At 73.1% G+C, this 56,912-nt stretch carries 50 protein-coding genes, 1 pseudogene and 1 riboswitch (1 of these 52 running past the window's edge); of the genes and pseudogenes, 25 read left to right on the top strand and 26 right to left on the bottom strand.

Annotation, left to right across the window (positions count from 1 at the left end):
* The first annotated feature begins 162 nt into the window (after positions 1-162).
* Positions 163-1,176, top strand: a complete 1,014-nt coding sequence (locus tag ASG49_RS19295) for a glycosyltransferase family 2 protein (protein ID WP_082533949.1) — start codon at positions 163-165, stop codon at positions 1,174-1,176.
* Between the two features lie 49 nt (positions 1,177-1,225).
* Here ASG49_RS19295 and ASG49_RS08140 read toward each other — a convergent pair.
* The 8 genes and pseudogenes from ASG49_RS08140 to ASG49_RS08175 form a co-directional block, all read right to left on the bottom strand.
* Positions 1,226-2,239: pseudogene (locus ASG49_RS08140) on the bottom strand (acyltransferase family protein); the annotation flags it as partial.
* Entirely contained in the window at positions 2,236-4,917 is a 2,682-nt protein-coding gene (locus ASG49_RS08145) for an oligosaccharide flippase family protein (RefSeq protein ID WP_056540062.1), read from the bottom strand. The gene ASG49_RS08145 and the pseudogene ASG49_RS08140, both read right to left, overlap by 4 nt.
* Positions 4,918-4,996: 79 nt before the next feature.
* Entirely contained in the window at positions 4,997-6,112 is a 1,116-nt protein-coding gene (locus tag ASG49_RS08150; protein WP_056540065.1) for a DegT/DnrJ/EryC1/StrS aminotransferase family protein, read from the bottom strand.
* Positions 6,109-6,774, bottom strand: a complete 666-nt coding sequence (locus ASG49_RS08155; RefSeq protein ID WP_056540069.1) for a hypothetical protein — start codon at positions 6,772-6,774, stop codon at positions 6,109-6,111. Before ASG49_RS08155 ends, ASG49_RS08150 begins: the two co-directional genes overlap by 4 nt.
* Positions 6,764-7,888, bottom strand: coding sequence for a DegT/DnrJ/EryC1/StrS aminotransferase family protein (locus ASG49_RS08160; protein ID WP_056540071.1), 1,125 nt, complete (start codon positions 7,886-7,888; stop codon positions 6,764-6,766). The genes ASG49_RS08155 and ASG49_RS08160 overlap by 11 nt, the downstream gene beginning before the upstream one ends.
* Positions 7,885-8,880 (bottom strand): NAD-dependent epimerase/dehydratase family protein, encoded by a 996-nt coding sequence (locus ASG49_RS08165; RefSeq protein WP_056540074.1) that lies wholly within the window; start codon positions 8,878-8,880, stop codon positions 7,885-7,887. The genes ASG49_RS08160 and ASG49_RS08165 overlap by 4 nt, the downstream gene beginning before the upstream one ends.
* Positions 8,877-9,941, bottom strand: a complete 1,065-nt coding sequence (locus ASG49_RS08170) for a Gfo/Idh/MocA family protein (RefSeq protein ID WP_056540077.1) — start codon at positions 9,939-9,941, stop codon at positions 8,877-8,879. The genes ASG49_RS08165 and ASG49_RS08170 overlap by 4 nt, the downstream gene beginning before the upstream one ends.
* Before the next feature lie 89 nt (positions 9,942-10,030).
* The gene (locus ASG49_RS08175) at positions 10,031-14,782 is read right to left on the bottom strand and encodes a DUF4082 domain-containing protein (protein ID WP_056540080.1); all 4,752 of its coding nucleotides are present in this window, start codon (positions 14,780-14,782) and stop codon (positions 10,031-10,033) included.
* Between the two features lie 159 nt (positions 14,783-14,941).
* Here ASG49_RS08175 and ASG49_RS08180 point away from each other — a divergent pair, with 159 nt between their 5' ends.
* The gene (locus ASG49_RS08180) at positions 14,942-15,547 is read left to right on the top strand and encodes an acyltransferase (RefSeq protein ID WP_235561980.1); all 606 of its coding nucleotides are present in this window, start codon (positions 14,942-14,944) and stop codon (positions 15,545-15,547) included.
* Here ASG49_RS08180 and ASG49_RS08185 read toward each other — a convergent pair.
* From ASG49_RS08185 to ASG49_RS08195, 3 genes are all read right to left on the bottom strand, one after another.
* The gene (locus ASG49_RS08185; RefSeq protein ID WP_082533951.1) at positions 15,544-16,425 is read right to left on the bottom strand and encodes a glycosyltransferase family 2 protein; all 882 of its coding nucleotides are present in this window, start codon (positions 16,423-16,425) and stop codon (positions 15,544-15,546) included. The two genes, ASG49_RS08180 and ASG49_RS08185, sit on opposite strands and share 4 nt — an antisense overlap.
* A gap of 70 nt (positions 16,426-16,495) precedes the next feature.
* Entirely contained in the window at positions 16,496-17,302 is an 807-nt protein-coding gene (locus tag ASG49_RS08190; protein ID WP_056540088.1) for a deoxyribonuclease IV, read from the bottom strand.
* A 33-nt stretch (positions 17,303-17,335) separates the two neighbouring features.
* A complete protein-coding gene (locus ASG49_RS08195; RefSeq protein WP_056540092.1) occupies positions 17,336-18,925 on the bottom strand; it encodes a hypothetical protein in 1,590 nt (529 codons plus the stop codon).
* Between the two features lie 244 nt (positions 18,926-19,169).
* On the opposite strand from ASG49_RS08195, the gene rpsF reads away from it, so the two are divergent.
* From rpsF to rplI, 4 genes are all read left to right on the top strand, one after another.
* Complete coding sequence (gene rpsF, locus ASG49_RS08200; protein WP_056540095.1) at positions 19,170-19,460, top strand: 30S ribosomal protein S6; 291 nt, start codon at positions 19,170-19,172, stop codon at positions 19,458-19,460.
* 50 nt (positions 19,461-19,510) lie between these two features.
* Complete coding sequence (locus ASG49_RS08205; protein ID WP_056540098.1) at positions 19,511-20,155, top strand: single-stranded DNA-binding protein; 645 nt, start codon at positions 19,511-19,513, stop codon at positions 20,153-20,155.
* Between the two features lie 101 nt (positions 20,156-20,256).
* Positions 20,257-20,493, top strand: coding sequence for a 30S ribosomal protein S18 (gene rpsR, locus ASG49_RS08210; RefSeq protein ID WP_056540105.1), 237 nt, complete (start codon positions 20,257-20,259; stop codon positions 20,491-20,493).
* A 16-nt stretch (positions 20,494-20,509) separates the two neighbouring features.
* Positions 20,510-20,953, top strand: coding sequence for a 50S ribosomal protein L9 (gene rplI / locus ASG49_RS08215; protein ID WP_056540108.1), 444 nt, complete (start codon positions 20,510-20,512; stop codon positions 20,951-20,953).
* Positions 20,954-20,982: 29 nt separating this feature from the next.
* On the opposite strand, the gene ASG49_RS08220 is transcribed toward rplI, so the two are convergent.
* Complete coding sequence (locus ASG49_RS08220; RefSeq protein WP_056540111.1) at positions 20,983-21,603, bottom strand: hypothetical protein; 621 nt, start codon at positions 21,601-21,603, stop codon at positions 20,983-20,985.
* 88 nt (positions 21,604-21,691) lie between these two features.
* On the opposite strand from ASG49_RS08220, the gene ASG49_RS08225 reads away from it, so the two are divergent.
* A complete protein-coding gene (locus tag ASG49_RS08225; RefSeq protein ID WP_056540114.1) occupies positions 21,692-22,381 on the top strand; it encodes an SDR family oxidoreductase in 690 nt (229 codons plus the stop codon).
* A 44-nt stretch (positions 22,382-22,425) separates the two neighbouring features.
* Here ASG49_RS08225 and ASG49_RS08230 read toward each other — a convergent pair whose 3' ends face one another.
* Complete coding sequence (locus tag ASG49_RS08230) at positions 22,426-23,745, bottom strand: MATE family efflux transporter (protein ID WP_056540116.1); 1,320 nt, start codon at positions 23,743-23,745, stop codon at positions 22,426-22,428.
* A gap of 733 nt (positions 23,746-24,478) precedes the next feature.
* On the opposite strand from ASG49_RS08230, the gene dnaB reads away from it, so the two are divergent.
* Together dnaB and ASG49_RS08240 are read left to right on the top strand one after the other, a co-directional pair.
* On the top strand, positions 24,479-25,783 hold the full coding sequence (dnaB, locus tag ASG49_RS08235) for a replicative DNA helicase (protein WP_235562019.1): 1,305 nt from the start codon (positions 24,479-24,481) through the stop codon (positions 25,781-25,783).
* 26 nt (positions 25,784-25,809) lie between these two features.
* Positions 25,810-26,691: an FkbM family methyltransferase gene (locus ASG49_RS08240; protein WP_056540119.1), complete on the top strand. Its 882-nt coding sequence runs from the start codon at positions 25,810-25,812 to the stop codon at positions 26,689-26,691.
* Positions 26,692-26,694: 3 nt separating this feature from the next.
* On the opposite strand, the gene ASG49_RS08245 is transcribed toward ASG49_RS08240, so the two are convergent.
* Positions 26,695-27,534 carry a hypothetical protein gene (locus ASG49_RS08245; protein ID WP_056540122.1) on the bottom strand — a complete coding sequence of 280 codons (840 nt, stop codon included), beginning with the start codon at positions 27,532-27,534 and terminating at the stop codon, positions 26,695-26,697.
* A 333-nt stretch (positions 27,535-27,867) separates the two neighbouring features.
* On the opposite strand from ASG49_RS08245, the gene ASG49_RS08250 reads away from it, so the two are divergent.
* From ASG49_RS08250 to ASG49_RS08270, 5 genes are read left to right on the top strand one after another with little or no spacing between them, the layout of a single operon-like run.
* Entirely contained in the window at positions 27,868-29,079 is a 1,212-nt protein-coding gene (locus ASG49_RS08250) for a TerC family protein (RefSeq protein WP_056540125.1), read from the top strand.
* A 44-nt stretch (positions 29,080-29,123) separates the two neighbouring features.
* Positions 29,124-29,555 (top strand): VOC family protein, encoded by a 432-nt coding sequence (locus ASG49_RS08255; RefSeq protein ID WP_056540127.1) that lies wholly within the window; start codon positions 29,124-29,126, stop codon positions 29,553-29,555.
* A 43-nt stretch (positions 29,556-29,598) separates the two neighbouring features.
* The gene (locus tag ASG49_RS08260) at positions 29,599-31,083 is read left to right on the top strand and encodes a fused MFS/spermidine synthase (RefSeq protein WP_056540130.1); all 1,485 of its coding nucleotides are present in this window, start codon (positions 29,599-29,601) and stop codon (positions 31,081-31,083) included.
* A gap of 19 nt (positions 31,084-31,102) precedes the next feature.
* Entirely contained in the window at positions 31,103-31,972 is an 870-nt protein-coding gene (locus tag ASG49_RS08265) for a patatin-like phospholipase family protein (RefSeq protein ID WP_056540133.1), read from the top strand.
* A gap of 4 nt (positions 31,973-31,976) precedes the next feature.
* Positions 31,977-32,387 carry a hypothetical protein gene (locus ASG49_RS08270; protein ID WP_056540135.1) on the top strand — a complete coding sequence of 137 codons (411 nt, stop codon included), beginning with the start codon at positions 31,977-31,979 and terminating at the stop codon, positions 32,385-32,387.
* 25 nt (positions 32,388-32,412) lie between these two features.
* Here the strand turns inward: ASG49_RS08270 and ASG49_RS08275 are convergent, their stop codons facing one another.
* Complete coding sequence (locus ASG49_RS08275) at positions 32,413-32,688, bottom strand: GlsB/YeaQ/YmgE family stress response membrane protein (protein WP_235561981.1); 276 nt, start codon at positions 32,686-32,688, stop codon at positions 32,413-32,415.
* Positions 32,689-32,803: 115 nt separating this feature from the next.
* On the opposite strand from ASG49_RS08275, the gene ASG49_RS08280 reads away from it, so the two are divergent.
* The gene (locus ASG49_RS08280) at positions 32,804-33,574 is read left to right on the top strand and encodes a hypothetical protein (protein ID WP_056540138.1); all 771 of its coding nucleotides are present in this window, start codon (positions 32,804-32,806) and stop codon (positions 33,572-33,574) included.
* A gap of 10 nt (positions 33,575-33,584) precedes the next feature.
* Here ASG49_RS08280 and ASG49_RS08285 read toward each other — a convergent pair whose 3' ends face one another.
* Complete coding sequence (locus tag ASG49_RS08285) at positions 33,585-35,414, bottom strand: DUF429 domain-containing protein (protein WP_056540140.1); 1,830 nt, start codon at positions 35,412-35,414, stop codon at positions 33,585-33,587.
* A gap of 32 nt (positions 35,415-35,446) precedes the next feature.
* Between ASG49_RS08285 and ASG49_RS08290 the strand changes: the two genes are divergently transcribed.
* Positions 35,447-35,857 carry a PPOX class F420-dependent oxidoreductase gene (locus ASG49_RS08290; RefSeq protein ID WP_156384243.1) on the top strand — a complete coding sequence of 137 codons (411 nt, stop codon included), beginning with the start codon at positions 35,447-35,449 and terminating at the stop codon, positions 35,855-35,857.
* A gap of 3 nt (positions 35,858-35,860) precedes the next feature.
* Here ASG49_RS08290 and ASG49_RS08295 read toward each other — a convergent pair whose 3' ends face one another.
* From ASG49_RS08295 to ASG49_RS08310, 4 genes are all read right to left on the bottom strand, one after another.
* The gene (locus ASG49_RS08295) at positions 35,861-37,408 is read right to left on the bottom strand and encodes an LLM class flavin-dependent oxidoreductase (protein ID WP_056540143.1); all 1,548 of its coding nucleotides are present in this window, start codon (positions 37,406-37,408) and stop codon (positions 35,861-35,863) included.
* 4 nt (positions 37,409-37,412) lie between these two features.
* Entirely contained in the window at positions 37,413-37,841 is a 429-nt protein-coding gene (locus tag ASG49_RS08300) for a hypothetical protein (RefSeq protein WP_056540147.1), read from the bottom strand.
* 21 nt (positions 37,842-37,862) lie between these two features.
* Entirely contained in the window at positions 37,863-38,354 is a 492-nt protein-coding gene (locus ASG49_RS08305) for a C40 family peptidase (RefSeq protein ID WP_056540150.1), read from the bottom strand.
* A gap of 1 nt (position 38,355) precedes the next feature.
* A riboswitch (cyclic di-AMP (ydaO/yuaA leader) is annotated at positions 38,356-38,548 on the bottom strand.
* 39 nt (positions 38,549-38,587) lie between these two features.
* Positions 38,588-39,091: a pyridoxamine 5'-phosphate oxidase family protein gene (locus ASG49_RS08310; protein WP_056540153.1), complete on the bottom strand. Its 504-nt coding sequence runs from the start codon at positions 39,089-39,091 to the stop codon at positions 38,588-38,590.
* A 267-nt stretch (positions 39,092-39,358) separates the two neighbouring features.
* Here ASG49_RS08310 and ASG49_RS08315 point away from each other — a divergent pair, with 267 nt between their 5' ends.
* The 4 genes from ASG49_RS08315 to larA are packed head-to-tail and all read left to right on the top strand — an operon-like array spanning position 39,359 to position 44,044.
* Positions 39,359-40,579, top strand: a complete 1,221-nt coding sequence (locus ASG49_RS08315; protein ID WP_156384245.1) for an iron-containing alcohol dehydrogenase — start codon at positions 39,359-39,361, stop codon at positions 40,577-40,579.
* A gap of 13 nt (positions 40,580-40,592) precedes the next feature.
* On the top strand, positions 40,593-42,023 hold the full coding sequence (locus ASG49_RS08320) for a sensor histidine kinase (protein WP_082533954.1): 1,431 nt from the start codon (positions 40,593-40,595) through the stop codon (positions 42,021-42,023).
* The gene (locus ASG49_RS08325) at positions 42,020-42,715 is read left to right on the top strand and encodes a response regulator transcription factor (RefSeq protein WP_056540156.1); all 696 of its coding nucleotides are present in this window, start codon (positions 42,020-42,022) and stop codon (positions 42,713-42,715) included. The genes ASG49_RS08320 and ASG49_RS08325 overlap by 4 nt, the downstream gene beginning before the upstream one ends.
* Before the next feature lie 33 nt (positions 42,716-42,748).
* Positions 42,749-44,044 (top strand): nickel-dependent lactate racemase, encoded by a 1,296-nt coding sequence (gene larA, locus ASG49_RS08330; RefSeq protein ID WP_056540159.1) that lies wholly within the window; start codon positions 42,749-42,751, stop codon positions 44,042-44,044.
* Positions 44,045-44,162: 118 nt separating this feature from the next.
* Here the strand turns inward: larA and mftM are convergent, their stop codons facing one another.
* The 4 genes from mftM to mdo form a co-directional block, all read right to left on the bottom strand.
* Entirely contained in the window at positions 44,163-45,110 is a 948-nt protein-coding gene (gene mftM / locus ASG49_RS08335; protein WP_056540161.1) for a mycofactocin oligosaccharide methyltransferase MftM, read from the bottom strand.
* Entirely contained in the window at positions 45,107-46,648 is a 1,542-nt protein-coding gene (locus ASG49_RS08340) for a VWA domain-containing protein (protein WP_056540163.1), read from the bottom strand. The genes mftM and ASG49_RS08340 overlap by 4 nt, the downstream gene beginning before the upstream one ends.
* Before the next feature lie 9 nt (positions 46,649-46,657).
* Complete coding sequence (locus ASG49_RS08345) at positions 46,658-47,905, bottom strand: MoxR family ATPase (protein WP_056540166.1); 1,248 nt, start codon at positions 47,903-47,905, stop codon at positions 46,658-46,660.
* Between the two features lie 89 nt (positions 47,906-47,994).
* On the bottom strand, positions 47,995-49,287 hold the full coding sequence (mdo, locus tag ASG49_RS08350) for an NDMA-dependent methanol dehydrogenase (RefSeq protein WP_056540168.1): 1,293 nt from the start codon (positions 49,285-49,287) through the stop codon (positions 47,995-47,997).
* A gap of 213 nt (positions 49,288-49,500) precedes the next feature.
* Between mdo and ASG49_RS08355 the strand changes: the two genes are divergently transcribed.
* Both ASG49_RS08355 and ASG49_RS08360 read left to right on the top strand, forming a co-directional pair.
* Complete coding sequence (locus tag ASG49_RS08355; RefSeq protein ID WP_162244510.1) at positions 49,501-50,742, top strand: aromatic acid exporter family protein; 1,242 nt, start codon at positions 49,501-49,503, stop codon at positions 50,740-50,742.
* Positions 50,743-50,756: 14 nt separating this feature from the next.
* Positions 50,757-52,271 (top strand): cryptochrome/photolyase family protein, encoded by a 1,515-nt coding sequence (locus ASG49_RS08360; RefSeq protein ID WP_056540174.1) that lies wholly within the window; start codon positions 50,757-50,759, stop codon positions 52,269-52,271.
* Between the two features lie 151 nt (positions 52,272-52,422).
* Here ASG49_RS08360 and ASG49_RS08365 read toward each other — a convergent pair whose 3' ends face one another.
* Positions 52,423-53,211 carry a hypothetical protein gene (locus ASG49_RS08365; RefSeq protein WP_056540177.1) on the bottom strand — a complete coding sequence of 263 codons (789 nt, stop codon included), beginning with the start codon at positions 53,209-53,211 and terminating at the stop codon, positions 52,423-52,425.
* Positions 53,212-53,263: 52 nt separating this feature from the next.
* On the opposite strand from ASG49_RS08365, the gene ASG49_RS08370 reads away from it, so the two are divergent.
* Positions 53,264-54,238, top strand: a complete 975-nt coding sequence (locus ASG49_RS08370; protein WP_156384247.1) for an SDR family NAD(P)-dependent oxidoreductase — start codon at positions 53,264-53,266, stop codon at positions 54,236-54,238.
* 9 nt (positions 54,239-54,247) lie between these two features.
* Positions 54,248-54,718 carry a DUF6328 family protein gene (locus ASG49_RS08375; RefSeq protein WP_056540181.1) on the top strand — a complete coding sequence of 157 codons (471 nt, stop codon included), beginning with the start codon at positions 54,248-54,250 and terminating at the stop codon, positions 54,716-54,718.
* On the opposite strand, the gene ASG49_RS08380 is transcribed toward ASG49_RS08375, so the two are convergent.
* Positions 54,715-55,695 (bottom strand): YihY/virulence factor BrkB family protein, encoded by a 981-nt coding sequence (locus tag ASG49_RS08380; RefSeq protein WP_056540184.1) that lies wholly within the window; start codon positions 55,693-55,695, stop codon positions 54,715-54,717. The genes ASG49_RS08375 and ASG49_RS08380 overlap by 4 nt on opposite strands.
* Positions 55,696-55,784: 89 nt before the next feature.
* On the opposite strand from ASG49_RS08380, the gene ASG49_RS19515 reads away from it, so the two are divergent.
* Positions 55,785-56,912, top strand: the 5' portion of a protein-coding gene (locus ASG49_RS19515; protein ID WP_056540187.1) for a phospholipase D-like domain-containing protein. 504 nt of this gene lie beyond the right edge of the window; 1,128 of the gene's 1,632 nt are visible here — the first part of the coding sequence; it begins with the start codon at positions 55,785-55,787; the stop codon falls past the right edge of the window.

Raw genomic sequence — 56,912 nt, forward strand, 5'->3', positions numbered from 1 at the left:
CATCACCGGCATCCGGTACACCAACAACCGGATCGCCAAGGGGTACTACGGCTACGGCCTGATTCGCAACGCCTCGGTCACGTGGACCGGCAACATCGACGACCGCACCGGAGCCTCGGTGACGCCCGGTTCCTGACGCCGCTGCTCCACTAGTCTCGGGCGATGCGTGACGACCTGGTCATCATCATCGTGACGTTCAACAGCGCTGCGGTGCTGGGGGACCTCCTCGACAGCCTCCCGGAGGCCTGCGAGGGGGTCCCCTTCCGCACGTACGTCGTCGACAACGACTCCCGTGACGGGACCGTCGAGCTGGCGCGGTCCCGCGGCGACTGCACGGTGGTGACCTCGCCCAACCACGGCTACGCCGCGGCGTACAACCTCGGCGTCGTCCGGAGCGGTGCCTCGGCCGAGGTGCTGCTGCTGAACCCCGACACCAGGCTCGAGCCTCGCTGCGTCGCGACCATGAGGGATCGGTTGCGACGCTCCGGTGCCGGGATCGTGGTGCCCACGCTGGAGGAGGCCGGTGGCTCGGTGGCCCGCTCCCTGCGCCGGCGGCCCACCCTGCTGAGGTCGATCGGGCTGGGTCGCTCCGGTGGTCCCCGCGTGAGCGAGATCGTCCACGAGGAGCGTGACTACACCCGCGCCCATCCTGTCGACTGGGCCACCGGGGCGGTGGTGCTCGTCAGCGCCGAGTGCCGGGCCCGGGTCGGACCCATGGACGAGGTCTTCTTCATGTACTCCGAGGAGACCGATTTCTGCCTGCGCGCTGGCGACGCCGGTCTCGAGACCTGGTTCGAGCCACGTGCCCGCGCACGGCACGAGGGTGCCGGGTCGGGCACGAGCCCGGAGCTCTACGCCATGCAGGCGCTGAACCGAGTGCGTCTCTACCGCAGGCGGCACCACCTCACTGCCAGTGCCGCCTACTACGGGCTCGTGCTCCTGCGCGAGCTCTGCTGGGCCCTGGCGGGCTCCCGCGACGCACGGTGCGCCGTGTGGGCCCTGCTCACCGTCAGCCGTCAGCCCGACCTGTTGCCGGTGCGGAGGCATCCGCTGGTGAGGCTGGACCCCTGGTGCCGGGAGCCGTCGGTCGACCCGAGCCCGCTGGACCCGCCGGCTGCTGCCCCACCCGCTGCCGGCGGAGGGCCCGGGCCCAGTCGTCCCAGGATCGGTGCGTGAGGAACGGGCGCTCGCACACGAGGAAGAACACCCACGACGACGCGATCACGACCGGCAGCGCGGTGGCGAGGTAGGCCAGCAGGAGGGCGGGACCCGACACGGACCAGGTCGACACCGCAAAGTGCCACAGCAGCCAGATCACGGGCGCGTGGACGAGGTAGATGCTGTAGCTGAACTGCCCCGTCCACAGCAGCAGGGGCACGGACAGCACACGCCGGGCGAGGGTGGCGCGGCCCGCGTGCATCGCGGCCAGCAGGCAGGCGGTGGCAAGGCCCACCAGCATGTCGACCCAGAAATAGGCCCCGGTGACCGGCACCGGACCCAGCGCCAGGCACAGACCGATGAACGCCGTGCCCAGGACGGCGGCCGCTGCGGCGGCCCACCGGGCTGCTGCGTGCGACAGGAGCTGGGCCGCGGCGGAGCCGAGCACGAACAGCACGATGTACTGGGGGGTGAGGTCGAGGAACTTGCGGCCCAGGGGGAGGAGGTCGGCGAAGTAGTAGCCCACGACCACCACCGCGAGCACGGTGAGCAGCTGCGGCACGACTCCGCAGCGCCGTCGAAGCAGCAGCAGGGCGGGGAACAGGAAGTAGATCTGCCACTCGACGGCGATCGACCAGAAGGCGCCGTTCGGCTTCGGGCTGTCGACGAGGTTCTGGAGCAGGAGCGCGTGGACCACGATCGCCTTGGGGCTCACCGCCGCCCCCGTGACCGACCGCGTCACCAGTCCGTAGACGACGCAGGACAGCGCGAGCGCTGCCCAGTAGGTCGGCAGGATGCGCCACGCGCGGCGTCGCAGGAACTCGGTCGCGCCTCCGGCCGAGAGCGACCAGCCGCGTCGCGCCGGGCCCAGCGACAGGGAGAAGCCCGAGACCACGATGAACACCGAGACGGCCACGTGGCCGTACAACATCCACCCGGACCACGCCGGGCCCGTGTTGGCGGGGTATCCCGGGTAGACCTGGAGCCAGCAGTGGTGCGCGACCACGAAGAGGGCCGCGACGGTACGCACGCCGTCGAGGAAGTCGATGCGCGGCGCGACGGCCGGGATCGTGGACCTCATCGCCGGCCCGCCCCGCGCACGGCACGGCGCGCGTCACGCAACCGCTCACGCCACCGGAGCTGCGAGGCATCGAGGGCGCGCACCGCCGGCGAGGGCCGCAGGGTCAGGCTCTCGCGGTAGCGGAGCACGAGCTGGTCGGTGCACGCGTCGAGCCCGTGGTGCGCGACGACCTGCTCCCGACCTCGCGGACCGAGGTCGTCGTGGCGGCGTGCCAGCTGCCGCTGGACCTGCTCGGCGAGGTGGTGCACCGGGTCCGCCGGCCCGTGCGTCCCGAAGAAGCCCTGGGCGTCGAAGTGAGCACGGCTTGTCTCGTCGTGGGCCAGCGAGAAGCCGCCCGTGCCGAGGACCACGAGAGGCTTGGCGTGGGCGAGACCGCGCAGCGCGGACCCGCCCATGCCGAGCACGACGTCGGCCGCCGCGTAGGCAGGCCGCGGGTCCACCAGTGACCCGGTCGTCACGACGGCCCGCCTCCCCAGCCGGCCGTTGGTGGCAGCGACCGACCGGGCCACCACCTCGGAGGCGTCGCCGTCGCCCACGACGACCAGGCGCAGCCGGGCGTCGTCGAGCAGCTCGACGGCCGCGATCGCGCAGAGGATGCCCTCGAGCTTCATCGACCGGTCGACACGCGAGACGATGCAGAGCACCACGTCGTCCGCCGTCAGTCCCCAGGCGTGGCGGAACCGGTCGCCCGCCTGGTCGTCGGGGCGGTCCAGGTCGGTGTCGACCGGCGGCGGCATGAACCAGACCGGGGCCCGATGACCGACCGCGGCCTCGCGCTGCATCTCCCTGGTCCCGACGAGCAGGGGTGTGCGTCGCGGCAGCCACGAGACGTTGTCCATCGTCCAGTTGGTGACCAGCGCACTGCACCGGCGACGGGACGCCGAGACCGCCAACGTCGCCACCGGCCCGAGCCAGGGTGCGAAGACGTGGACGACGTCGGCCTCGTGGCGGTCGGCGATCGCAGCCACACGCCTCGCCTGGGCCGCCCAGGAGGGGTCCGACGGCAGCAGCTCGAGCTCCACGCCGACCTGCTCGGCGTACGGGACGACCGAGACGGGGACCTCTTCGTCCACGGCGAACACGTGCACGCGGTGACCTCGTCGACGCAGGCGGACCGCAAGGTCGAGCGCATTGATGGGGCAGCCTCCCAGCGCGAGCCCCTCGAGACCGATCACGACGCTCATCGGTGACCCGTTCGGCTCCGGGGCCAGGACGGGGGAGGCGGGATCCACGCCGACCGGGCGCGTGGGCCGCGGAGCCGGCTCGTCCTGGTCGCCGACGGGTCGCAGCACCCCCAGGACCTCGCGCACGTCGCGCCGCAGGAGGGCTAGGTACAGCGCACCGGCGCCCGCGGCGGCCAGCCCGAGGGACCCCCACGGGGACTGGACCACGTGGTCCAGCGCCCAGGCGAGCCCGCCGGCCGCGGCGGAGGCGACCGCGGGCCGGAGCAGCGAGCGGGCCGCGGCGCTCACGTCGAACGCACAGGAGCGCCGCAGGGCCCCGAGGTAGAGGGGGGCGCCGACGGCCGTGATGGCGACCACGTGGGCCAGGGCGGCGCCGCGCAGGCCGTCGACCTGGATCCCGACCACGAGCAGCGGCACCAGGACGACGACCCAGGCCACCTGGACGAGCAGCAGCGAACGGGTCGCACCCAGGCTGACGAGGACGTTGACGGCGAGCAGCGAGAAGGCGAAGACCGCGCCGTAGACGGCCAGCACCTGCAGTACCGGCCCGGCAGCGGCCCACCGCTGCCCGAAGACGGCCACGACGAGAGTGTGCGAGACAGCGATCGACCCTGCGCACACCGGCAGCGCGACGATCGCGACGAGGCGGACCGATCTCACCAGGTACACGGGCAGCTGCACGGGGTCGTCCCGAACCCGGGACACCGCCGGGACCACCACGCTGTTCAGCATCGAGCCGAGGATCGCCGTGGTCCAGCTCGCCATCGAGAAGGCGATCATGTAGACGCCGACCTCGGCGGCGTCGAGGAGACGCCCGATGATGAGGTAGTCGGCGTTGAGCAGCGACCAGTTGACCAGGTTGGCCAGGGCGAGCGGGAGGCCGAAGGCCACGAGAGGTCGGACCAGGTGACGTTGCCAGCCCGGCCGGTAGCGACGCTGCAGCAGCGCGACCATCACGGCGCCGGTCACGACCTGACCCACCACGCGGGACCACGCGAAGGCCGTGGCGCCGCCGCCGGACTGCGCCAGGACCAGCAGCACGGCGTTGGCCGGCACGAAGCCGGCGACCGTGGCCAGGAACAGGCGGTCCTGCCCGAGGTCGCGGGCGAGCTGAGCGCCCGGGACCGCGAAGAACCCGGTCAGCACCAGGCTGATCGCGAGTACCCGCACCGCCCCCGCCGCCTCGGGGACACCGACGGCCGAGGCGATCCCCGGTGCCCCGATCGCCATCGCCACCGCCAGGACGACGCTGACGGCCCACGAGATGGTGGTGACCGTGGGTGCGATGTCATCGATGTCGAAGCGCGAGCGCGCCACGGCCGAGGCCATCCCGAGCTCGGCGAGGCTGGTCACGACCATGAAGACCGCCAGCGCGACGGCGAAGGCGCCGAACTCCTCGGGGGCCAGGAGGCGGGCGACCACGGCGGTGACCGCGATGTTGCCCAGACGGATCACGACGTTGCTGGCCGCGGCCCACAGGGCACCGTGGCCCACGCGACGAGCAAGCTCCGGTCCAGCCGTCTCGGCGTCCCTCTCGGCAGCCGTCTCGGCGGCGGGATCGCGCAGGGTCATGTCATCGGCGCGGCCGGCGTACGGCCGTGCTCAGGGCGTCGACGACCCGTTCCTGCTGCTCGGTGCTCAGGTGGGGGAACATCGGGAGCGAGAGGATCTCGCCGGCCGCCTTCTCGGTCACGGGGAACGTGCCCGCTCGTAGGCCGAGGTGGGCGTAGGCACCGGTGAGGTGCACGGGGGTGGGGTAGTGGATGCCCGCGCCGACGCCGGCGGCGATGAGCTCCTGCAGCACCCGGTCGCGCTCCTCCAGCCTGACCACGTAGAGGTGCCACACGTCGCGGTTCCCCAACATCGTGGTCGGGACTCGCACCCCGTCGACATCGGCGAGCATCGCGGTGTAGCGCTCGGCGGCGTCGCGTCGCAGCTGGTTCCACTTCTCCAGCCGGGCCAGCTTCGCGCGCAGCACGACCGCCTGGACGGTGTCGAGACGGGAGTTCATGCCGATGACGTCGTGGACGTACTTCGTCGGCGACCCGTGGGCGCCGAGGACACGCACCCGTTGCGCGAGGTCGGCGTCGTCGGTGGTGACGGCACCCGCGTCGCCGGCGGCACCGAGGTTCTTCCCGGGGTAGAAGCTGGTCCCGGCCGCGGCGCCCAGGGTGCCCGCGCCCCTCCCGTGACGGGTCGCACCCTGTGACTGGGCGGCGTCCTCGACCACGGGGACCCCTGCGGCTCCGGTCGCCGGGAGCAGCAGGTCGACCGGGGCGACCTGGCCGAAGAGGTGCACCGGGACCACCGCGCCCGTGCGCGGGCCCAGGGCGGCCGTGGCGGCCCCGGGGTCGATGAGGAGGTGCTCCTCGTCGACGTCGACGAGGACGGGCGTCGCCCCGGTGCGCGACACGGCCTCGGCCGTCGCGATGAAGGTGTTGGCCGGCAGGACCACCTCCTGCCCGGCCTCGACACCGCTCGCGCGCAGGGCCAGCTCGAGGGCGTCGGTGCCGTTGGCCACCCCCACGCAGTGCTGGGCGCCGCTGAACGCGGCGTACTCAGCCTCGAAGCGGGTGACGTCCTCGCCGCCGACGAAGGCAGTCCGTTCGAAGACGCGATCGAGGCCCTCGCGGACCTCGTCGGCGATCTCGGCCTGCTGCGATGCCAGGTCGACCAGGGGGATGCTCACGCGCTCGACTCCTCGTGGCTGGAGGGAAGGGGACGAGCCGGGTTCCCGGCCCAGGTCTGGTGGTCCGGGAGGTCGACGAGCAGGGTGGATCCCATGCCGAGCACGGAGTCCCTGCCGACCCGGGTCCGCTCGCGCACGCACGCGTTCATGCCCACGTAGCCGGCCTCCGCCACGTGCACCCCGCCGCCCAGGGAGACGCCCGCGCAGAGCGTGGCGAAGTCGTCGACGACGTCGTCGTGGGTCAGCGTGACGTGGGGCATCACCACGACGTGCTGCCCGAGCTCGACGTCGGTGGTGAGCACGGTCCCGGCGAGGACGATGCTCCCGGGCCCGACCAGACAGCCCGGCGGGACCTCGACCGAGGGGTGGACGACCGTGGCGAAGGCGTCCGGACGGACCCCGGACAGCAGCAGCCTGCGCACCAGGTCGCGCCGGGAGGACCCACGTCCGACACAGACCAGCCACCGCCCGCCGGGGTCGCGGAGCCCGTCGAGGCCGTGGGATCGCACCGGCACTCCCGCGACCGTGGTTCCCCACCGCGAGGGCGAGTCGTCGATGAGCGAGAGCCGCGGTGGCCGGGGCCCGGAGGTCAGCATCGCCACGACCTCGCGGGCGAGCCCGCTGGCCCCCACCAGGGTCAGCGGCGAGCCGTCATCGGTCATGGCGGAGCACCTCGAGGACGCGGGCCTGGTCGGACTCCGACATCTGGTGGAACAACGGCAGGATCAGGGTGCGGTCGGTCAGCAGGTCCGTGACCGGGAGGTGGGCACCGACGTGGGCGTGCGCCGGCTGCCGGTGGGCGGCCATGATGCCGCGCCGCGCCGAGATGTCGGCCTCGGCGAGCCGGGCCAGCAGCCCCTCGCGGTCGGTCGGGTAGTCGTCGCCCACCTCGACCCAGTAGGACTGGAAGTTGCTGGTGCCGTGCTCGGGGTCGGTGACCGGGCGCAGGCCCGAGATCTCGTGGATCGCCTTGGCGTACGACGCGGCGAGCTCGCGACGTCGTGCCACGACCTCGGGGAGCCGTCCGAGCTGGACGATCCCGACCGCTGCCTGCAGGTCCGTCATCCGGAAGTTGAAGCCGACCTCGGCGTACTCCTCGGGCGACGCGAGGACGGTGGCGTGGCGTGCCGCGGCCGAGACGCTCATCGCGTGCTCGCGCAGCCGCCGCGCCCGCTCGGCCCAGTCGGCCCGCGACGTGGTGATCATCCCGCCCTCCCCGGTGGTGAGGATCTTGCGGGGGTGGAAGGACCACGCGGCGATGTCGGCACCGGCCCCGACGGGGCGACCGCGGTACGTCGCCCCGGCGGCGCAGGCGGCGTCCTCCAGCACCACGACGCCCCGGGGGTCGCACACCGCGCGGACCGCGTCGAGGTCGGCCGGCACGCCGCCCTGGTCGACCAGCACGACCGCGCGCGTGCGGTCGGTCAGAGCGGTCGCGACGGTCTCGGCGGTGAGGTTGCCGGTCACGGGGTCGACGTCCGCGAAGACCGGACGGGCGCCGACGTAGGTGGCCGCGTTGGCGGTGGCGATGAAGGAGAACGAGGGGACGACGACGTCGTCGCCCTCGCCGACGCCCGCCACGAGCAGCCCCAGGTGCAGCGCCGCGGTGCAGCTCGACACGGCCACGGCGTGCTCGGCCTGCTGCTGCGCCGCGAAGAGGCGCTCGAACTCGGCCACGCGCGGCCCCTGTGCGACCCAGCCCGACTCGATCACGGCCGTCACGGCCTCGACTTCCGCCGACCCCAGCCAGGGCTGCATGACGTTGAGCCGGCTCATGGTGCGGTCACCTGACGGCCGGCCGCGATCTCCTCGCGCAGTGGGCGCCACCACGCCACGAGCTCGCGCAGTCCCTGCTCCAGCGGGACCTGCGCCTCGAACCCGAGGTCGCGACGGGCCGCCGAGACGTCGGCGAGGCGACGTACGACGCCGTTGACGGCGCGCTCGGGGCCGTGCTCGACGGACAGGTCGGAGCCCATGACGCGCAGCAGTGTCTGCGCGAGCTCCAGCAGGCTGGTCTCCACGCCGCAGGCCACGTTGTAGACGCCCTCGGTCACCCCGCTCGCCGCAGCCAGGACGTTCGCTCGGGCGATGTCGGTGGTGAAGGCGAAGTCCATGGTCTGCAGGCCGTCGCCGAAGATCAGCGGGGGGCGGCCGTCGGCGATGCGCTCCATCCAGCGCACGAGCACCTCGGTGTACAGCCCGTGGACGTCCATCCGGGGGCCGTAGACGTTGAAGTAGCGCAGCAGGACGTGGTCGAGACCGTGCATGGCCCGGAAGCTGCGCAGCATGCCCTCGTTGAACGACTTGGCCGCGCCGTAGAAGGTGTCGTTGTCGTGGTGGTGGTGCCGCTCGTCGGTGGGGAAGTGCTCGGCCATCCCGTAGACCGAGGCGGACGACGCCGAGACGACCTTCTCGACTCCCTGCGCCACCGCGGCCTCGTAGACGTTGAAGGTGCCGTCGACGAGCACCTCCAGTGCCAACCGGGGCTCTTCGGCGCACTGGGTGATGCGGATGGCGGCCTGGTGGAAGACCAGGGTCTTGCCACGCGTCACGTCGTGGACGAGGTCGCGGTCCCGGATGTCCCCGTCGACCAGGTCCACGCGGCCGGACGCGAGCGCGTCGTCGAGGTTCGCTCGGCGGCCACGGACCAGGTTGTCCAGCACGTCGACGTGGCCGACCCCCGCGTCGAGGAGCTGGTCGACGAGCGTCGAGCCGATGGTGCCGGCGCCCCCGGTGACGAGGACGGTGGCGCCGCGCAGGTCGGTCATCGGGGGTCTCCTGGGAGGTCGGAGCCGGCGTCGACGAGGGCGCCGTGCGAGGCGAGGCTGGTGGCGGCAGCCTCCAGCACGGACAGCACACGCAGCCCGGCCCGGCCGTCGGTGCGGGCGGCCCGCTTGTCGGTGATGGCGGCCGCGAGCTCGGTCACCATCTGGCCGAGCGCCTCGCGCTCGGGCAGAGCAGGTGCCCACGTGTCACCGAGGCGGTAGGAGATCGTGGCGTCGCGGCGGTCCTGCGGTGAGGTGGTGATCTCCGGCAGGTCGACCCCGCGGTCGTAGACGCTGACGCGCTGCTGGGGGTTGAGGTCGTCCCACACCAGCGTGCGGCGCGAGCCGGCCACGACCATCTGGCGGATCTTGGTGGGGCTGAGCCAGTTGACGTGCACGTGTGCCATGGCCCCGCCCGCCAGGGGGAGGGTGAGGTAGCCGACGCACGAGCGTCCCGCTCCGAGCGGGTCCGCACCCTGCGCGGCCACGCCCGTGGGGCGGAGGCCGCCGGGCAGGATGAAGTCGAGGATGGACAGGTCGTGCGGCGCCAGGTCCCAGAAGACGTCGACGTCGGGCTGGATCAGGCCCAGGTTGATGCGCACCGAGTCGACGAAGAGGATCTCGCCGAGCTCCCCGGACTCGACCAGCTCGCGGATCTTCAGCACGGCCGGCGTGTAGCAGTAGGTGTGGTCGGCCATCAGCACCAGGTTGGACCGCTCGGCGAGCTCGACCATCTCGCGACCGTGCTCGACGCTGTCGGCGAGAGGCTTCTCGACCAGGACGTGCTTCCCGGCGGCGAGCGCCTGCATCGCGATGTCGCGGTGGGTTCGTGCCGGGGTGGCGACGGCGACGGCGTCGACGTCGTCACGCTCCAACAGTTGCTCGAGGGAGTCGGTGACCTCCACGTCGGACCGGCCGCCGGCCACCCGGCGAGCCCGGTCGAGGTCGAGGTCGCAGACCGAGCGCACCTCCCAGGCCTCGCTGGCCGCGAAGTTGCGGACCAGGTTGGGGCCCCAGTAGCCGGCGCCGACGACGGCGACGCCGAGCGCGTCATGGGTGTTCATCGAGATCTCCCTAGGTGGGGTGCGCGCTCGCGATCCTCCGTCATGGACGCGCCGCGGTCGACCTGACGGGACGAACGTCCTGGAGCGGTCTAGTTGTCGGGACGGAAGACGATGTCGGCGAAGTAGTTGGTCGCGCGGTAGGACCCCGTGGGGAACCCGCCGCCGGCGCCGTAGCGGTAGCGACCGTTGGTCGTCGACGGTGCGGTCAGCGGGCCGGCTGTCCAGGGACCGGCGAAGAACTGCGGTGTGACGGAGTAGTTGCCCTGGGGGGCGTAGTAGCTCACGACGTAGGTCTGTCCTGCCGCGAGCTGCACGGCGCTGGGGAAGTTGACGCGCTGCCACCCCGAGGCGCTCTCGCCGACGTAGGTCGCGGTCGCGAGCCGGGTGCCGGAGGCGGTCCACAGCGACGCCGTGTGGGTGCCACCGTTGCCCGGGCCCTTGTAGAACCTCGCGCCCGTGGCGGCGCCGGACACCGAGGGGGTGAAGGCCGTGCCGATCTCGATGGCTGCGGTGTCGCCCGACGACGCCGTGGCCGGGAGCAGGTCACCGAAGAGCGTCGCCGTGGGTGCTGCGAGGGCCTCCGTGCTGAACGTCCACGTGACCGGGTCGAGACTCGCGCCCTCGCTCGAGACGAGCCCGCTTGCGGTGACGGAGAAGCCTGCGCCTGGCGCGAGCGCTGAGTCCGGCTTGAACGCCAGCGTCTTCTTGTCCTCCGAGAGCGCCGTGCTCCCGGCGACGGGGGTGGCGCCCTGCTTCAGGGTCATGGTGGCCCCGGTTGCGAGCGGCACGTTGAACGACAGCGAGGGATTGGTCGACAGGGGCACCGAGGTGGCACCGGCGAGCGGGGTCCGGGAGACGACCTCGAGCGGCGTACGGTCCGCGACGAACTGCACGTCGACGAAGTAGCTGCTCGCCTGGAACGACTGGGTCGGGAAGCTCGACGCGGTGCCGTAGGCGTAGCGGCCGTTGCCACCGGACGGGGCGGTCAGGTTGCCGTTGACCAGCGGGCTGTTGAAGAACTTCGGCGTCGAGGCGTAGTGGCCTTGCGGCGCGAAGTAGCTGACGACGTACGTCGTGCCGGCCTTCACGGCGACCGGCGTCCCGAGCCTCGCCGTCTGCCACCCGCTGGGGGTCTCGCTGGGGAACGACACCGAGGCCAGGCGCGTGCCGTCGGAGGACCACAGTGACCCCACGTGGGTGCCGCCGTTGCCGGAGCCCTTGTAGAAGCGGATCCCCGTCACCGTGCCGTTCTTGGCCGGCGTGAACGCCGTGCCGACCTGGATCGGCGAGGAGTCGTTGACGGCCTCGTTGGTCGGCACCTGGTTGCTGAAGAGCGTCTCGGCGACCGCCGGATCGTTGGTGCTCGTGGTGAAGGTCCAGGTCTGGTCTGCCAGTGACACGCCCTGAACCGAGGTGATGCCACTGACGGTCGCCCGCAGCGAGGTGCCGGCCGGCAGGGTGGCCGAGGGCCTGAAGACGAGCCCGGTGCCGTCGAGGTTGGGCTGCACCGACCCGTCGATCGGGGTGCTGCCCGCGGTCACGGACATGGACCACCCGGCGGCGAGGGCGTCGTTGAACCAGATACGCACCGAGGTGTCGCGGGGGACGTCGGCCGCACCGGGCGCGGGGTCCTGTCCGGTGACGCTCATCGAGGCCGGGAGGCGGTCGAAGACGGGGTCGACGAAGTAGTTCGTCGAGGTGGCCCTCGAGGGGAACGAGTTGGAGTAGTTGTAGACACCGGCCGACGGCCCGACGACCAGGGGGCCGCGCGAGAGGTCGCTGGTCGAGAAGCCGCTGGCGGTGACGGGGTAGGAACCCGAGGTCGAGCGGTACGACACGACGTAGTCGGTGTTCTTGTTGATCTGGACCGGATCTGCGAAGGACAGCCTCTGCCACCCGGCGGCCGACTCGCCGGTGAACGTGCCGGAGGCCAGGACCTGGCCGCTGGAGGACCACAGGGTGCCGACGTGGGTGCCGGTGTTGGCCGCCGCCTTGTAGAACTGCAGGCCCGTCACGAGCCCGTCACGCGTCGTGCTGAACCGGGTGCCGACGGTCACCGGCACGGTCTCACCGGTGTCGAGCACGGCGGGCTGGGTGGCGTCGTCGAACAACGTGCAGGGACACACCCCCGCAGCAGCGGCAGGCTTGGCGGTGGTGAACGTCCACGAACCACCGTCGGAGACGGAGTTGCCGTAGGTGTCGGTACCGGAGACCACGACGGAGTGACGCGCTCCTGGCGCCAGCGCCTGGGACGGCACGAAGGTGACGGTCCGCGACGCTTCGTCGTAGGTGGTGGAGCCCGGCACCGTGGTGCCGCCCGGGTCCTTGACGGCGACCGCCGCGGTGCCCGGGGCGAGCTGCTTGGTGAAGGTCGCGCTGACGCGGGAACCGGTCGGCACGCTGGTGGCTCCCGGGACCGGGGAGGCGCCGCTCACGACCAGGGGTGCCTGGGCCGCGGTCTTGAACAAGACGTCGACGGCGTAGGTGGTGCTCTGGAAGCTGCGGTTGGGGAACGTGCCCGCGGTGCCGTAGACCCCGCCGGGCGTCTTGCCGTAACCGCCCTCGACCCTCAGGGGAGTGGCGTCGATGCCGAACTCGGCCAGGGCGTAGGTGTCGGCGGAGTAGCCACCCTTGGGAGCGGTGTAGGAGACCACGTAGGTGGCTCCGGCGCTCACGGTGACCGGCGTGGAGAAGGTGGCCTGCTGCCAGCCGGTGGCGGACTCGGCGCCGAAGGTGACCGTGGCGAGGCGGGTGCCGCTCGCTGACCACAGGGAGCCGACGTGGGTGCCGGTGTTGGTGCTTGCCTTGTAGAAGCGGACGCCGGTGACGGCTCCGTCGGTGGTGGGTGAGAAGCGCAGTCCGAGCTCGACCGGGCTGGTGTCGCTGGCCGAGGGGTTGGTGGGGACGTCGCTGCCGTAGACGCTGCACGGGCACGAGACGTCGAAGGACCGCGTGGCGACCGCGCCGGTGTTCGCGCTGTCGTCGGTGGCGCGGACCCGCACCGGCGTGGGCCCGGTGCCGTGCTGGACGTAGCTGTAGGTCCACGCGGTCGTCCCGGTGGCCGGGTGCCAGGTCGCGCCGTCGTCGGTCGACACCTCGATGCCCGCCACCATGCCGGTCGCGTCGGTCGCCGTGCCGGTCAGTGTCACCTTCGTCCCGTTGCTCGTGCGGGTCCCGGCGTCGGGGGAGGTGATGCTGACGACGGGGCCGGTGGTGTCCGAGGAGGCCGTCGCCGGGACCAGGCCGGCCGCGAGGGTGGTCGGCTGTGCCGACATGTCGGCGAGGAGGTTGACCTGGGCCTGCTGCATCCGCTGGTCGGCGGGCTCCGGGGCGAACGGCGTGTCGTGGGTCGCGTCGAGGCCCCACGTCCACTGGACCGTGCCAGCACCGAACACGAGCGCCCCGGACGGGGCACGGTAGAGCGTCGTGGAGTGGGTGGTCGTCCCGGGCTTGGTGACCTTGCCGTAGTCGGTGAGCATCTCCGGCGCTGCGCCCGTCGTGCTGGAGAGCCGGATCAGTCCTGCGGGCCGGCGCCCGTTGTCGACGTCCTCGTCGGACTCGTAGCCGATGGTGTGGGGCGCGAGGGTCGCGGTGGCGCCTGGCGCGAGAGTGGCGACGCTGGTGTTGCGCCAGAGCCGGTTCTTGCCGAGGGCGGCCGGGACCTGCATCGCCAGGTCGGTGTAGTTGGAGCGGTACATCGTGCCGGTCAGGGCGTTCTCGGGAAGACCACCGCCCTGAGCGGTGGAGGCGAAGCGTGGGTCGCGCCAGGTGCCGGTCCACTCCGAGGAGGGGTCGATCTTGCTGTCCGACCACGTCTCCTTGTAGGAGACGAGGGTGCGGTAGGGAGTCTTGCCGGTGTCGATGGACGGCTCGTAGCGGGTGCGCCAGTAGACCTCGTTGCCGCTGAGGAACTGCAGGTTGACGCCGGCGTCGCGGGCGGCTTCGACGTTCTTGCGCTGGGTGCCGCTCCAGTACTCGTCGTGGCCGAGGGAGAGGAACACCTTGTGGTTCTTCAGCAGCGCCCCGGAACGGTCGGTGTCGACTCCGGCGATGTAGCTGGTGTCGTAGCCGTTCTTCTCCAGGAACCGCATCGCGGGGTACTCGTTGGCGAAGAAGAAGTCACGGCCCCCGATGCCGTCACGGGTCAGCACCGGCCGGTTGTAGCTGACCTTGAAGGCGCGGCCGTACTGGCTGCCCTGGTAGAAGTTGGAGCCGCCGTAGGTGTTGTACGCCTGCCAGGTCGGGTCGGAGGTCTGGAAGACCACGTCGGACCGACTGGTGTCGTCGCGAACGATGAAGGTGATGTGGCTCGATGCCCCGGTGTCGGTGCGCTCGAGCAGGGCGATGTAGACGCCCGAGACGGCCGTGGACGGCACGGACCAGGACGCGGAGACGCCCCAGTTCCCGCAGTCGTAGAGCAGGGTCGCCGTGTCGTTCACGCACTGGGGCTGGGACTGCGGGAGGGACGCCGAGGGCTTGACGTCGGCGATCTTGCGGGCGCCGAGGCCGCCGTAGTAGCCCAGTCGGTAGATCGCCACCGTGTAGGCCTTGGCGGAGGTGTCGATCTTGAAGTCGATCGTCCCGCCCACGTTGGTGCTGATGTCGGTCGAGAAGCCCTGGATGGTGTTGCTGCCGGAGCCGTCGACGTCCCACTCCGACGGAGGGCTGCCGGGCTTGCTGTTCTCGCAGGAGATGGCGTTGCCGCTCGGACCGCAGGGATCTCCGGCCGCCTCGGCAGGCATGGTCGACACCAGGGTGAGCAGGCCGAGCACCAGGGCCACGACGCAGGCGCGCGCGACGTGGTTCCTGGTAGGGGTGGGGCGGACGGGAAGCGCGACCATGGGTTCCTGCTCCTGCTCAAGGGCGGACGTTGCGGATCCGAGGTCCCGCTGTGCAGGATTGAACACGCGCCGACCTGCGTTCGTCGCGGCCCGTGACGCAGCGGTCTAGAACGATGCGAGCGCCCGTTCCGAGGGATGGACGCACAAGGGGGGACATTCGTGGACACACGCCTGCAAGTCGCCGCGACGGCCGATGTGGACGACCGTGCCGTGGTCGGGTCGGGCACGCGCGTGTGGCACCTCGCGCAGGTCCGGGAGCACGCGCGCATCGGCAGCGAGTGCATCATCGGCAGGGGTGCCTACATCGGGCCGGGCGTGGTGCTGGGCGATCGCGTGAAGGTCCAGAACCTCGCCCTCGTCTACGAGCCCGCGGTCGTCGAGGACGGTGCGTTCATCGGTCCTGCTGTGGTGTTCACGAACGACTACTTCCCGCGCGCGGTCACGCCGGGGGGCGAGCTGAAGACCGGTGACGACTGGGAGGCGGTCGGGGTCACCGTTCGTCACGGTGCCTCGATCGGAGCGCGTGCGGTGTGCGTCGCCCCGGTGACGGTGGGGCGGTGGGCGTTGGTCGCCGCCGGCGCGGTGGTCACCCAGGACGTGCCGGACCACGCGCTGGTCGCGGGTGTGCCCGCACGCCGTGTCGGGTGGGTCGGACGAGCAGGCGTGCCCCTCGAGGACCTCGGTGGGGGACGCCACAGGTGCCCCCGCACCGGTGAGGTCTACCGCACCGACGGCGAGGCCCTCGCTCCCGAGACGGTCGACTAGCCGACCCGGGAGCTGTCGTCGCGCTCCCAGGTGGCGAAGTCGCCGGCAACGATGGCCGCCCGCGCCCGCCTGCGGGCCACGAGGGTCACGCCGAGGAAGACCGCCAGGCGCGGGAGCAACAGGGGTTCCCCCCGGGCCAGGCGCACCAGGGTGGACAGGGAGGTGGCGGCACCGTGGCCGCGGACCCCGGCGTCGTCGGCCTGCCGGTTGCCGGTGACGACGCGGGCGCGTCGACGGAGCAGGTCCTCGGTGGTGCGCGGTGCGCGGACCAGGACCACGGCCTCCTCGACCACGGTGCGCTCGGACGGGGAGAAGGCCTCGGAGACCGCGAGGTCGTCGCTCATCACGCGGGGCAGGGCGTCGACGCGCTCCTGCCCGGACCGGGAGAGAGCGACGACGCCGCGACCGAAGAGGCCGTCGCGCACCTGCGGGAGGCGTTCCCAGACGTCGTAGTAGCAGCGCACGAGCAGGCTGCTCCGACTGCGTTCGACGACCCGACGGGGCCCGGCGGCGTGCACCCCGCCGCGGCTCACGGCGTGCACCAGGCGGACGACGCTCGGCCCGTCCACCTCGACGTCGGCGTCGAGGTGGAGGCGGGGGAAGACCGTGGCCACGGCGTTGCCGGCCGCCACCGCGGCGGACTTGGAGGCCTCGGCGACCTCGACGACCCGGACGTCGGGCCGTGCCGCGGCGAAGCGACGGGCGACCCCGGCAGTATCGTCCGTGCAGCCGTTGCAGACGACCACCACCTCGAGCCGCAGGTCGTCCGGGAGGTCGCGGTGCACCGCCGCAAGGGTCCGGCCGAGCACGGCCTCTTCGTCGTGAGCGGGGATGACGACGCTCGCAAGGGGCGTCGTCGGTGCCGGCGACTGCGACATGGGTCCTCCCGGGGGCCGGGGCCGATTCTGTGGGGTGCGGCACCCAGGGTCAACGTCGAGGACCCGGCTGCTACACCCCGTGCTCGCGCAGCCACGCGAAGTCGGCGCGGTGCTCGTCGGCGCCGCCGGGGGTCTCGCAGACGACCGGTGCCCCGGCGCGTCGTACGACGTCGGCGAACTCGTCGGGCGGCAGCTGGCCGGCCCCGAAGTTGGCGTGCCGGTCGGCACCGGAGTCGAAGGCGTCGCGGCTGTCGTTGGCGTGCACGAGGTCGAGCCGCCCGGTGATGGCGAGCACCTTCTCCACCGCCGTACCCAGCTCGATCCCGCCGGCCCAGGCGTGGCAGGTGTCGAGGCAGAAGCCGACCTGCTCGGCGCCCTCGGCCGCGCTCACCGCCTCCCACACGCCCGCGATGCGGTCGAGGTGGCGCGCCATGGCGTTGTCCCCGCCCGCGGTGTTCTCGATGAGCAGCGGGATCTCCAGGTCGGTGGCCTCGACGGCCTTGCGCCAGTTGTCGAAGCCCTTCTCGGGGTCGTCGGTCTTGCCGACGTGGCCCCCGTGCACGACCAGCCCCTTGGCCCCGATCTCCGCCGCGGCGCTGAGGTGCTGCTGGAGCAGCTTGCGGCTGGGGATGCGGATCCGGTTGTTGGTGGTGGCCACGTTGACGATGTAGGGCGCGTGGACGTAGAGGTCGACCCCCGCCGCCTCGGCCTCGGCGCGCAGCCCCGCGGCGCCGCCGGGGTGCCGGATCTCGGGCCCCTTGTAGCCCTGCGGGTCGCCGAGGAAGAACTGCACCAGCGTGGTCCCGCGGGCCTGCGCCTCCCCCACGGGATCGGTCTGGTCGACGTGGGCGCCGATGGCGATCTGGCTGGTGCTCATGCTCCGCAGCCTACGAGCGGGCCGCGGTGGGGCTCAGGGGCAGCCGCCCGCCAGCGTGCTCGCCCGCAGGGCGGCGCCGTTGGTGGTCTGGCGACCGGTCGTCGGGGCGTACGCGCGCTGCCAGTCCGACATGACCATGGTGTGGTTCATCTCCTGCGTGCCGTTGCCCACCATGCTCAGCCGCAGGGTGAGGGGCACGTCGCTGACCGCGTTGGCGTCGCGCACCGTCCCCACCGGCTTCCCGGCGAAGAACCAGGTGATGTGGTCGCGCTGCACCTCCACGGCCAGGGCGGGGGCGCCGTTGACGAGGCTGGGGACGGTGCGGGCGCCGGTCCACTGGCGGGTGCCGGCCTTGGCGCCGAACAGCAGCGTGCTCCCGTGGGCCCGGACCTCGCCGAGGGTGATGTTGCGGCGGCCGCAGGCGTAGTCGGCGGCGAGCGCGGGGACCAGCTCGAGGCGTACGGCGTAGTCGCGGGCCGACGTCTCGGGGCTCTTCATCCGCAGCCGCGCCTGCCAGCGGCCGTAGGGCCGGGCGTTGCCCACGGCCGTCGCGACCGTGGTGCCGAAGTCGCCGGCGCCGGCGCGGTAGGCCGCCTTGCTGTCCAGGGTGAGCTGGCCGTTGTGCTTGCTGGCGCGGCCGCTGCCCGTGGTCTGCTCGGTCCAGCCGCCGGAGGTGGCGTTGCGGGGAGCGTCCGACAGGCTCTCGCCGTTCTCCCAGGCGTAGTCGAACAGCATCGCTCCCCACCCGTTGGCGCCGTTGGCCGTCGCGGTGCCGCCGCTGGCCGAGCCCGAGGGCGAGGTCGCCGCGAGCGAGGGCTCGACGGTGAGGCCGGAGCCGCCCGCGGTGAGGTCGAGGGGTTCCAGGGCGCCACCGGCCGAGGCCACGCGCACGTACGTCGGGTGGCTGGCCGACCACCCCACCCGGTGGGCGCCCGAGGTGACGGCCTCCTGGCGCACCCGCAGCACGTGGGTGCCCGCGGGCAGGGTCACGCCCCCGACGGAGCCCTGGCCGCCCGGCTGGACGCTGGTCGTGCCGAGGTCCTCCCAGCGGCCGGCCGAGACACGGCGCTGCAGGGTGAGCGTCCGGCCGACGAACACGGGCGTCCCGCTGACGTAGGAGCGGCCCGGGATGTCGGGGCTGGTGTCGACGGAGACGGTGAAGGGGGCTCCCGCCCGCGGGGTCCCGGCGACCGACACGGTCGCGCCCTGGACCTTGGACTTCAGCAGGACCGACGGTGTGACGGCGCCCGCGGCGACCACGCGGTAGCGGATGTTCCACATGTCCGGCGCCGGCACCTGGAAGCGGAAGCTGCCGTCGGCGGCGGTGGCGCCGGAGAAGTTCTTGACCGCGAACCAGCTGTCGCCGGGCCGGCCCATGTGCTGCTGCAGCGAGATGGCACGGCGTCCGGTGGCCGGGAGCCGGCCGCTGAACGTCATCGCCTGTCCCCCCACGAACGTCTTCGGGGAGTAGTCGAGCGACGCCGTCTGGGCCGCCTGCACCACTGCCGCGGCGGGGACGGGGCTGGACGGGCGGGGCAGGGACACCGCGGTGGCGGCCGTCGGCGCGAGCGCCAGGGCGACGGCTCCGGCCAGCAGGCCGGTGGTCAGGGTGCGTCGGGACATCGGGGGCTCCGGAGGACGAGAGGGACTGCCGACAGCCACTATGACCCGGGATTGTCCGCTTCGGGGCTTTTCGGGGGGACAGCCCGCAGACCGGGCACTGCCTGTGGACGACGATTTCCGCCCGGGCGTGGACCCGCGTTAACCTTGCGCGTCGTCCTCCCCCGATGGGAGTGCCGACACCGCACAGCCCTCCTGTCACGGAAACGCCGTGGCCGCCCTTAGTCCGAAGGAGGTGGAGAACGCTATGCGTACCTACGAACTCATGGTCATCCTCGATCCCAACCTCGAGGAGCGCACCGTCGCCCCGTCGCTCGACACGTACCTCAACGTCGTCCGCAACGACGGTGGGTCCGTGGACAACGTCGACGTCTGGGGACGTCGTCGTCTCGCCTACGAGATCGACAAGAACGCCGAAGGCATCTACGCCGTGGTGTCGCTGCAGGCCGAGCCTGCGACCGTCAAGGAGCTCGACCGTCAGCTCACGCTGAACGAGTCGGTGCTGCGCACCAAGGTCCTGCGGCCCGACGCACGCTGACCCAGCACCACCCCGCTGCACCCCGCTGATCCGGAACCCAGGGAGACCACATGGCAGGCGAGACAGTCATCACCGTCGTCGGCAACCTCGTCGACGACCCCGAGCTGCGATTCACCCCCTCGGGTGCCGCGGTCGCCAACTTCCGGATCGCCTCGACGCCGCGCACCTTCGACCGGCAGACCAACGAGTGGAAGGACGGCGACGCGCTGTTCCTGTCCTGCTCGGTCTGGCGGCAGGCGGCGGAGAACGTCGCGGAGTCCCTCACCAAGGGGATGCGCGTCGTCATCCAGGGCCGGCTCAAGCAGCGGTCCTACGAGGACCGTGAGGGCCAGAAGCGCACGGTCGTCGAGCTCGAGGTCGAGGAGGTCGGCCCCAGCCTGAAGTACGCCACGGCCAAGATCGCGCGCGTCCAGCGCAGCGGTGGCGGCGGTGGCTACGGCGGGGGCGGCCAGGGCGGCCAGGGCGGCGACGACCCGTGGGCCTCCAACCCCGGCCAGGGCGGGCAGGCGGCTCCGGCCGGCGGCCAGTCCGGCCAGGGCGGCCAGGGCGGCTACGGCGGCGGTCAGCCGCGTGGCGGCTCCGGCGGCTCGGGCAACCAGGGCGGCGGCTCCTGGGGCGGTCAGCAGGGTGGCTCCGGTGGGGGTCAGCCGCAGAACGACCCCTGGGCCTCCTCCGGCGACGAGCCCCCCTTCTGATCCACACGCACCACCCGAACCACCGATCCGAACCCGTCCATCACCCCCATTCCGGTCACAGTCACCACGCTGGACCGGGCTCTTGAGAGGAGAGCTCCACAATGGCCAAGGCAGTGATGCGCAAGCCCAAGAAGAAGGTTTGCCAGTTCTGCAAGGAGAAGGTGTCCTACGTCGACTACAAGGACACCACCCTGCTTCGCAAGTTCATCTCCGACCGCGGCAAGATCCGCGCGCGTCGGGTCACCGGCAACTGCGTGCAGCACCAGCGCGACGTCGCCACGGCCGTCAAGAACGCCCGCGAGGTCGCTCTGCTGCCCTACACGTCCACCGCGCGCTGAGGAAGGAGACCCGGAGATGAAGCTCATCCTGACCCAGGAGGTCACCGGTCTCGGTGCTGCAGGCGACGTGGTCGAGGTCAAGGACGGCTACGGCCGCAACTACCTCATCCCCCGTGGCTTCGGCATCCGCTGGACCCGTGGCGGCGAGAAGACCATCGAGTCGATCAAGAAGGCGCGCGAGGCCCGCTCGGTCCGCGACGTCGACCACGCCAAGCAGGTCAAGGCCACGCTCGAGGGCTCGACCTACAACGTCGCCGTCCGTGCCGGCGACGGCGGCCGGCTCTTCGGTGCCGTCACCGCCGCCGACATCGCCTCGGCGATCACCCAGGCCGGCGGCGAGGTCGACAAGCGCACGATCGTGGTCACCAACCCGATCAAGTCGCTCGGCGCCCACACCGTCACGGTGAAGGTGCACGACGACGTCGAGGCGCAGGTCAACCTCAACGTGGTCCCCGCGTGACCCTGCCTGAGACCGCCTGACCCAGGCGCTCAGCCAGTCCGACGGCCGTCCCCCTCCTCGCGAGGGCGGGCGGCCGTCGTCGTGCGTCCGGACGCGCCCGCCTCGCCCTCCCCGCCGAGCCAGGGCCGGCGGTGCACCGCGAACAGCGACCACACCAGCGCCACGTCGACCAGCAGCACGAGCAGGGCCGTGACCGGCCCGAGACCCTCGACCCCGCCCCCGAGCACCACCACGGGCAGCAGCGCGAGCACGGTGAGCCCGGTGACCAGGAGCGCGAACCGCCGCGCCACCCGGCGCTCGTCGTGCTCCTGGGCCGCGCGGGCCACCTGCCGCGCCAGCAGCAGGCAGAAGGCCAGCTGCGGCAGCGAGGCCGCCCACTCGCCCGACGCGTCGAGCAGGTGCCGCAGCTGCGGCAGCCACAGCGGGACGCTCACCAGCCCGGCGACCACGGCGGCCGTGCGTGCCGCGGCGAAGCGCGGCTCGACCCGGGCCAGGGCGAGCACGCCCCAGAGCACCAGGGCCCAGCCCACGGGGTCGGCCAGCAGGTCGTAGCGCGCCCACGACGGCGAGGGGTCCGGCGGCCACGTGGCGCTCGCGAACACCACCAGCAGGCCCAGCGCGACCCGCTGCAGCGGCGACGGCGTCGTCATGGGCGCCAGGGTCTCACCCCGGTCTCACCGGTCGCCCGCCACCATGGGGACGGGCAGGCCGCCGGTGCCGGCCCGGGAGGTGGCTCTGGTGGACCTGCAGGACGCACGGGTGCTGGTGGCGGGCGCGTCGGGGGCGCTGGGGGGCCAGCTGGTCGACCTGCTGCACGAGCGCGGCGCGAGGGTGGTCGCGGCCGGCCGCGACGCCGACCGCACCGCGGCGGTGGCCGCGCGTGTCGGGACCGAGCCGCTGCTCTTCGACGCCGTCGACACCGACTCCTGCAGGGCCACCGTCACCGCGGCGGCCGATCAGCTCGGCGGCCTCGACGCGCTGGTGGTCTGCGTCGGGGTCGCGGGCTTCGGACCCGCGGTGGAGGCCGACGACGCGGTGGTCGAGGAGCTGTTCGCGGTCGACGTCCTCGGCCCGATGGCCCTGGTGCGGGCCGCCTCGGCGGCGATGGGCGACCGCGGGACGGTCGTGGTGCTCTCGGCGATCCTGGCCGACCTGCCGACGGCGCGGATGGCGGAGTACTCCGCGGCCAAGAGCGCGCTGGCGACCTGGCTGGAGGTGCTCCGGCGCGAGGAGCGCCGCCGGCTCACCGTCATCGACGTGCGCCCGCCGCACCTGGACACCGGCCTCGACGGCCGGGCGCTCGCCGGGGAGCCGCCGAGGCTGCCGGCGCCGTTCCCGTCGGCCGAGGTCGTGACCGCGGTCGTCGAGGCGATGGAGGCCGACAGGCGCGAGGTCGTCTTCGAGGACGGCGCGCTGGTGGTGCGCTGAGCGGCCCCGACCCCGACCCCGACTTCCATCCGAGGGAGGGCCGGTCAGGCGCCCAGGCGCAGCCATGCATCGCCGCGGGCACGCAGCAGCAGGGTGGCGGCCCGGCCGCCCATGAACAGCACCCCGAAGGCGACCCAGAGCCAGGTCAGCCCCCGGTCGCCGACCACGAGGGCGACCGGGGCGAAGAGCGCCAGGGTCACCAGCTGGGCCCAGGCGAGGTAGACCGCGTCGCCGGCGCCGATCAGCACGCCGTCGAGCACGAAGACGATCCCGGCGAGCGGCTGCGCGAGGGCGGCGACGAGCAGCACCGGCACGAGCAGCTCCAGCACGCCCGGGTCGCTGGTGAACAGCCCGCCCAGGAACGGCGACAGCCCGGCCAGCGCGACCCCGGTCACCACGCCGCTGGCCCAGCCCCAGCGCTCCATCCGGCGGGTGACGGCCCGGGCTCCGGCGGCGTCTCCGGCGCCCAGGTAGCGACCGGTGATGGCCTGGGCCGCGATCGCGACGGCGTCGAGGGTGAAGGCCAGGAAGGTCCAGATGGTGAGCGCGAGCTGCATGGTGGCGAGGTCGGCGTCGCCCCGGCGCGCGGCGGCGTACGTCATCACGAGCAGGGAGGCGCGCAGCATCAGGGTCCGCAGGACGAGCGGTACGCCGGCCCGGCCGGCCGCCCGGATGCCGGTGAGGTCGGGCCGCAGCGTGGCCCGCGTCCGCCGGGCGCCCCGCACCACGACCCAGACCAGGGCGGTCGCGGCGCCGAGCTGGGCGAGCAGCGTGCCCCAGGCCGACCCGGCCAGCCCGAGTCCCTCCCACGCCCCGACGCCGTAGACGAGCACCAGGTTGAGCACGACGTTGGCGCCGTTGGCGGCGACCGCCACCAGGAGCGGCGTACGGGTGTCCTGGAGGCCGCGCAGCACCCCGGTGGCGGCCAGCATCAGCAGCAGCGGCACGGCGCCCAGGAGCGCGATCCGGAGGTAGACCACGGCCTGGTCCTCCACCAGCGTGCCGGGGCCGAACAGGCGCACCAGCGGGCGGGTGAGCGGCACCGTGACGACGCTCGCGAGCAGCCCGAGCCCGGCGGCCAGCCACAGCCCGTCGACGCCCTGGGTGAGTGCCTCGCGGGTGCGGCCGGCGCCGACCTGGCGGGCGACCGAGGCGGTGGTGCCGTAGGCCAGGAAGATGCACAGGCTGACCAGCGTGCCCATCACGGCCGAGGCGATGCCGAGGGCGGCCAGCTCGGGGGTGCCGAGGTGGCCCACGATGGCGCTGTCGGCGAGCAGGAACGTCGGCTCCGCGACCAGGGCGAGGAACGCCGGGACGGCCAGCCGGAGGATCTCGCGATCGTGCTCCCTGCCCACCCGTGTCACCGGGGTGAGGCTACTAACACGCGCGAGGCGCGACACGCCACCCCCGACCGGGGTGGGCCTGTCCGTTTCAGCCGTTCTGCCTGTGCATAACTCACCCGTTCTGTGGGTTCAGCGCAGGTCAGGCCGGTGGTAGGGCCCGGCTCCACGCGTCGTCCAGATGACGTCCAGGTAAATGGACCACCGACGATCTTCTTCTGTCCACAGCCTGAGGATCTGCGAAAGCCCAGGTCACAGGCCATGTGACCGTTCAAAGTTTTTCGTCCTCCACAGGTGTCTCCCCAGGTCGTCCCCAGATCCGGCGGCGAGTTCCACACCATGCACAGGGTTGTCCACAGGTGCCTGTGGACAACGGGCTTGGTCACGGCTCCGGGAGCGTCGTACTGTCCACCACTCGGCGTCCCCCAGCACCTCCCGCCCCCGCCCGCAGCAGCACCGCGTGCGGCCCGTCGGAGAGCTGTCGGTGGGGCCGCCTAACGTCTCGCTCGGCGGTCCGGGTCCAGCAGGCGGCGACGCGGGCGACCCACCGGCACGGCACCGGCGAGGCGATCAGGAGGGAGCGCGGATGAGCACCACCGAGAGCGGCTTCGACGGGGGGCCCACGACGCTGGGCACCGCGATGGGTGGCTGGGGCTCCGACACCTTCGCGCCGTTCCCGACCGACTCCTTCGGTGGCGGCCACCCCGGCGGCCCCGACGGTGGCCAGGGCGGCAACCAGGAGCACTGGTCGGGCCGGATGCCCCCGCAGGACCTCCACGCCGAGCAGAGCGTGCTCGGCTCGATGCTGATGTCCAAGGACGCGATCGGCGACGTCAACGAGGAGATCGGCGGTGCCGACTTCTACAAGCCGGCCCACGAGATGATCTACGACGTCGTCGTCGACCTCTACGGCCGCGGCGAGCCGGCCGACCCGGTGACGGTCAAGGCCGAGCTGGAGCGGCGCGGCCAGCTCGAGCGGGTCGGCGGGGCGACCTACCTGTTCACCCTCGAGTCGAGCGTCCCGATCGCGGCCAACGCCGGCTACTACGCCTCGATCGTGCGCGAGAAGGCGATCCTGCGGAAGCTGGTCGACGCCGGCACCCGCATCGCCCAGATGGGCTACGCCGGCGAGGGCGAGATCGACTCGGTCGTCGACGTCGCCCAGCAGGAGATCTACGCGATCGGGGAGAAGCGGGCCCAGGAGGACTACGCCCCGCTCTCGGCGATCATGGAGGCCACCCTCGACGAGATCGAGGCGATCTCGGCCAACGACGGCACCACCAGCGGCGTCCCCACCGGCTTCGCCGACCTCGACGAGCTGTGCAACGGCTTCTCCGGCGGCCAGATGGTGATCGTCGCCGCGCGTCCCGCGATGGGCAAGTCGACGCTCGCCCTCGACTTCTGCCGCGCCGCGTCGATCCACAACAACCTGACCAGCTGCTTCTTCAGCCTCGAGATGTCCAAGAGCGAGATCACGATGCGGCTGCTCTCGGCCGAGGCCAAGATCCCGCTCAACCACATCCGCAAGGGTCCGATGAGCGAGGACGACTGGGCCAAGCTGGTCCCCAAGATGGGTCAGGTCTCCGGGGCGCCGATGTTCATCGACGACAGCCCCAACATGACGATGATGGAGATCCGGGCCAAGGCGCGGCGGCTCAAGCAGCGCCACGACCTCAAGCTCATCGTCATCGACTACCTCCAGCTGATGAGCTCGGGCAAGAAGGTCGAGTCCCGCCAGGTCGAGGTCTCGGAGTTCTCCCGGCAGATCAAGCTGCTGGCCAAGGAGCTCGACGTGCCCGTCATCGCGCTCTCGCAGCTCAACCGTGGTCCCGAGCAGCGCGCCGACAAGCGTCCGATGATGTCCGACCTGCGTGAGTCCGGATCGATCGAGCAGGACGCCGACATCGTGATGCTGCTCCACCGCGAGGACGCCTACGAGAAGGAGTCCACCCGCGCCGGCGAGGCCGACATCATCGTGGCCAAGCACCGCAACGGCCCCACCCGCGACGTGGTCGTGTCCTTCCAGGGCCACTACTCGCGGTTCGTCGACATGGCCCACTGACCCGGAGGGCTTTGTAGAGTCCGCGCATGACCGCCCCCTCCCGGATCCGCAACGTCGTGGAGAAGGTGTCGTGGGGTCTGCGAGCCACCGGCCCCCTGGCGGCAGTCCGAGGCGTGGGGAGGCTCGCGGTCCTGCGGGCCGTCCGACCCCGACGCGCCCTGGTCCACAGCCGCTCGGGGTTCGACCTGGAGTTCGGTGCCCGGCAGGTCCCGACGGCTCTGGTGGCCTTCGGCGACGTCATCGACCCCGAATACCCCTTCCTGCGCTCGGTCGTGCGGCCGGGAGCGGTCGTGGTCGACGTGGGAGCTGCCATCGGACAGTTCACGGTGTACGCCGGCCGCGTGCTCGGCGCCACCGTGCACGCCTTCGAGCCGGTGGAGGCCAACCTGGTCAGCCTGCGGGCCAACGTGCGACGCAACGGTCTGGCCGACCGCGTGCGCATCCACGAGCTCGCCTTGAGCGACCACGCGGGCGAGGCGGACTTCGACACCTCTGGCGACACCTTCAGGGCCGGCTTCGCGCGCGGGTCCACGCCGGGCCAGCCGGTGCGCGTCGCCCGGCTGGACGAGGCGCTCGAGCGTCTCGGGGTGGGACACGTCGACGTGCTCAAGATCAACGTCGCCGGGCACGAGCCAGGGGTGATCGACGGTGCCGAGGTGTTGCTCGAGCGTCGCGCGGCCGACGTCCTGGTGCTGCTCATCGGCACGGGTTCCTTCGACCGCTACCGCCGGATCTCGAGCCTGGGGTACGTCTTCTGCTTCTACGACCCCGCGACCGACACCGTGCACCGGATCCGTCACCTCGACGAGCGAATGCTGGCCGAGCGTCCTTTCCCGGCCCGGCACGTGCTGGCCCTGGCTCCCGCAGCGGTCGACCGCCTGCTCGGCGGCGGGCGGCGGGTGCGCTGAGGGTCAGGGCTCGGCCGGGCGTCCTGTCCTGAGGTCGGTGTTGTCGACCCAGGTCGGCCTGGCGCGGGTGATCGCGGCGTACCCGTAGGTGCCGCGCAGCAGCCTGTTGCCGGTGATCTCGACGTCCTCGATGGGGCTCGAGCTGAACTGACCGTCGGCGTAGACGGTGTAACCGCCGCCGAGCAGGACGTTGTCCCGGACCCGGACCCTCGATATCGGGCCCGACAGGTTGTTGATCATGACCGCCGCCGTCTGGCCCCGGTCGGAGAGGTCGATCGTCGATCGCTCGACGACGACGTCGGTCTGGCCGCCGTCCATCTGCACACCGTCGTAGTGGGGGTCCCCCGGCGCCACCAGGTCGTGCACCCACGACTGGCGGAGCACGGTCCCGCTGCCCGGTACGACGCCGTTCTCCACCCCGTGGATGTCGAGCCGCTCGAGCAGGGGTGACCCCCCGACGATGCCGGCGGACCCCGCAGACCCGCTGCGGCCGCGGCCGTCGATCTCGGAGTCCCGGATCACGACACCGTCGACGTCGTCGGCGACGGTGATGGCGAAGTAGCCGTCGGCGATCACGCGGGTGTCCTCGACGGTGACGTCGGAGGCCTCGATGGTGACCACACCCCGGACCTCGAGTCCTCGCACGACCTGTCCCGGGGTGTCGACCACGATGCTCCCCGACGGCTCGAGCGTGGTTCCGGCGGGCACCCCGGTCGTCGTCGGGCCCCCGAGGGCGGTGCTCGGACGATCGCGCGGCGCGTCGGCGCGGGAGCTTCCCGGCGTGCACCCGGAGACGGCGAGGACGAGGACCGTGACGGCCGCCGGGACGGCGGGACGGGGCATGGCGTCCGCCTCCCGACGTGGTCTCGCGCTCGTGTGTGCGCACGATATCCCGGAACGGTGCAGGGACCCGGCCTGGCGGAACAGCCGGTGTGGACGGAGTGCGGCCTCACGAGGCTCACTTCGCGATCCGGGGCAGGGTCGGCGCTCGACGTGGCCTACCAGGTTGCCCCTCGCAACCGATGCCGTTGACGGGGTCAACCAGGCGCCGGGCCGGGGCGGCTTACGGCGTACTCCGGTAGGGCGGGCCTGGCAGGATGGCGCCGCAGGACGGGCACTCGGCCGCGTCCGCACGAGGTGACCGGGTGCCGTCGGGGCGTCCGCGAGGAGGACCCCATGAGCGTGCCCACCTGGGTGTGGATCGCGACCGTCGTCGGCATCGTGGGGATGCTGCTCTTCGACTTCGTCTTCCACGTGCGCAAGGCCCACGTGCCGACCCTCAAGGAGGCGTCGGTCTGGTCGGCGCTCTACGTCGGCATCGCGATCGTCTTCGGCCTGGGCGTGCTGATCTTCGGCGGCGGCACCATGGGCGGGGAGTACTTCGCCGGCTACATCACCGAGAAGGCGCTCTCGGTCGACAACCTGTTCGTCTTCCTCATCATCATGGGCAGCTTCCGCGTGCCCCGCGAGGACCAGCAGAAGGTGCTGCTGTTCGGCATCGTGTTCGCGCTGATCGCGCGCACCGGCTTCATCTTCCTGGGCGCGACCCTGATCAACCAGTTCGCCTGGGTGTTCTACCTCTTCGGCCTGATCCTCATCATGACCGCCGGCAACATGCTCAAGGGCGAGGTCAGCGACGAGGAGAGCCACGAGGACCAGAACTTCGTCGTCAAGATCGCCAAGAAGTTCATCCGCACCTCCGACGAGTACGACGGCGACAAGCTCACCACCGTCGTGGACGGCAAGAAGATGCTGACCCCGATGGTGCTCGTCATGGTGGCCATCGGCGGCACCGACATCCTCTTCGCCCTCGACTCGATCCCGGCGATCTTCGGCCTGACCCAGAACACCTTCATCGTCTTCACCGCGACGGCGTTCTCGCTGCTCGGCCTGCGTCAGCTGTTCTTCCTCATCGAGGGCCTGCTGGAGCGCCTGATCTACCTCTCCTACGGCCTCGCCGCGATCCTGGCCTTCATCGGCGTGAAGCTGATCATCCACGCGCTGCACGAGAACAACGTGCCGTTCATCAACAACGGCGAGCACGTCGACGTGGTCGAGATCAGCACCGGCCTCTCGCTCGGCGTCATCATCGGCGTCCTGGTCATCACCGTCGTGGCCTCGCTGACCTCCAAGAAGGGCCGGGCCAAGACCGCGGTCGGCAACGCCAAGCGCCACGCCCGCGACTACATGGACCTCGGCTACACCCAGGACGAGGCCGAGCGCGAGCGGATCTACGGCCTGCTGGTCAAGGAGATCGAGCAGATCCGGGCCCAGGGCGAGAAGGGCAAGGCGCTGGCCCGCGACGACGACAACCTGATGGAGCTCTTCGAGGCCGCCAAGAAGCGGCACACCGAGACCGTCGGCGAGGAGTCGGCCTCCCGGTTGTAGGCCGGAGGTAGTTGAGCCCTGCACCGTCTGGGTACGACGTGGGCATGGCACTCATCTCCAGCAACGGCTATGCCCACGTCCGACTCACCGTCACCGACATCGAGCGGTCCAAGAAGTTCTACGACGAGCTCTTCGGCTGGCCCAAGGCGATCGACTCCTCCGCGTCGGTCGACGAGCCCGGCGTGACCGAGGACCCCGAGCAGTTCTACGGCGGCGTCGTCTACCAGACCCCGCAGGGCACGCTCTTCGGCCTGCGCCCGGTCGGCGGGCAGACCTTCGACTCCACCACGACCGGCCTCGACCACGTCAGCTTCACCGTCGGCTCCCGCGACGACCTCGTCGCCGCGGCGACGGCGTTCGACGAGGCCGGGATCGTCCACGGCGAGGTCATCGACCTCACCGACGCGGGCCTGGCGATCCTGTCCTTCCAGGACCCCGACGACATCAACATCGAGCTCACCGCGCCCCTGGCCTGAGCGGCCCGCGGGGTGCGTTGTGCGCCCCTGCGATGATCGCGGCGTGACCGACGAGACCACGCCCGGGCGCGCCCCGCTGGCCGGCTGGGCGGCGGGGTCGCTGGTCTTCGGGTCGTCCGCGGCGGTGCTCGTCGTCGAGCTGGTCGCGCTGCGGCTGCTGGCGCCCTACCTCGGGCTGACCCTGGAGACCAACACCCTGGTGATCGGGGTGGCACTGGCCGCCATCGCGCTGGGGTCCTGGCTCGGCGGCCGCTCCGCCGACGTGGTGCAGCCGCGTCGGACGCTCGCGCCGCTGCTCGCCGTGTCGGGGGCCGCCGTCGCGGTGACGCCGTTCGCGGTGCGCGCGGCGGGGTCGCTGGCCGACGGCGGCCTGCTGCTGCTGGTGGCCGGGCTGACGATCATCGTGCCCGGCGCGCTGCTCTCGGCCGTGACGCCGATGGTGACCAAGCTGGTGCTGACCTCGCTCGACGAGACCGGCAGCGTGGTCGGCCGGCTCTCGGGCATCGGCACGGCCGGCGCGATCTTCGGCACCGTCGTCACCGGGTTCGTGCTGATCTCGACGGTGCCCGTCACCTGGATCATGGTCGGCCTCGGCGCCGCGCTGGTCGTCACGGCGGCCGTCGTCGAGGTGGGCGTGCGCCGCCGCGTGCCGGTGGTGCCCGCGGTCGTGGTGCTGCTCGCCGGCGTGGTGGGCGTCCTTGTCCCCGGGGGCTGCGACGCCGAGACGACCTACCACTGCGCGCAGGTGAGCGCCGACCCCGACCGCGAGGGCGGCCGGCTGCTCGTGCTCGACGGGCTGCGGCACTCCTACGTCGACCTCGACGACCCCACGCACCTGGAGTTCAGCTACACCCAGGGCCTGGCCGGCGTCGTGGCCGGGTCCTACGACGCGGGCGAGCCGTTGGCGGCGTACCACCTCGGCGCGGGCGGCCTCACCTTCCCGCGCTACCTCGCCGCCACCCGCCCCGGCAGCCGCAGCGTGGTCTCCGAGATCGACCCGGGCGTGGTCCGGGTGGACACCGAGCGGCTCGGGGTGCGCACCGGGCCCGACCTCGAGGTGCGGGTCGAGGACGGCCGCCGCGGCATCACCCGCGTCGGCACCGACTCGCGCGACCTGGTCGTCGGCGACGCGTTCGGCGGCGTCAGCGTGCCGTGGCACCTGACCACGACCGAGGCCGTTGAGGAGGTGCGCCGCGTGCTCCGCCCGGACGGGGTGTACGTCGCCAACCTCATCGACTACGAGCCGCTGGCCTTCGCCCGGGCCGAGCTGCGGACGCTGCGGGGCGTCTTCGACCACGTCGCGCTGGCCGCCGACCCCTACACGCTCTCGGGCCGCGGCGGCGGCAACCTGCTGGCGATCGCCTCGGACGCGCCGCTCGACCTGCCGGCCGTCGAGGCCGGCTTCGAGGACCAGGACCTGCCCTGGGACGTCGTCGACGGCGACGCCCTGACCGCCTGGATCGGCGACGCCCGCGCGCTCACCGACGACGACGCCCCGGTCGACCAGCTGCTCACGCCGTACGCCTGAACCCACCCCAGGAGGACCCATGACCCGGACCGCGCTCGTGCTCGGCGGTGGCGGCGTCACCGGCATCGCCTGGGAGCTCGGCCTGCTGCACGGCCTGGCCGAGGCGGGCGTCGACCTCACCACCGCCGACCTCGTCGTGGGCACCAGCGCCGGCTCGGTCGTCGGCGCCCAGGTGACGACGCAGGCGACGAGCGGGCGCACCCTCGCCGACCTGTACGCCGGCCAGCTGCGGCCCGCCACCGGGGAGCTGGCCGCCGACCTGGGCCTCGGGACGCTGCTGCGGATGGCGCCGGCGATGCTGCTGCCCGGCAGCAGTCGCACCAAGCGGCGCCGGGTCGCCGTGATGGCGGTCCGGGCGCACCCGCCGGCGGGCCCCGGGGAGGCCGAGCCGCGCGTCGAGGTGATCCGGGGCCGGTTGCGCACCGCCGACGGCGACCTCGACTGGCCCGACCGCGACCTCGTGGTCACCGCCGTCGCCGCCGACACCGGCGAGCTGGTGCGCTTCACCCGCGGGTCCGGGGCCGACCTGACGCGCGCCGTCGCGGCGAGCTGCGCCGTGCCCCTGGTCTGGCCGCCGGTCGAGGTGCAGGGGCGCCTGCACGTCGACGGCGGGGTGCGCTCGACCGCCAACGCCGACCTCGCCGCGGGCGCGGACCGGGTGGTGGTGCTGGCCCCGATCCCGCGGGCGCTGAGCCGGGCCACGTCGGTCGCGGCGCAGCTGGAGCGCGTCGCGCCCGAGCGCAGCGTCGTGGTCAGCCCCGACGCGGCCGCGCGGGCCGACATCGGCCGCAACGTGCTCGACCCCGCCAAGCGCGCCGACGCCGCCCGCGCCGGGCTGCGCCAGGCCGCGGCCGAGGTGGCGCGGGTGGCCGAGGTCTGGGGCCGGTGAGCCGGTGAGCTGGGAGGCCGCCCTGCTGGCGGCGACCGGGGTGCACCTGGGGTTCCAGGTGACGGTCTCGACGCTGGCCTACCCCGCGCTCGCGGCGGTGCCGCGCGCCCGGTGGGCCCCGGCGCACGACGCCCACTCGCGGCGGATCGTGCCCCTGGTCGTCGGGGTGTACGCCGCGGTGCTGGTCACCTGCGTCGGCGTGCTGCTCGCCGACCGGTCGTGGGCCACCGGCCTGGCGGTGCTGGGCAACGCGGTCGCGCTCGGGCTGACGGCGGTGGCGGCGGCGCCGATCCACGGCCGGCTCGGCCGGGGCTGGGACGCGGCGCTGCTGCGACGGCTGCTGCTCGTCGACCGTGGACGCACCGCGGCCGCCGCGGTCGCCCTCGTCGGGGCGGTCGCGGCGGCCGGGTGGTGATGCTGGCGGTGCCGGTGCGCTGGGGTCAGCGGCGGACGGCGCCCTTGTTCTTGCCTACGGTGGCCTCGGCCACGCCGATCAGCAGGAAGGCGGCGATGACGGCGACGATGAACCCGATGATGTTGAGCTCGAAGATCTCGCCGGTGCCCAGGAAGCTGGCCACGAGGCCGCCGATGAGCGCGCCCGCGACGCCGAGCAGCAGGGTGCCGACGATGCCGAGCGCCTGGCGGCCGGGCTTGATGAGACGGGCGATGGCGCCGATGATCAGGCCGACGACGAGCAGGCCGATGATGTTGAACATGTGAAGTCCCTCCCTCGAGGTGCTGGAACGTCAACGTACCCACCCTGCGAGCCCTCGGACCGGCGCCGGGCGTGAGCCCGGTCTCCCGACTTGGCGCGGTCCGGACACTGGCGACATGGCACGGGTGCAGCAGCGCAGCCCGGTCCGACGGCTGCTGGTCGTCGCGACCGCGCTGCTGGTCGTCGCGGTGCTGGTCGTGACGCTGCTCGCGGCGCTCGGGCGCCCCTCGATGCTCCCGGGCCTCGCCGACTGCACCGCCACCGTGGGCGACGACGAGGTCGACCTCACCACCGCGCAGGCCCAGCGGGCCGCGACCGTGGCGGCGCGGGCGATGCGCCTCGACCTGCGGATGCGCACCACGGCGGAGGCGGTGGCCGGCGAGCTGGACCTCAGCGACGACGACGCGGTCGTGGTCGCCCAGGCCCTCAAGGGCCGCGCCTGGCACGCCCTGAGCTGCACCCACGGCGGCGGGGCCGCGGCCGAGCCCGACGAGCTCGACGGGCGGGGGCTGACGGGCCGCGCGGCCGCCGTCCGCGAGGACCTCGACGAGGCCTTCGGCGAGCAGCGCCTCGGTGGGTTCGCGCCCGGCGGGGTGAGCGACGGCCACATGCCGGGGTCGGCGCACTACGAGGGCCGAGCGGTCGACGTCTTCTTCCGCCCCGTGACCCGGGCCCAGAAGGTGCGCGGCTGGGCGGTCGCGCACTACCTCGTCGCCCACGCCGACCGGCTCGCGGTCGAGACCGTCATCTTCGACGGCCGCATCTGGACCGCGCGGCGGGCGCTCCAGGGATGGCGGGACTACAGCCCCGACACCTCCGGCCGGTCGGCCGAGGTCGCCGCCGTGCTCGAGCACCGCGACCACGTGCACGTCGACGTCGCCGACTGAGTCTCGGGCCCTACCCGGCCGGCGCGTGCAGCCGGGCCAGCCGGGCGCCGAGCAGGTCGCGGCGGTGGGCGTTGCCGTGCAGGGCGACGTAGGCGTCGCCGAAGGCGAGGAGCAGCGCGTCGTCGAGGCGGCGCACGGCGCCCGGGGGGTAGCGGTAGTCCATCCGGGCCGCGATCACGGTCTCGTCGACCTCGCGCAGCGTCTGGGCCAGGTCGGCGAGGGTCAGCAGGCCGAGCTCGTGGGTGAGGCCGGCGATCCAGGCGTAGTGGTCGGTGCGCGACCAGCCGGCCTCGGCGTACTGCCCGGCCAGGAACGCCGCCAGCTCGCGCGGCTCGATGCCGGCGCGTGGGTCGGTGGCGGCCTCCTCGACCTGCGGGTCCGAGGGGCCCGTACGCCGCGCCGGCGCGCGCAGCGTGTCGCGGATGGTGGAGAACTCCCGGTCGGCGAGCTCGAGCAGGCCGGCGGCGAGGGTGAACCGGCGGTCGAAGTCGTGGGCGTGCTCCTCGGGGATCGAGCCCTTGTAGCGGATGTCGTGCTCGAACTCCGCCCACGCGTGCTGCAGCACGGTGCGGATCTGCACCTGCGCCGTCAGCCCGACCAGGGGTTCCAGGCCGGCGGGCACCGGGCGGTCGGGGTCGAGCGCGACCTGGAGGTGACGGCTGGCGTAGCCGAAGCGGCCCTCCTGCGCGGTCTCCTGGCCCATGTCGCGGTCGTCGCGCACCAGCAGCTGCTCGCGGAGCAGGTCGGCCACGGTGTCGACGTCGCCGTGGACGTAGGTGATGACGCGCAGCCCGATCGTGTCCGCGATCTGGCGCGCCGCGTCGGGGTAGAGCGGCTCGCCGTCGACGCCGAGCCGGCGCGCCTTCTCCGCGAACGACGCCACCGTCTTGGTGCGTCCGGTGACGGTCAGGTAGTTGATGCCGGCGTCGTCGAGGATGCCGGTCACCAGCGCCAGGAACTCCTCGCCGGCACGCACCAGGCCGGGGTGGCGCAGGGCGTACTCCCGGACCGCACCCACCGGGTCGGGCGGGGGCGGGGAGGCGTCCCGGGGGCCGCGGCGCGGTCGCGGCGTCGGCTGGTGGTCCTCGGGCAGCCGGGGGGTGACGATCATCCCGGTCGCGGCGTCGCCGTAGGAGGTGATCTCGTCGGGCCGGCGGGCGGCGAAGAGCGCGACGTAGGCGCACACCACGGCGTCGACCTGGTCCTCCACGACGCGCAGCTCGCTCTTGCGGGCGGCGTGCTGCACCTGGCGGCGCAGCGCCGTCCAGCCGGCACCGTCCTCGCCGGCGGCCCAGGTGCCGGGGCCGGTGAGCAGCAGCGCCGGGTCCGCGCCGCCGAGTCCCTCCAGCAGCCCCATCAGCACGAGGAGCTCGCCGCGCAGCTGCTCGAGGTCGCGGCCCTGCTTGTTCTTGTACTTCAGCGTCCGGCCCAGCCGGAACAGCGAGATGGTCGCGGCGTGCGGGTAGACCTCGATCGCCGCGCGCGGGGAGTGGGCGTGCGGGTCGAGGTCGAGCCCGAGCTGCCCGGCCAGGGCGCCGCCACGGGTGCCGTCGGCGAACTCGCGCTTGCCGGTGTTGCTGGGGTGGGCGCCCGCGTCGAACCGGGCGAAGTCGGCGTTCAGCGCGCGCTCGGCGGGCCGGTTGCCGGTCGGGTTGGTGACCACGAGCGGGGCGTCGAACGCGACGGTGCACGGCCCGTCGGCGTACGGCGCGAGCAGCGCGAGGATCTCCTCGTCGGTGCGCACCGCCGCCAGCTGCACCAGCCGACCCTCGTTGTCGAGGACGGCGACACCGGTGGGCTGCCGACGTCCCCAGGCCAGGTCGACACCGATGTGGAACATGGCCCCAGCCTCGCACCTGTCACGCTGGGCCGGTGACCACCCCGAGCACCACCCTGCGCGAGCTCGCCGACGAGCGCTTCGTCTCGCTGACCACCTTCCGCCGCACCGGGGAGGGCGTGGCCACCCCGGTCTGGCTGGTGCCCGACGGCGCCGAGGGCCTGGCGGTGTGGACGCCGGCCGGCAGCGGCAAGGTCAAGCGGCTGCGCCGCGACGGCCGGGTGACGCTGCGTCCCTGCGACCGGCGCGGGCGCGTGGCCGAGGGCGCGCCCACCGTCGAGGCGCGCGCGAGCGTCAGCGACGACCCGACGCGGGTGGCGGACGTGGAGCGCCGGCTGCGCGAGCGCTACCGCTGGGAGTTCCGGGTCTTCGGCCTCGTGGAGCGGATTGCGCGCAGGGGCCGCGAGCCCGAGCGGGTCGCGCTGGCGATCGTCCCCGCCGCCTGAGGCTCAGGTCATGCCGTGCTGCGCCAGCGGGTGCAGCAGCTCCCGCTCCTCGTAGGAGAGGTGGGAGAGCAGCACGTCGGTGAGCAGGTCGACGGTGCCGGAGAGCGTCTCCAGGGCGGGGCTCGTGCCCGACCCCGCGGCCGAGACCAGGCCGACCAGCGCGCGGTCGACGTCCTCGAGCACCCCGGCGATCACCTCGTGCTCCTCGTGGAGCCGGTCGAGCACCGGCCCGACCGCGGCGTCGCTCCGCCGCAGGTGGGTGAAGACGCTGCGGTCCTCCAGGGTGTGGTGGCCGGTCACGATCCGGCAGTAGGACTCGCAGTAGGCGCCCAGCGTCCAGTTGTTCTGCCGCATCGTCATCGTGTTGACCACCGACCGCGCCTGCCCGACCTGCAGCAGCCCGCGCCGCACCTGGTCGACGACGTCGCGCAGCTGGCCCAGCTCGGCCCGCAGCGCGTCGTGCACGTCGACGAGGTGCTGCGGGTGGGCCTGCTGCGCCGAGGAGTACGCCGCTCCCGCCGGCACCGGGTAGGTCGGCCGGGTGCCCTCGTCCCAGGGCAGCCGACCGGCGTGCCGCGTCGTCGGCGGCGGGGTGGGCACGACCTGGACGGTCTCGCCGGTCGAGCTGCCCCGCTCGTCGACCGACGGGGCCGAGGCGGTCCCGCCCGCCCGGAGCGCCCGCTCCTCGGTCACCAGCGCGCGCACGGCCGGCGCCACCTCGAGAGCGAAGCGGCGGACGTCGTCGGCGTCGTCGGTGCCGAGCACGAACCCGCTGATCCCCTCGTCGAGCGCCAGCCCGGCGAGCTGCTCGACCCAGTCGCGGACGCCGCCGTCGAGGAAGCCGGTGCCGGTGCCGAAGCGGCCGGAGAGGTTGTACATCCGCACGATCGCCTCGGGACCGCGGCCGTTGGCGGTGGCCTGCTCATCGATGCGGGCGTTCATGGCCGCCAGCGCGGGTGGGTCGGCGTACCCCATCGAGGGGATCCAGGCGTCCGCGACGTCGGCGGTGACCCGCAGCATCCGGGGGCCGTAGGCGCCGAGCCAGATCGGCACGTCGTGCGCGGGGCGCGGGCCGCCGTGCAGGCCGCGGACGCGGTAGTGCTCGCCCTCCTCCCGCACGGTGCCCCCGGCCCACACCGTCCGGACGATGCGGACGGCCTCGAGGAGCGCGTCCACCGCCTCGCCCGGCGTACGCCGCGGTCCGCCGGCCGCCACCACTGCGTCCCAGAACGCACCGGTGCCCAGGCCCAGCTCGACCCGGCCGCCGCTGAGCAGGTCGAGGCTGGCCACCGAGCGGGCCAGCACCACGGGCGGGCGCAGCGGCAGGTTGGCGACGTTCGGCGCGACGGTGATGCTGCGCGTCCGCGCCGCGACCACCGACAGCAGCGTCCAGGCGTCGAGGTGGCGGGCTTGGTAGGGGTGGTCCTGCACCGAGACCAGGTCGAGCCCGCTGACGTCGGCGAGCAGCGCGAGCTTCAGGGTCTGCTCGCGGCGGGCGGCGTCGGGGCTGGGGAAGATCCCGAAGCGGAGCTCGTGGCCGAGGTCGGGCACGGGGTCAGGGCTGCGGGAACAGCGCGGTCAGCGCAGCGGAGGCGTCGCGCAGCGCCGGGCCGAGCCCGTCCGCGACGGCGGTGTCGACCCCGGCGTACCGCAGCCCGACGACGGCCGCGGTGGCCAGCGCCACCACCATGCCGAGGGAGGCGAGCACGGTGCCGGCGGTGCCGGGACGGCTGGCCCGGGCCAGCCCGACCACGGAGGCGACCAGCGCCACCGCGGCGAGCACGACGGCGAGGCCCAGGTGCAGCGAGAAGGGGGAGAGCAGCGCTGCGGCGGTCCCCGCGACGAACGCGAGGACCGCCGCGGCGGAGGTGCGTGAGGTGGTGGCCGGTGAGGCCTCGAAGAGGCCGTCGAGCCGCGTGCGCGCGCCCGGCTCCTCGTCGGCGACGTCGAGGTCGAGCGGCCGGCCGAGGTGCTGGGTGGTCATGCGCCCGAGCGTAGGCGCAGCTCAGCCCCGGAGCGTGCCTCCGAACCACTGTGTCGTCCACGCGGTGGTGACGTGGACGCGGCTGCCGCTGCGGGGGGAGTGCAGCAGCTGCGCGCGGCCGTCCTTCCAGCCCAGGAAGATCGCGGCGTGGTAGACCCGGCCGCCGTTGTGGAAGAACATCAGGTCGCCGCGGCGCATGTTGCTCTTGGCGATGCGACGGGTGTGGGCGGCCTGCTGGCCCGACGTGCGCGGCACCGAGATGCCGGCCTTGCGGTAGCTGTAGTAGATGAGGCCGGAGCAGTCGAAGGCGCTGGGGCCGGTGGCGCCGTAGCGGTAGGGGTCACCCTTCTGGTTCAGGGCGACGTTGGTGGCGTTGCGGACCTTGGTGGTCGTGGCGGCGGAGGCGTCCCCCGCCGGGCCGGCCAGCACGAGGCCGGCGGCGAGCACCATCATCAGGAGCAGGTGGGCGAGGGCGCGGGGGTGGTGCAGGCGCGGCAGGGCGTGCGAGGACATGAGGACCTTTCCCACGCCTGTGAGGTGAGCTGTCGGGTTGGAGCTGGAAAGTGCTCCGCCGCCTCACGGCGACTTCACCCCGAGCACCCGACGCCTGGTTGGCGACGGCTGCGTGGAACGTGTGGTTCCCCCACTCCTGCCCATGACTGACGGAGGGTCTCCCCCGGACGGGCAGGACTCGGCGAATCCCGGGGGAGAGGTGCGATGGCCAGACGAGAGTAGTGCCCTTTGGTTTAAAGGTCCACGGTTTCCGACGTGCCGGCCGGACGACCTCCGGTGATGCGGGTCTTGACGAAGGACAGGGCGCTGGCGACGCGGCCGCCGCCGGGGCTGTCCCAGTACTGCGCGGAGTCGGTCTCGACGTGCAGCAGCCCGACCTCCGGGGAGTCCTTGCCGTCGGGGAACCACGCCGCGACCATCGGGTTCCACAGCTCCTCGACCTTGGCGCGGTCCGAGCGCACGTCGCCGTGCCCGGCCACCGAGAGCCAGGTCGAGCCGTCGGCGAAGGCGAGGTTGACCCGCTTCTCGGCCCGGATGTTGTCGGCGTGGTGGCTGGTGGTGTCGATGAAGAACCACACGTCGCCCTCGTCGGTGACCTCCTGCGGGGTCATCGGGTGCGACTGCAGCCGCCCCTCGTCGCCGACCGAGGTCAGCATGCAGAACCGGTCGCCGCGCATCATCTCCACGACCTTCTCCTGCTGCAGTGCCTGCTCGTCGTGCTCGGTCCGGTCGCTCATGGGGGTCCCTCCCGGGGTCGGTGACCGACGGGGTCGGTCGGCTGCGGTACGGCGTACCCGGTCCACGCTAGCCAGCGCGACCACGCCCGGGCGGCCCGTCCGATCGGAGGGGGACTCGTGACGGGGGTCACGCCTAGCCTGTGGGCGGGCCCGGCCCGGGACGGACCCGACCGGCCGGGCGAGCCCACCGACCGGACGCTGACCGAGCACTCCCGCCGGCGCCGGGTGCGGGGGTAGCCTCGGCGCCACCTCAGATTGGACGCAGTCGTGAGCCTCCTCGCCAGCACCGCCGACCTCGGTCCCGGGGTGCCGCGCGACCCCGACGGCGACGCCGCGCTCGGTGCGGTGGTGAAGTTCCACGCCCCCGAGGTCGTCTTCGGCGTGGGTGCGCTGGCCGAGGCCGGCTTCGCGGCCGCCCGACTGGGTGCCCGGCGCCCGCTGGTCGTCACCGACCCGGGCGTGATCGAGGCCGGGTGGGTCGACCTGCTGCTCGGCCACCTCCGGGACGCGCGCCTGGACCCCCAGGTCTGGCACGACCTCACCCCCAACCCCAAGGACCACGAGGTCCGGGCCGCCCACGCGTGGTACGTCGACCGCGGCTGCGACGTCATCATCGCGATCGGCGGCGGCTCGGCCATCGACGCGGCCAAGGGCGTCGCGATCCTGTCCAGCAACGACGGCGACATCCTGGACTACGCCGGCGTCGACCAGGTGACGCGGCCGATCCCGCCGATGCTGATGATCCCGAGCACCTCGGGCACCGGCGCCGACGTCTCGCAGTTCTGCATCGTCACCGACACCGAGCGCTCGGTGAAGATCACCGTGATGGGCCGGGCGCTGGTGCCCGACATCTCGCTGACCGACCCGCGGCTGCTGACCACGATGCCCGAGGCGCTCAACGCCGCGACCGGCCTCGACGCGCTCACCCACGGCATCGAGTCCTACGTCTCGCTGGCCCACAACCCGCTGGCCGACATCCACGCGCTGTCCTCGGTGCGGCTGGTGTGCGGCCACCTGCGCACCACCATCACCAGCCCCGGCGAGGAGCGCGCCCGCGCCAAGATGGCGCAGGCCAGCCTGCAGGCAGGGCTGGCCTTCACCAACGCGATCCTCGGCGCGACCCACGCGATGAGCCACCAGGTCGGGGGCCTGCTCGACGCCCCGCACGGGGTGGTCAACGGGGTGCTGCTGCCCCACGTGATCCGCTACAACGCCCGGGCCACGCCCGACCGGTTCGTCGCGCTCGCCCAGGCGGCCGGCCTCGAGGTCGGCTCGGCCCCCGGCGAGGAGGCCGCCGAGATGCTGGCCGCCCACGTGCGCCGGCTGGCCGACGACGTGGGGGTGCCGCGCGGGCTCGCCGACCTCGGCGTCACCGCGGCCGACGTGCGCCAGATGGCGCACACCGCCCTCGACGACGCCTGCCTGACCACCAACCCCCGCGAGGCCGACGAGGCCGACGTCCACCGGTTGTTCATGGACGCCCTGTGAGCGGGGTCGGGCCGTGACCCCCGCCCGCCCGAGGCGGTCCCGACCCGACCTGGCGCGGCTGACCGGGGTCCGGTCGGGCAAGGGGTCCTACTACCGCGCCTACGTCGCCTCCGACGAGCGGGTGCAGCGGGCGGTCGTGGCGATGGACTCGATCTCGCGGGCGCTGGTCCGCACCGTCGAGGGGCCGCGCGGCCTGCTCGAGGAGGTGCTGCGCGCCGCCGCGGCCCACCTCGACGCGCACTGGACGCTGCTGGCCCTGGCCGACGACAGCCTCACCGGGGCCCGGCCGCGGTTCCTGGCCTGTGGCACCGACGGGGTCGTGGTCGACGACGCACGGTCGCTGCCGGCCGACCTGCGCGAGGTGCTGGCGGCGCTGCGGACGGGTCGGCACCCCGAGGCCCGCGACGACGACGCCTGGGTCTGGGTGCCGATGACCCTCGACGGCCGGCGCATCGGCAGCCTGGTGGCCCGCCACGGCCTGGAGGCGCCGCCGGAGGCCGGCGACCTGTCGGTGCTGCGCATCCTGGCCAACCAGGCGGCGGTGTCGCTGCACACCTCCGAGCAGTACCAGGCCGGGCTGACCCTGCACCGGCGCGCCCAGCAGCTCTACGACGAGGCCACGGCGCAGAGCCGCGACCTCGCGGTGCGCACCGAGGAGCTCCGGGCCACCCAGGAGCGGCTGCAGGTCGCCCGGCAGCGCGAGCTGCTCGACACCGAGCGGCACCGGATCGCGCGCGAGCTGCACGACAGCGTGGCGCAGTACGTCCTCTCCGCCGGCATGTCGGTCGAGATCGCGCGCGGCGACGCCGAGGCGCTGGGGGATCCGGCCGCCTCCGTGGTGGCGGCGCTGGCCACGGCCAAGACCCTGTCGGGCGAGGCGGTCGAGCAGCTGCGGCGGGCGATCTTCGCCCTCCACCAGCCCCACGGCGAGGAGGTGGCGACCCTGCCCGAGCTCGCCCGCGAGGTCGCGGCCCACCACCGCGGCCGGCTCGAGGTCAGCGTCCGCACCCACGGCCGGGTGCGGCCGCTGCAGGCCCACGCCGACCACGAGCTGGCCCGGGCCATCGGGGAGGCGCTGTTCAACGTGGTCAGCCACGCCGGCGCGCGCCGCGCCGCGGTGCTGCTGCGCTACCGCGACGACGAGCTGCTGGTCTCGGTCTCCGACGACGGGTCCGGCGACCCGTCGGCGCTGCGGCGGCTGCTCGAGCTGGAGCGGTGCGGCACCGCCGACGGGCGCCACCGCGGGCTGGCCAACATCGAGTCGCGCATCGTGGACCTGGGCGGCGGCCTGGCCTTTCGCCGTGCCCGCATCGGCGGCATCCGCGTCGAGCTGCGGCTGCCGCTGGACCCCGACGAGACCGACGCGGTGGTGCCCGCCGGTGCCACGGTCACCGAGCTGGGCCGCACCCCGCGGCCGTCCCCGCCCCACGAGGAGGTCTCATGATCGGCACCCCGGTCCGCCCCGACCACGACGAGCCCGGCACCGCGACGGCCGGCCAGGTCGCGATCCTGCTCGTGGACGACCACGCGATCGTGCGCCAGGGGCTCACGACCATCCTGCAGCGCGAGCCCGACCTCGTCGTGGTGGCCGAGGCGTCGTCGTCGGCCGAGGCCAAGACCGCCGTGGAGCGCACCCGGCCCGACATCGTGCTGATGGACCTCAAGCTCTCCTCGTCCTCCGACAGCGAGGGCATCGAGCTGTGCGGCGACCTCACCCGGGCCCACCCGGACCTGGGCGTGCTGGTGCTGACGACCTTCCTCGACGACCAGCTGGTGCTGCGCGCCATCCGTGCCGGGGCCAAGGGCTACGTCGTCAAGGACGTCGACACCTCGGCGCTGATCCAGGCCATCCGCGACGTCTCCCGCGGCGGGAGCGCCTTCGACGCCCGCTCGGCCGCGGCCATGGTGCGCGGGCTGAACGCCCCGCCCGTCGACGACTCGGCGCGGCTGACCCAGCGCGAGGAGGAGGTGCTCGTGCTGCTCGCCCACGGCATGTCCAACCGGGACATCGGGCGCGAGCTGTTCATCTCCGAGACCACCGCGAAGTTCCACGTCGGCAACATCCTGCGCAAGCTCGGGGTCTCCAGCCGGGCCGAGGCGGTCTACGAGGGCGGCAAGCTCGGCCTGCTGGGCTGAGGGGTCCGGGACGGTGCGTGGCAGGGTGACGGCATGACTCCAGCTCCTGGGCAGACGCTCACGGTCCACCTGGCCTACGGCGAGTCCGGCCTCGACGTCGAGCTGCCGGCCGACCGCACCACCGTGGTCGAGCCGACCTACGTCGAGGCGGCCGACGACCAGCGCGGCCTGCTGCGTCGCGCCCTGCGCGAGCCCGTGGCCGGCACGCCACTGCGCGAGCTGGTGAGCAAGGGTCAGACGGTGGCGATCTCGATGTGCGACGGCACCCGCCCGCAGCCCCGCCACCTGATGATCCCCGCCGTGCTCGACGAGCTCGAGGGCGTCGTCGACCTCGACGACGTGGTCGTGCTGGTCGCGACCGGCACCCACCGTGGGAACACCGACGAGGAGATCAGGGCCATGCTCGGCGACGTCGCCGACCAGGTGCGCGTGGTCAACCACGACGCCCGCGACGACGCCTCGCTGGTGTGGCTCGGCCGGCACGGACGCGGCGTACCGGTGTTCCTGAACCGCGAGTGGGTGGAGGCCGACGTCCGCATCACCACCGGCTTCGTCGAGCCGCACTTCTTCGCCGGCTTCAGCGGTGGGCCCAAGCTGGTCGCCCCCGGTCTGGCGGGGCTCGAGACGGTCCTGACGCTGCACGACGCCGCCCGCATCGGCGACCCGCGCGCCACTTGGGCGGTGATCGAGGGCAACCCGGTCCACGACGACATCCGCGCGGTCGTCGCGGCCGTCGGTGGTGTCGACTTCGGGCTCGACGTGGTGCTCAACCGCGAGCAGCGGATCGTGCAGGCCTTCGGTGGCTCGCTCCCGGAGATGCACGCCGCGGCGCGCGAGGCCTCGCAGCGCCTGGCGATGCAGCCGGTGCCGTCGCTGTTCGACGTCGTGGTGACGACCAACGCGGGCTACCCGCTCGACCAGAACCTCTACCAGGCGGTGAAGGGGATGTCGGCCGGCATGACCGTCGTGCGCCCCGGCGGGACCATCGTGTGCGCCGCCGAGTGCCGCGACGGCTTCCCCGACCACGGCTCCTACCGCGAGGTGCTCGCCTCGGAGTCCTCCCCGGAGGCGCTGCTGGCCACCATCGCCGCGCGCGAGCGCACCGTCCCCGACCAGTGGCAGGTGCAGGTGCAGGCCAAGGTGCAGGCCCACGCCGACGTGGTCGTGCACTCGGCGTACCTCTCCGCGCCCGACCTCGCCACCGCCCACCTCGGCCACACCGACGACGTCGCCGAGACCGTGCTGCGCGCCCTCCACGACGCCGGCCCCGACTCGCGCGTCTGCGTTCTGCCCGAGGGTCCCCAGACGATCCCGTACGTCGCGGGGTAGCGCTTCTGGTTCCCCGGACGTCCGGGGAATCTGGTGCTGGGCGGGTGTTGCGACGCCTGCCAAGGTGAGGGAAAGGCTGCCGAGTCGCCGCCGGAGGTGAGCCTCGCGGGGTCGTCGCTCACCCGGTCTCGACGACGAGCCAGCCGCCGTGGTGCTCGTGGACCTCGTACGGCAGGCCGGTCGACTGGCCCCAGGCGCGGAGGTGGTCGAGGGTGACGGTGCGGACGTGGCCCCAGGTCTCGTCGGCGACGTCCTCCAGGGGCACGGCGACCACGACCCGGCGCCGGGCCAGCCGGACCGCCTCGGCCACCACCCGGTCGCCGTGCGCGGGGTCGAGGTGCTCGAGCAGGTGCAGCGCCAGCACGGTGTCGGCGCTGCGGTCGGGGGCGGGTAAGCGGGCCGCGTCGGCCACCCGCGTCTCCAGCCGTACGCCGAGCAGGGGCGCCGTCGTGGCCAGCAGCCGCATCGTCCCGGCCGACACGTCCGAGGCCGTCACCCGGCGCCCCCCGCCGGCCAGGCGCAGCGACAGGAAGCCGAAGCAGGACCCCAGCTCCAGCACCGACCCGTCGGCCAGCAGCCGCTCGGCGTGGTCGTAGACCGGCGCGTAGCCCGCGATCGTGCCGTGACCCGACGCGGTGACCGCGGTCGACGCCGACCCGTCGCCGGCGACCTCGCGCGCGATCGCCACCAGGCTGTTGCGGTAGAACAGCAGCCAGCTCTCCAGCGGGTCGCTCGTGGCGCTGCGGACCACGCCGGTGAAGACGCGTTCGAACAGCTCGGTGCCGCGCAGCCAGCCGGGGGTGAACAGCTCGTCGGCGAGCAGCCCGGCGAGGTCGTCGTCGATCCTCGACGCCGGCACCCAGTGGTCGACGTGCACCCGCATCCCGACGTGCCTGACGTCGAAGTGCTCGGTGCGCACGCTGTCGCGGCTCCACTGCCGCAGCGCCCCGACGGCGCGGACACGCACCAGGTCGTCGACGTACCAGCCGCCGGGTCCCGCCGGCCCGAGCGGGTCGATCGGCGGCAGCGTCGCCCCGCCGGGCTCGCCGACGTGGGCCGCGCTCATCGCGACCCGGGCGTGGCCGCGATGGTGGCCCGGTCGAGGCCGCTGAGGTTGCGGACGACCTGGACGCGGCTGCAGTACTCCTCGTACGCCGGCAGGTCGCACCGCCCCAGCCCCCAGGAGTAGCGCGGCTCGGGCGTCAGCCACACCGTCTCCCGCGCCCGCCGGCTCAGCTCGGCGAAGGCGGGCAGGCCGGGGTCGCGCCCGTTGCTGCGCCCGTCGCCGAGCACCACCAGCGTCGTACGCCGGTTGACCGCGGACCCGAAGCGCTCCAGGAACTCGCCGAACGCGTGGCCGTAGTCGGAGTCGGCGTCGACGTCGAGCACCCCGTTGGCCGGCAGCCCGGCCAGCACCAGCGAGAGCGCCTCCTCGGTGCGGTGCTCGGCGAAGAGGTCGGTGATCTCGACGAGGTCGGAGACGAAGGCGAAGGTGCGCACCGAGGAGGTGATCGACTGCAGCGAGTGCACGAGGTGGAGCGTGAAGCGGGCCGCCGAGCGCACCGACAGCGAGACGTCGCACAGCACCAGCAGCCGCGGCCGGTCCTCGACCTTGCTGACGGTGACGGGGCGGAAGGGCACCCCGTCGTACTTCATGTTGGCCCGCATCGTCCGGGCGCCGTCGACGGTGCCCCGGGCGGCGGCCTTGCGGCGGGGGCGGGGGGCGCCGTGCAGGCTCTTGACCAGACGCCGGATCGCCTCCTCCAGCTGCGCGCGCTCGGTCTCGTCGATGGTCTCGGCCTGGGCCTGCTCGAACTCGCGCTCCTCCAGCTCGCGCTCCATCGACATCAGCTGCTCGAGGTGCTGCTTGAGCTTCTCGGGCAGCTGCTCCAGGAACGGCGCGAGCGCCTGGCGCAGCGCCTCGAGCGTCTCGGCCTCGCGCACCTCGTCGACCAGCGAGTCGTCGGGCGCGGTCTCGTCGAGCCACGCGAGCAGCGCCATCTCCTGCGCCACCGAGAGCTCGGTCTCCAGCTGCATGCCGGGCTTGCTCACCAGGTCGCCCGGGTTGCCGGGGTTGTGCATCCGACTGGTGCTGATCTGCACGCGCGCGGCCTCGCCGGCACTGCCCTCGGTGTCGTTGGAGAGCACGATCTCGTCGGTCAGCGCCGCGATGTCGATCTTGTTGGCCTCCTGGTGCAGGTTGTACTGCTGGGCCATGTCCTCGGGGCGGAAGAACTCCTTGATGTCGTCGGGCTTGCCGTGCGAGTGGCCGTCCTCCGGCACGTCGCCCGGCTCCTCGGAGAGCGTGAACTGCTCCAGCTCGCCCTCGTCGGAGAGGTCGTCGTGGGAGTGGCCGTGGGCGCTGTCGTCCTCGGGCGGCACCACCGCCTGCAGCCCGAAGAACCGGTCGAAGACGGTCTCGAAGGTGGCCAGGTCGCGCCGGTCCTTGACCAGGCTGACCGCGAGCGCCGACCTCAGCACGGTGCGGTCCTCGAGGACGCTCGGCTGCGCGACGGCGTGCATCGCGTCGACCGCCTCGGCGGTGCTGACCCGCAGCCCGTGCAGCCGCAGCAGCCGGATGAAGCGGTGGACCGCGCCCTCCACGCCGTCCTCCTAGACCGGGCGCTTGCGCGCCGACCGGGCGGCGAAGGAGCGCTGGCCCTGGGCGGCGCTGACCCGCTTGCCCTCGCCGGCGCGGCCGTCGTCGGAGCTGCCGCCGACCCCGCCGTAGGCGCCGTCGTGGCGCCCGGGCCGGTCCTTGGCGGCCCGCTTGGCCCGGCCGTCGACGTCGCCGTCGTCGAGCGGGGCGGCGGGGGCCCGCGGCGGCGCCTCGGGCTCGTCGTGGTCGTGGTCCCCGTCGTGCCCGTGGCCGTGCCCGTGCCCGTGACCGTGGCCGTGCCCACCGAGGCTGTCGGGGACGGTGCGGTTGGGGTCGACCAGGTGGGGGATGGCCCGGCGCGCCTTGTCGAGGTCGCGCTCGTACTTCACGACGACGTTGAGCGTGGAGGTCAGCACGTCGGCGGTGAGCTCCTCGACGCCGAGCACGGCCAGGGTGCGGGCCCAGTCGACGGTCTCGGAGATGCTCGGCGCCTTGCGCAGCTCCAGCTCGCGCAGGCCGCGCACGATGTCGACCAGCCGGACGGCGAGGCTCTCCGCGAGCCCGGTGTCCTTGGAGCGGATGATCGCCAGCTCGCGCTCGGCGGCGGGGTAGTCGAGGAACAGGTGCAGGCAGCGGCGCTTCAGCGCCGCGGACAGGTCGCGGGTGTTGTTGGAGGTCAGGACGACGTACGGCAGGTGCTTGGCGCGGACGGTGCCGATCTCGGGGATGGAGATCTGGTACTCCGAGAGCAGCTCGAGCAGCACCGCCTCGAGCGCCTCGTCGGCGCGGTCGACCTCGTCGATGAGCAGCACCACGGGGTCCTCGGAGGAGATCGCCTCCAGCAGCGGGCGGGGGGCGAGGAAGCGCTCGGAGAAGAAGACGCTGTCCTGGCGGCTGATCCGGTCCACGGCCTCGGTGAGGTCGGCGGCGTCCTCGACGACCTGGCCGATCTTCTCGCGCAGGATCTGGGTGTACAGCATCTGCTTGCCGTAGTCCCACTCGTAGAGCGCCTTGGTCTCGTCCTGGCCCTCGTAGCACTGCAGCCGCAGCAGCCGGCGGCCGGTGACCGCGGCCAGGCTGGCCGCGAGCTGGGTCTTGCCGACGCCGGCGGGGCCCTCGAGCAGCACCGGCTTGTCGAGCCGGGTCTGCAGGAAGACCGTGGTGGCGAGGCGCTCGTCGGCGAAGTAGCCCGCGTCGGCGAAGCGCTCGAGAGTGTCGGTGACGCTCGCGAAGTCGGCGGCGGGGGCGGCGGTGTCGGCCACGGGGGTCCTTTGCGCGTACGTCGGGGTGGGGGTGCTGGTGGTCGGTCGGGCCCACCCGGCGGGTGGGTGGACCCGACCGACGAGGGGGGTCAGGCGAGCAGGTCGTCCAGGTCGCCGTTCATGCAGTGGTCCACCACGGGGCGGACCGTCTCGAAGGTGCACTCCTTGGCGTTGCCCGGCGTGCAGGCGTCGCCCAGGACGTGGTTGGTGATGCGGTCCACGTCGGCGTCGTCGCCGGTGATCACCTTGGAGTCCTCGTAGAACTTGGTCGGGCCGGTGCCCAGGCGGTTCTTGGAGTAGGTGTCGCTGGTGATCTCGGTGAAGCGCTCGGTGATCCCGACGTCGCGCAGCAGCCTGATCGAGGCGGCCAGCGCGGCCTCGGCGGCCTGCACGTCGGTCATGCCGTGGGTGTCGATGTCCATCGCCCGGGCGATGTCGGCGAAGCGCTTGTACTGCGCCGGCATGTTGAAGGCCCACACCCGCGGCAGCGCGATGGCGTTGTTGAGCCCGTGGTGGGTGTCGTAGAACGCCGACACCGCGTGGCTGATGGAGTGGATGATGCCGAGGCCGCCGGAGTTGAAGGCCTGGGCGGCGATGTACTGCGCGTACATCATCCCCTCGCGACCGGCGAGGTCCTGGCCGTTCCACACCGCCGCGCGCAGGTGCTGGTTGGTGAGCTTGATGGCGTGCAGGGCGTTGCCCAGCGAGGGCTGGAAGTCCAGCCGCGAGACGTAGGGCTCGGAGGCGTGGGCGAGCACGTCGAAGCCGCACTGGGCGGTGTAGTCGACCGGGCAGTCGAAGTAGAGCACCGGGTCGTCGATGGCCAGGCTGGTCACCGAGGCGTCGTCGAAGGCGACGTACTTGTGCGGGTTCTCGGGGTCGGTCGTGGTGTCGGTGATGACGTAGGCCCACGAGGTCTCCGAGCCGGTGCCGGCCGTGGTGGAGACCGCGATGTGCGGCGGGTTCTTCGGGTTCTCGGACATGTTGAAGCCCTCGAACTCGTTGACGTTGCGGCCGTCGTGGGCCACCGAGACGCGGGCGCCCTTGCAGGCGTCGTGCGAGGAGCCACCGCCGATGGAGACGAAGGAGTCGCAGGCGTTCTCCTGGTAGAGCGCCACCGAGTCCATGACGTTGTAGTCCTTGGGGTTGGACTCGACCTTGTCGTAGACCACGACCTCGAGGCCGTGGTAGCGCATCGACTCCACGATCTTGTTCACGATGTCGGTGCCGCGCAGGCCCGAGGTCATCACCAGCGTCTTCTTGAAGCCCAGCTTGAGGGCCTCCGGGCCGATCATCTCGTGGGCGCCGGGACCCATCAGGGCGCGCGGGAACGGGTGGAACTCCTTGATCGGGAACGGCTTGAGCAGCTCGTCTACCTGCATGGGGGGATGCCTCCTGGCTGGGTGCGGATCCCGGGGCGACGGAGCGACCGGGGGCTGACGTCGCGACGCTAGGCGTGGCAGTGACGCACGGCACAGACGAGGATCGACAAACCCTGCGTACGCCCGTGCCCGCGCCCGCCACCCGGGCGTCGTCCACCTGCCCGACCGGACGGGAAGGCCGCGGGGGTGGGCCCGGGGGGTTACGGTCACCGGGTGGTGACGTTCAGGGAGGGACGTCGGCCGCGTGACCGTGCACGCCGCTTCGTGGAGCGCGTGGACCCGGTGCGTGTAGTCGACCTCGTGCAGACGGTGAAGACGGCGCTGGCCGGTGGGCTGGCCTGGTGGATGGCCGGGGTCTTCGACCTCGACCAGGCGTTCCTGGCCCCCTGGGCCGCGGTGCTGGTGGTCCACGAGACCGTCTACAAGACCGTCTCGCGCGGCTCCCAGCAGGTGGCCGCGACCTTCTTCGCGGTGTTCCTGGCGTTCGGCCTGGGCATCACCATCGGCACCGGCCCCTGGTCGATCGGCCTGGTGATCCTCGTGGGCTACCTCATCGGCCAGCTGCGCTGGGTCAAGGAGGAGGCCGGCACCATCGCCACCACCGGGCTGGTGGTGATCGCGACCGGGTCGATCGCCCAGACCGACCTGCTGGCCAGCCGGCTCATCGACACCGCGCTCGGCGTCGCGGTGGGCCTGGCCGTCAACCTGGTGGTGTGGCCGCCGCTGCGCGACCGCGCCGCGTGGTCGCAGGCCGAGCACCTGCCCGGCGAGTTGGGCGCGGTGCTGCGCGACGTCGCCGGCGGCATCGGCGCCGACCTCGACCCCCACGACGTCAAGGCCTGGATCCGCGCCATCCGCAAGGTCGACGTCCACATCGACCAGGCCTGGCGATTGCTGTGGCAGGCCAAGGAGAGCGGGCGGATGAACCCCCGGCGCTCCCAGCCCACCGGCGTCCGCGAGCTGCGCAAGGTGCTCCACCAGCTCGAGCAGGCCGTGGCCGACTCGCTGAGCATGGCGCGCACCGTCGCCCGCAGCGCCGAGAACCGCACCGACTGGGACGAGTCGTTCCGCGAGCGCTGGCGCGAGGTCGCCCGCGGCACGGCCGACGCCGTGGACGCCGAGGACGTGCCCCGCCTCGAGGAGCTCGGCGAGGAGCTCGCCCGGATGACCGAGGACTTCTCGCAGTCCTCGCTCGAGCCCGAGGTGTGGCGCGAGTACGGCGGCCTGCTGATGAACCTGCGCAACGTCCACGACGCCCTCACCGCGGCGGTGCAGTGGAACCACGAGGCGACCCCGGACAAGCGCCGCAGCAAGCGGTTCGACGACCCGCGGGAGATGCTGCGGCGCGAGCGGCAGGCCGGCGAGAGCCGCCGCCGTTTGTCGGCCGCGCGCGGCGGGTACTCCGCCGAGGGTGAGCGCACCCCGGAGCACACCCAGGAACGCACCCAGGGCTGAGGTCGACTAGGGCCGTGGCGCAGCAGACCACGCGGTGGCTCTTCGGCGACCAGCTCGGTCCCCACTTCGCCGAGGACCACGACGGCGACTTCGTGATGATCGAGTCGCGGCGGGTCTTCGCCCGCAAGCGCTACCACCGGGCCAAGGCCCACCTGATCCTCTCGGCGATGCGTCACCGGGCGGCCGAGCTCGGCGACCGGGTCCGCTACGTGCAGTCCGGCACCTACGTCGAGGGGCTCGGTCGGCGCACCCGCGACCTCCAGGTGGTCGCCCCCACGTCGTACGCCGCACGGGGGCTGGTCGACCGGCTCGTCGAGGACCCCGACCGTCCCCGCGACATCGAGCGGCTGCCCGCCCGCGGCTTCGTCACCACCCAGGAGGACTTCGCCGGGTGGGCCGAGGGCCGCGACGGCAAGCGGCTGCTGATGGAGGACTTCTACCGCGACGCGCGGCGGCGCCACGGCGTGCTGCTTGAGGGCTCCTCGGCCGACCCCGAGGGCGGCCGGTGGAACCTCGACCACGAGAACCGCGAGCCCCCGCCGAAGGGCGCCACCACCCTCGGCGTCGACCCGCCGCCGTGGCCCGAGGAGGACGAGATCGACGCGCAGGTGCGCGCCGACCTCGACCGCTGGGAGGCCGACGGCGACGTGTCCTTCATCGGCCGTGACGGTCCGCGGCTGTTCGCGGCGACGCACGCCGAGGCCGAGTCGGTGCTCGACCACTTCCTGTCCCACCGGCTGGCGACCTTCGGCGCCCACGAGGACGCGATCCTCGAGGGCGACCCGTGGATGTCGCACTCGGTGCTGTCGGCGCCGATGAACCTCGGGCTGCTCGACCCGCTGGACGTCGTACGCCGGGCGGAGGAGGTCTACCGCTCCGGTGACGCCCCGCTCGCCTCCGTGGAGGGGTTCGTCCGGCAGGTGATGGGCTGGCGCGACTACGTCTGGCACCTCTACTGGCACCTCGGCCCCGACTACCGCACCCGCAACCACCTGCAGCACCGGCGCCGGCTGCCCGACTGGTTCGCCCAGCTCGACGGCGCGGCCACCCGCGCGCGCTGCCTGTCCCACACCCTCGACGGCGTCGCCGAGCGCGGCTGGGTGCACCACATCCCGCGGCTGATGGTGCTCGGCTCCTACGGCCTGCAGCGCGGCTGGGCGCCGCAGGAGCTGACCGACTGGTTTCACCGCGCCTTCGTCGACGGCTACGACTGGGTGATGGTGCCCAACGTGGTCGGGATGTCGCAGCACGCCGACGGCGGGGTGCTGGCCACCAAGCCCTACACCTCCGGCGGCGCCTACATCAACAAGATGTCCGACCACTGCGGCTCCTGCGAGCTCAAGCCGACCGTCCGGGTGGGCGAGGACGCCTGTCCCTTCACGGCCGGCTACTGGTGGTTCCTCGACCGCCACCGCGAGGAGCTCGCCACCAACCACCGGATGGCCCGGCCCGTCCAGGGCCTGGGTCGCCTCAAGGACCTCGCCGAGCTGGTCGAGCAGGAGGAGTCCCGGGGCTCCGACCCGCCCTAGCCCCCGACCGGGCAGTCGTCGTACGCGTCAGGACGCCGACCGGGCAGTCGTCGTACGCGTCAGGACGCCGACCGGGCAGTTGTGCTCACCCAGGAGTCGCCGACCGGGCAGGGGTGCAGCCGGCTGCCAGCAGAAGTGCCCGCTCGGCGGTCTAGGGGTGCGCGACCGTGCCCGACCGGCGGGCCTGGACGACCGCGCCGACCGTGACGATCGCTGCTGCGAGGGCGGCGACGGCGGTGGCGGTGGACTCCGGGGTGGACTGGGTGCGGCCGACGGCGATCCAGGCCAGGCCCCAGGCGCTGGCGGCGGCGACCGACCAGCGGGCACCGAGGCGGCGGGCGAGCACGACGCCGAGGACCGCGACCACGGCGAGCACGACCACCGCGGCGGTCTCGGCCACGACCGTCGACGGCTCGACGCCGCTGTCGACCAGCGCGGCGGTGACGTTGGCGCAGACCGCGACGCAGACCCAGCCGAGGTAGAGCCCGAACGTGCCGTCGACGACCACCCGCTCGGCGAGGCCGCGGGCGGGACGGGCGGTGAGCCGCCGCACGAGCAGGCCGAGCACGACCACCAGCGCGAGGATGACCACGACGCTGACCCAGATCCAGCCCTGCTGGGTGACGAGCAGCCAGGTCGCGTTGAGCACCATCGAGGCGGCGGCCAGCCAGCCGATCGAGCGCAGCCGCGGGTCGGTGGCGCGACCGGGCAGCCACTGCCAGACGGTGTACGCCGCGAGGCCGGCGTACACGACCGACCAGATCGAGAACGCCGGGCCGTCCGGGGCCAGCAGCGTGGCGTCCGCCGACAGCGCGCCACCCGAGGACTCGGCGACGCGGGTGCCGAGCACACCGACGCCGACGAGGGTGCCGAGCACGCAGAACACCTCGGCGAGGGTGGTCACGACCTGGCGGGTGCGGTCCTGGGTGGTGGCGCTCACGGGGCCATGGTGACGCACCGGTGGTGGGGGCACGCTGGCTACGGTGACCGGCATGAGCCCCCTGCCGCTCCCGGTCGCCCGGGGCATCGACACCGCCCTCGACAAGGCCGTCGTGCCCGGCTTCACCCGCCTCGGTCCCGCCGTACGCCGGCGGCTGCCGACCTGGCCCGAGGACCCGCGACCCGGCGCCCTCGCCGGTCGCACCGCGGCCGTCACCGGTGCCACGTCCGGCCTGGGCCTGGCCACCGCCGAGGGGCTGGCCCGGCTCGGTGCCCACGTCCGGCTGGTCGTCCGCGACACCGACAAGGGCGAGCGGGTACGCTGGCAGCTGCTGCGCGACGTGCCCGGCGCGACCGCGACGGTCGACCGCTGCGACGTCGCCGACCTCGAGGACGTACGCCGGTTCGTGGCCGACCTCGACGTGGACCGTCTCGACGTGCTGGTCCACAACGCCGGCGCCCTGCCTGCCGAGCGCACCGAGTCGCCGCAGGGCCACGAGCTCACCATGGCCGTCCACGTCCTGGGCCCGGTGCTGATGACCGAGCTGCTGCGCAACCGGCTGGCCGGGCACGACGCCCGGGTCGTGATGGTCACCTCGGGCGGGATGTACGCCCAGCCGCTGCGGGCCGACGACCCGGCGTACACCTGCGGCTCCTACTCCGGCACCACCGCCTACGCCCGCTCCAAGCGCGCCCAGGTCGAGCTGCTGCCCGTGCTGGCCAGCCGCTGGGCGGGGCAGCAGATCGGCGCCCACGCCACCCACCCCGGCTGGGCCGACACCCCCGGCGTGGTCGACTCGCTGCCCGGCTTCCACCGCGTCGCCGGCCCGCTGCTGCGCGACGCGGCGCAGGGTGCCGACACCACCGTCTGGCTGGCCGCCACCGAGCCCACGCCCCCGTCGGGGCGCCTCTGGCACGACCGCCGCGCCCGCTCGCCGCACCTGCTCCCGCGGCGCACGCGCACGAGCCCGGCCGAGCGCGACCGGATGTGGTCCTGGGTGCGTGACGCCACCGCGCTCGGGTCCTAGCGTGGGCGGGTGGACGACAGTCGGAGCGAGACCCGGGCGGAGCGCTCGGACCGCAACTGGGGCGAGCTGGTCCAGGAGCTGCGGGTGGCGCAGACCGGGGTGCAGGTCCTCGCCGGCTTCCTGCTGACGCTGCCGTTCACCGCCCGCTTCGGCGACCTCGACGGCCCTCACCGGCTGACCTACCTGGTGGCCTTCAGCCTGGCCGTGCTCACGGTGTGCCTGCTCACCGCGCCCGTCGTGCTTCACCGGTTCCTCTTCGCCCGCGGCGCCAAGGACGTCCTCGTGGTCGCCGGAGCGCGCTTCGCCGCCCTGGGTCTCGCCACGATGGGGCTGACCCTGGTGGCGGTGGTCGACCTCATCTTCGGCGTCGTGGTCGGCAGCGGGGCCGGGCACGTCGCGGCGGCCCTCGCGCTGCTGGTGTACGCCGGGGTCTGGGTCGCGCTGCCGACCGCGCTGCTGCGTCGGGCCGAGCGGGCCTAGACCTGGTCGACGACCACGCCGTGCGGCCGGCCCGGGTCGTCGTAGGCCGGGTCGGGGTGCCCGGCTCGCACGGCCTCGAGCTGGGCGCACACGGCCGTGCCGAAGAACAGCCCCATCGCCGAGAGCAGCGACCACAGCAGCAGCGCGAACACCCCGGCGAGCGGGCCGTAGATGTCGCCGAAGGACGGGCTCAGCTCGACGTAGAGCGCCAGGCCCGCCGTGGTGAGCAGGTTGAGCACGACGGCGATGCCCGAGCCCAGCGCCAGCCACGACAGCCCGGGCTGGCGACGGCGCGGCGCGTGGTCGAGGACGACGGCGATGGTGAGCACGAGCAGTGCGATGCCCACGGGCCAGCGGATCCAGTCGAAGGTGTCGGTCAGGGTGTCGCCCCAGCCGTACTCGGTCGCCATCGCGTCGGCGAACGCGCTGCCCGCCACGAGCAGCAGGAAGCCGAGGCCGACCGGGCCGGCGAGCAGCAGCGTCATGATCGCGGCGCGGCCGTACTTCCACTGCGCCGGCCGGTCGCGCTTGATGCCGTAGATGCGGTTGGTGCCGCGCTCGACCTGCGCCATCGCGGTGGTCATCGAGAACAGCGCGAAGACCAGGCCGAACCACAGCGCCACCTCGCCGGCCTGCTCGCTGGTGCTGCTGCCGCTGACGGCGGAGACCATCGCGTCACCGCTGCCGCTGCCGGGCGAGATGGCGTCGATGACCGCGGCCAACACCCGGGCCGGCTTCTCCTCGTCGATGTCGGCGGCCAGCCCGGTCAGCGCCAGCAGGAACGGCACCACCGCGAGCGACCCCTGCAGCGCGAGCGCGCGGGAGCTGGAGAACCCGTCGCCGAAGCGGAAGCGCACGAACGAGTCGACCGCCAGCCGGCGTACGCCGAGGCGTCGGACCGTGTGCCAGGCGTCCTCGGCGTCGAGCTCGTCGCCGTCCATCTCGGTGGTCACCGGGACGGTGCGGGCGGTGGTCACCGGCGCAGTCTAGGGGCGCGGCGGTCCGGGCGCGGGTGGACGGCACGGGGTGGCCCCACCGGCAGCACGGCGGGTGGCACAGTGGCCGCGTGCACCACACCGACTGGCTGCTGACCCAGGCCGAGCGCGGCAACCCCGACACCCGGCTGGACGACGTCCACCCGGGGCAGGTGGCGTGGTCGGAGGGCAACGAGGTGCGGCCGCTGGTGCACGGGGCGACGTACTTCGCCGAGCTCTACGAGCGGCTCGAGGAGACCCGCCGCGGCGACGTCGTCTTCCTGACCGACTGGCAGGGCGACGCCGACGAGCGGCTCACCGGCGAGCCCGGCAGCGAGGTGGTCGAGGTGCTCGGCCGCGCCGACGAGCGCGGCGTCGACGTGCGCGGCCTGATCTGGCGCTCGCACTGGGAGCGGCTGAACTTCAACGCCGCCGAGAACCGCCTGCTCGGCCGCCAGCTGCAGGCCCGCGGCGCCGAGGTGCTGCTCGACATGCGGGTGCGCTCGGGCGGCTCGCACCACCAGAAGCTCGTCGTGATCCGCTACCGCGACCGTCCCGAGCGCGACGTGGCCTACGTCGGGGGCATCGACCTGTGCCACTCGCGGCGCGACGACATCCACCACCAGGGCGACCCGCAGGCGCTCGACCTGGCCGACGAGTACGGCGCGACCCCGCCCTGGCACGACGTGCAGGCGGCCATCACCGGCCCGGCCGTGCACGACGTCGAGACGGTCTTCCGCGAGCGCTGGGAGGACCCCACGCCGCTGACCCGCCACCCCGTCTACTGGCTGCAGGACAAGCTGTTCCGGCTCGACATGACGCCGGACGCCCTGCCCGAGCAGACCCCGCCGCCGCCCCCGGTGCCGGGGTCGGACCACCACGTGCAGCTGCTGCGGACCTATCCCAACCTGCGCCACGGCCGCGACTACCCGTTCGCGCGCGGGGGCGAGCGCAGCGTCGCCCGGGGCTACTCCAAGGCGGTCTCGCGGGCGCGCCGGCTGGTCTACGTCGAGGACCAGTACCTGTGGGGCGAGCAGGTCGGTGACGTCTTCGTCGAGGCGCTGCAGCGCAACAAGGACCTCTTCGTGGTCGCGGTGGTGCCGATCCACACCGACCAGGACAGCTTCGTCGCGCGGGTGCCGCAGATGCTCGGCCGGTCACGGGCGATGCGCGAGATGACCGAGGCGGCGCCGGGTCGGGTCGCGATCTACGGCATCGAG

This window comes from Marmoricola sp. Leaf446 (assembly GCF_001424755.1).
GTDB lineage: Bacteria > Actinomycetota > Actinomycetes > Propionibacteriales > Nocardioidaceae > Marmoricola.

Bases quoted from the DNA above. Each gene is read 5' to 3' on its own strand.
- rpsR (WP_056540105.1), top strand. From the start codon at position 20,257: ATGGCCAAGGCAGTGATGCGCAAGCCCAAGAAGAAGGTTTGCCAGTTC.
- ASG49_RS08205 (WP_056540098.1), top strand. From the start codon at position 19,511: ATGGCAGGCGAGACAGTCATCACCGTCGTCGGCAACCTCGTCGACGAC.
- ASG49_RS08155 (WP_056540069.1), bottom strand. From the start codon at position 6,774: ATGACCGATGACGGCTCGCCGCTGACCCTGGTGGGGGCCAGCGGGCTC.
- ASG49_RS08370 (WP_156384247.1), top strand. From the start codon at position 53,264: ATGAGCCCCCTGCCGCTCCCGGTCGCCCGGGGCATCGACACCGCCCTC.
- ASG49_RS08280 (WP_056540138.1), top strand. From the start codon at position 32,804: ATGGCACGGGTGCAGCAGCGCAGCCCGGTCCGACGGCTGCTGGTCGTC.
- ASG49_RS08275 (WP_235561981.1), bottom strand. From the start codon at position 32,688: ATGTTCAACATCATCGGCCTGCTCGTCGTCGGCCTGATCATCGGCGCC.
- rpsF (WP_056540095.1), top strand. From the start codon at position 19,170: ATGCGTACCTACGAACTCATGGTCATCCTCGATCCCAACCTCGAGGAG.
- ASG49_RS08185 (WP_082533951.1), bottom strand. From the start codon at position 16,425: ATGTCGCAGTCGCCGGCACCGACGACGCCCCTTGCGAGCGTCGTCATC.
- mftM (WP_056540161.1), bottom strand. From the start codon at position 45,110: ATGAGCGCGGCCCACGTCGGCGAGCCCGGCGGGGCGACGCTGCCGCCG.
- ASG49_RS08175 (WP_056540080.1), bottom strand. From the start codon at position 14,782: ATGGTCGCGCTTCCCGTCCGCCCCACCCCTACCAGGAACCACGTCGCG.
- ASG49_RS08255 (WP_056540127.1), top strand. From the start codon at position 29,124: ATGGCACTCATCTCCAGCAACGGCTATGCCCACGTCCGACTCACCGTC.
- ASG49_RS08245 (WP_056540122.1), bottom strand. From the start codon at position 27,534: ATGCCCCGTCCCGCCGTCCCGGCGGCCGTCACGGTCCTCGTCCTCGCC.
- ASG49_RS08265 (WP_056540133.1), top strand. From the start codon at position 31,103: ATGACCCGGACCGCGCTCGTGCTCGGCGGTGGCGGCGTCACCGGCATC.
- ASG49_RS08285 (WP_056540140.1), bottom strand. From the start codon at position 35,414: ATGTTCCACATCGGTGTCGACCTGGCCTGGGGACGTCGGCAGCCCACC.
- ASG49_RS08240 (WP_056540119.1), top strand. From the start codon at position 25,810: ATGACCGCCCCCTCCCGGATCCGCAACGTCGTGGAGAAGGTGTCGTGG.
- rplI (WP_056540108.1), top strand. From the start codon at position 20,510: ATGAAGCTCATCCTGACCCAGGAGGTCACCGGTCTCGGTGCTGCAGGC.
- ASG49_RS08300 (WP_056540147.1), bottom strand. From the start codon at position 37,841: ATGACCACCCAGCACCTCGGCCGGCCGCTCGACCTCGACGTCGCCGAC.
- ASG49_RS08310 (WP_056540153.1), bottom strand. From the start codon at position 39,091: ATGAGCGACCGGACCGAGCACGACGAGCAGGCACTGCAGCAGGAGAAG.
- ASG49_RS08190 (WP_056540088.1), bottom strand. From the start codon at position 17,302: ATGAGCACCAGCCAGATCGCCATCGGCGCCCACGTCGACCAGACCGAT.
- larA (WP_056540159.1), top strand. From the start codon at position 42,749: ATGACTCCAGCTCCTGGGCAGACGCTCACGGTCCACCTGGCCTACGGC.
- ASG49_RS08170 (WP_056540077.1), bottom strand. From the start codon at position 9,941: ATGAACACCCATGACGCGCTCGGCGTCGCCGTCGTCGGCGCCGGCTAC.
- ASG49_RS08160 (WP_056540071.1), bottom strand. From the start codon at position 7,888: ATGAGCCGGCTCAACGTCATGCAGCCCTGGCTGGGGTCGGCGGAAGTC.
- ASG49_RS08195 (WP_056540092.1), bottom strand. From the start codon at position 18,925: ATGTCCCGACGCACCCTGACCACCGGCCTGCTGGCCGGAGCCGTCGCC.
- ASG49_RS08325 (WP_056540156.1), top strand. From the start codon at position 42,020: ATGATCGGCACCCCGGTCCGCCCCGACCACGACGAGCCCGGCACCGCG.
- ASG49_RS19295 (WP_082533949.1), top strand. From the start codon at position 163: ATGCGTGACGACCTGGTCATCATCATCGTGACGTTCAACAGCGCTGCG.
- dnaB (WP_235562019.1), top strand. From the start codon at position 24,479: ATGCCCCCGCAGGACCTCCACGCCGAGCAGAGCGTGCTCGGCTCGATG.
- ASG49_RS08165 (WP_056540074.1), bottom strand. From the start codon at position 8,880: ATGACCGACCTGCGCGGCGCCACCGTCCTCGTCACCGGGGGCGCCGGC.
- ASG49_RS08305 (WP_056540150.1), bottom strand. From the start codon at position 38,354: ATGTCCTCGCACGCCCTGCCGCGCCTGCACCACCCCCGCGCCCTCGCC.
- ASG49_RS08250 (WP_056540125.1), top strand. From the start codon at position 27,868: ATGAGCGTGCCCACCTGGGTGTGGATCGCGACCGTCGTCGGCATCGTG.
- ASG49_RS08220 (WP_056540111.1), bottom strand. From the start codon at position 21,603: ATGACGACGCCGTCGCCGCTGCAGCGGGTCGCGCTGGGCCTGCTGGTG.
- mdo (WP_056540168.1), bottom strand. From the start codon at position 49,287: ATGCAGGTAGACGAGCTGCTCAAGCCGTTCCCGATCAAGGAGTTCCAC.